Annotated in this window: 37 protein-coding genes and 1 other RNA gene (1 of these 38 cut by a window edge); 26 read left to right on the forward strand and 12 right to left on the reverse strand. The window is 48.6% G+C overall.

All coding sequences use genetic code 11. From position 1 onward, the window contains the following. The 3 genes in view from smpB to KXJ70_RS06905 are tightly spaced (at most 33 nt apart) and all read left to right on the forward strand, a layout consistent with a single transcriptional unit that may run on beyond the window. Positions 1-108, forward strand: the 3' end of a protein-coding gene (gene smpB / locus KXJ70_RS06895; protein ID WP_219042684.1) for an SsrA-binding protein SmpB. The gene continues 369 nt to the left of window position 1, outside the view; only the last 108 of its 477 coding nucleotides appear in the window; its start codon lies beyond the left edge, outside the window; the stop codon is at positions 106-108. A gap of 23 nt (positions 109-131) precedes the next feature. Beyond that, positions 132-629: a SixA phosphatase family protein gene (locus KXJ70_RS06900; RefSeq protein ID WP_219042685.1), complete on the forward strand. Its 498-nt coding sequence runs from the start codon at positions 132-134 to the stop codon at positions 627-629. A gap of 33 nt (positions 630-662) precedes the next feature. Next, positions 663-1,286: a class I SAM-dependent methyltransferase gene (locus KXJ70_RS06905; protein ID WP_219042686.1), complete on the forward strand. Its 624-nt coding sequence runs from the start codon at positions 663-665 to the stop codon at positions 1,284-1,286. Between the two features lie 3 nt (positions 1,287-1,289). On the opposite strand, the gene ppk1 is transcribed toward KXJ70_RS06905, so the two are convergent. Next, a complete protein-coding gene (gene ppk1, locus KXJ70_RS06910; RefSeq protein ID WP_219042687.1) occupies positions 1,290-3,419 on the reverse strand; it encodes a polyphosphate kinase 1 in 2,130 nt (709 codons plus the stop codon). Between the two features lie 143 nt (positions 3,420-3,562). On the opposite strand from ppk1, the gene ppx reads away from it, so the two are divergent. The 5 genes from ppx to KXJ70_RS06935 all read left to right on the forward strand — a co-directional run bounded on the left by ppx (position 3,563) and on the right by KXJ70_RS06935 (position 7,798). Continuing rightward, positions 3,563-5,062 (forward strand): exopolyphosphatase, encoded by a 1,500-nt coding sequence (ppx, locus tag KXJ70_RS06915; protein ID WP_219042688.1) that lies wholly within the window; start codon positions 3,563-3,565, stop codon positions 5,060-5,062. 51 nt (positions 5,063-5,113) lie between these two features. Beyond that, positions 5,114-5,476: a transfer-messenger RNA gene (gene ssrA / locus KXJ70_RS06920) on the forward strand. Between the two features lie 92 nt (positions 5,477-5,568). Continuing rightward, entirely contained in the window at positions 5,569-7,137 is a 1,569-nt protein-coding gene (locus KXJ70_RS06925) for a replication endonuclease (protein WP_219042689.1), read from the forward strand. Positions 7,138-7,227: 90 nt separating this feature from the next. Continuing rightward, on the forward strand, positions 7,228-7,503 hold the full coding sequence (locus KXJ70_RS06930) for a hypothetical protein (RefSeq protein ID WP_219042690.1): 276 nt from the start codon (positions 7,228-7,230) through the stop codon (positions 7,501-7,503). Continuing rightward, a complete protein-coding gene (locus KXJ70_RS06935) occupies positions 7,460-7,798 on the forward strand; it encodes a hypothetical protein (RefSeq protein ID WP_219042691.1) in 339 nt (112 codons plus the stop codon). The genes KXJ70_RS06930 and KXJ70_RS06935 overlap by 44 nt, the downstream gene beginning before the upstream one ends. Positions 7,799-7,870: 72 nt before the next feature. On the opposite strand, the gene KXJ70_RS06940 is transcribed toward KXJ70_RS06935, so the two are convergent. The 3 genes from KXJ70_RS06940 to KXJ70_RS06950 all read right to left on the reverse strand — a co-directional run bounded on the left by KXJ70_RS06940 (position 7,871) and on the right by KXJ70_RS06950 (position 10,119). Next, positions 7,871-8,599, reverse strand: coding sequence for an NYN domain-containing protein (locus KXJ70_RS06940; protein WP_219042692.1), 729 nt, complete (start codon positions 8,597-8,599; stop codon positions 7,871-7,873). Between the two features lie 15 nt (positions 8,600-8,614). Beyond that, complete coding sequence (locus KXJ70_RS06945) at positions 8,615-9,040, reverse strand: DUF4124 domain-containing protein (RefSeq protein ID WP_219042693.1); 426 nt, start codon at positions 9,038-9,040, stop codon at positions 8,615-8,617. 71 nt (positions 9,041-9,111) lie between these two features. After that, positions 9,112-10,119: a hypothetical protein gene (locus KXJ70_RS06950; RefSeq protein ID WP_219042694.1), complete on the reverse strand. Its 1,008-nt coding sequence runs from the start codon at positions 10,117-10,119 to the stop codon at positions 9,112-9,114. A 129-nt stretch (positions 10,120-10,248) separates the two neighbouring features. Here KXJ70_RS06950 and xisR point away from each other — a divergent pair, with 129 nt between their 5' ends. The 12 genes from xisR (at position 10,249) to KXJ70_RS07010 (ending at position 26,193) form a co-directional block, all read left to right on the forward strand. Continuing rightward, a complete protein-coding gene (gene xisR / locus KXJ70_RS06955; protein ID WP_219042695.1) occupies positions 10,249-10,431 on the forward strand; it encodes an excisionase family protein in 183 nt (60 codons plus the stop codon). After that, entirely contained in the window at positions 10,407-11,489 is a 1,083-nt protein-coding gene (locus KXJ70_RS06960; RefSeq protein ID WP_219042696.1) for a site-specific integrase, read from the forward strand. The genes xisR and KXJ70_RS06960 overlap by 25 nt, the downstream gene beginning before the upstream one ends. Positions 11,490-11,895: 406 nt before the next feature. Next, entirely contained in the window at positions 11,896-13,560 is a 1,665-nt protein-coding gene (locus KXJ70_RS06965; RefSeq protein WP_219042697.1) for an anti-phage dCTP deaminase, read from the forward strand. Between the two features lie 269 nt (positions 13,561-13,829). After that, positions 13,830-14,465, forward strand: coding sequence for a type IV toxin-antitoxin system AbiEi family antitoxin domain-containing protein (locus tag KXJ70_RS06970; RefSeq protein ID WP_255558212.1), 636 nt, complete (start codon positions 13,830-13,832; stop codon positions 14,463-14,465). Next, positions 14,462-15,382, forward strand: coding sequence for a nucleotidyl transferase AbiEii/AbiGii toxin family protein (locus KXJ70_RS06975; RefSeq protein WP_219042698.1), 921 nt, complete (start codon positions 14,462-14,464; stop codon positions 15,380-15,382). Before KXJ70_RS06970 ends, KXJ70_RS06975 begins: the two co-directional genes overlap by 4 nt. An 844-nt stretch (positions 15,383-16,226) precedes the next feature. Continuing rightward, on the forward strand, positions 16,227-16,433 hold the full coding sequence (locus tag KXJ70_RS06980; RefSeq protein ID WP_219042699.1) for a helix-turn-helix domain-containing protein: 207 nt from the start codon (positions 16,227-16,229) through the stop codon (positions 16,431-16,433). Continuing rightward, positions 16,434-19,211: a type I restriction endonuclease subunit R gene (locus KXJ70_RS06985; protein ID WP_219042700.1), complete on the forward strand. Its 2,778-nt coding sequence runs from the start codon at positions 16,434-16,436 to the stop codon at positions 19,209-19,211. It begins immediately after the preceding gene. Between the two features lie 18 nt (positions 19,212-19,229). After that, on the forward strand, positions 19,230-20,990 hold the full coding sequence (locus KXJ70_RS06990; RefSeq protein ID WP_219042701.1) for a restriction endonuclease subunit S: 1,761 nt from the start codon (positions 19,230-19,232) through the stop codon (positions 20,988-20,990). Further along, positions 20,987-22,585, forward strand: coding sequence for a restriction system-associated AAA family ATPase (locus KXJ70_RS06995; RefSeq protein ID WP_219042702.1), 1,599 nt, complete (start codon positions 20,987-20,989; stop codon positions 22,583-22,585). The genes KXJ70_RS06990 and KXJ70_RS06995 overlap by 4 nt, the downstream gene beginning before the upstream one ends. Continuing rightward, positions 22,572-23,687 carry a hypothetical protein gene (locus KXJ70_RS07000; protein ID WP_219042703.1) on the forward strand — a complete coding sequence of 372 codons (1,116 nt, stop codon included), beginning with the start codon at positions 22,572-22,574 and terminating at the stop codon, positions 23,685-23,687. Before KXJ70_RS06995 ends, KXJ70_RS07000 begins: the two co-directional genes overlap by 14 nt. Further along, the gene (locus tag KXJ70_RS07005; protein WP_219042704.1) at positions 23,684-24,742 is read left to right on the forward strand and encodes a PDDEXK nuclease domain-containing protein; all 1,059 of its coding nucleotides are present in this window, start codon (positions 23,684-23,686) and stop codon (positions 24,740-24,742) included. Before KXJ70_RS07000 ends, KXJ70_RS07005 begins: the two co-directional genes overlap by 4 nt. Further along, complete coding sequence (locus KXJ70_RS07010; protein WP_219042705.1) at positions 24,742-26,193, forward strand: class I SAM-dependent DNA methyltransferase; 1,452 nt, start codon at positions 24,742-24,744, stop codon at positions 26,191-26,193. Before KXJ70_RS07005 ends, KXJ70_RS07010 begins: the two co-directional genes overlap by 1 nt. 119 nt (positions 26,194-26,312) lie before the next feature. Here the strand turns inward: KXJ70_RS07010 and KXJ70_RS07015 are convergent, their stop codons facing one another. Beyond that, positions 26,313-27,287 (reverse strand): zinc-dependent alcohol dehydrogenase family protein, encoded by a 975-nt coding sequence (locus KXJ70_RS07015; protein ID WP_219042706.1) that lies wholly within the window; start codon positions 27,285-27,287, stop codon positions 26,313-26,315. A gap of 168 nt (positions 27,288-27,455) precedes the next feature. On the opposite strand from KXJ70_RS07015, the gene KXJ70_RS07020 reads away from it, so the two are divergent. From KXJ70_RS07020 to KXJ70_RS07045, 6 genes are all read left to right on the forward strand, one after another. After that, positions 27,456-27,914 carry a MarR family winged helix-turn-helix transcriptional regulator gene (locus KXJ70_RS07020; RefSeq protein ID WP_219042707.1) on the forward strand — a complete coding sequence of 153 codons (459 nt, stop codon included), beginning with the start codon at positions 27,456-27,458 and terminating at the stop codon, positions 27,912-27,914. A gap of 166 nt (positions 27,915-28,080) precedes the next feature. After that, entirely contained in the window at positions 28,081-29,136 is a 1,056-nt protein-coding gene (locus tag KXJ70_RS07025; protein ID WP_219042708.1) for a transporter substrate-binding domain-containing protein, read from the forward strand. Then, positions 29,136-32,075, forward strand: coding sequence for a mechanosensitive ion channel domain-containing protein (locus KXJ70_RS07030; RefSeq protein WP_219042709.1), 2,940 nt, complete (start codon positions 29,136-29,138; stop codon positions 32,073-32,075). The genes KXJ70_RS07025 and KXJ70_RS07030 overlap by 1 nt, the downstream gene beginning before the upstream one ends. A 306-nt stretch (positions 32,076-32,381) precedes the next feature. Continuing rightward, positions 32,382-34,595 (forward strand): peptidase M19, encoded by a 2,214-nt coding sequence (locus KXJ70_RS07035; protein ID WP_219042710.1) that lies wholly within the window; start codon positions 32,382-32,384, stop codon positions 34,593-34,595. A 3-nt stretch (positions 34,596-34,598) separates the two neighbouring features. Then, the gene (locus tag KXJ70_RS07040) at positions 34,599-34,961 is read left to right on the forward strand and encodes a hypothetical protein (RefSeq protein ID WP_219042711.1); all 363 of its coding nucleotides are present in this window, start codon (positions 34,599-34,601) and stop codon (positions 34,959-34,961) included. Continuing rightward, positions 34,961-36,406, forward strand: coding sequence for a hypothetical protein (locus KXJ70_RS07045; RefSeq protein ID WP_219042712.1), 1,446 nt, complete (start codon positions 34,961-34,963; stop codon positions 36,404-36,406). The genes KXJ70_RS07040 and KXJ70_RS07045 overlap by 1 nt, the downstream gene beginning before the upstream one ends. Before the next feature lie 38 nt (positions 36,407-36,444). Here KXJ70_RS07045 and KXJ70_RS07050 read toward each other — a convergent pair whose 3' ends face one another. The 7 genes from KXJ70_RS07050 to grxD all read right to left on the reverse strand — a co-directional run bounded on the left by KXJ70_RS07050 (position 36,445) and on the right by grxD (position 41,654). After that, a complete protein-coding gene (locus KXJ70_RS07050; protein ID WP_219042713.1) occupies positions 36,445-37,029 on the reverse strand; it encodes a nitroreductase family protein in 585 nt (194 codons plus the stop codon). A gap of 75 nt (positions 37,030-37,104) precedes the next feature. After that, on the reverse strand, positions 37,105-37,818 hold the full coding sequence (locus KXJ70_RS07055) for a pirin family protein (RefSeq protein ID WP_219042714.1): 714 nt from the start codon (positions 37,816-37,818) through the stop codon (positions 37,105-37,107). Positions 37,819-38,036: 218 nt separating this feature from the next. Further along, on the reverse strand, positions 38,037-38,507 hold the full coding sequence (locus KXJ70_RS07060) for a hotdog fold domain-containing protein (RefSeq protein WP_219042715.1): 471 nt from the start codon (positions 38,505-38,507) through the stop codon (positions 38,037-38,039). A gap of 90 nt (positions 38,508-38,597) precedes the next feature. Continuing rightward, positions 38,598-39,350, reverse strand: coding sequence for a PepSY domain-containing protein (locus tag KXJ70_RS07065; RefSeq protein WP_219042716.1), 753 nt, complete (start codon positions 39,348-39,350; stop codon positions 38,598-38,600). A 3-nt stretch (positions 39,351-39,353) separates the two neighbouring features. Then, positions 39,354-39,959, reverse strand: a complete 606-nt coding sequence (locus KXJ70_RS19550) for an FMN-binding protein (RefSeq protein WP_219042717.1) — start codon at positions 39,957-39,959, stop codon at positions 39,354-39,356. Positions 39,960-39,962: 3 nt separating this feature from the next. Continuing rightward, positions 39,963-41,135, reverse strand: coding sequence for a porin (locus KXJ70_RS07075; protein WP_219042718.1), 1,173 nt, complete (start codon positions 41,133-41,135; stop codon positions 39,963-39,965). A gap of 186 nt (positions 41,136-41,321) precedes the next feature. Next, a complete protein-coding gene (gene grxD, locus KXJ70_RS07080) occupies positions 41,322-41,654 on the reverse strand; it encodes a Grx4 family monothiol glutaredoxin (RefSeq protein WP_219042719.1) in 333 nt (110 codons plus the stop codon). Positions 41,655-42,010: the final 356 nt, after the last annotated feature.

Consider the following 42,010-nt stretch of genomic DNA (forward strand, 5'->3'; position numbering starts at 1 on the left):
GCAGAAATCTGTCTAGCCAAAGGCAAGCAGGATCACGACAAGCGTGAAACTGAGAAGAACCGAGATTGGGAACGACAAAAAATGCGCATTGTGCGCGACCATAACTAATAAGAGCTACACGCCCTGCGACCATGAAAACTCTCTATTTACTGCGCCACGCCAAATCCGACTGGGATGACGACAAACTCACTGACGCAGACCGCCCCATAACCAAACGCGGAAAAAGAGACTGCCAACTGGTTTCGGCAGAGCTTCAACGTCTTGAGCGCCGTTTCAGCCACGTATTTTGCAGCACGGCAAAGCGCGCACAAGAAACCCTAAAACGCTTTCAAATAGACTCGAATGTGTTTGATGACGCAGACATCATCCACGACAATGCCATTTACACCTTTGAAGCCGCTAAATTGCTGGCCTGGCTAAAGGAACTCCCCCAGGCAATCGACAGTGCCGTGATCATCGGTCACAACCCCGCCCTTGCGGAGCTGGCAAATTATTTATACGACGGCAAGATTGGGCATTTCGGCACCTGCACATTTTTAGAACTAGAAATCAACATCGAATACTGGGATCAACTTAGAGCCGACAGCGCTAAACTTTCAGATATTATTCGCCCCAAGCAATTTCGATAATACGCCGCCGGCGACCAAGGACCCGAACTAACAATGACCGCCCACCCCGCATTAAAAGATATCAGCATTGTTAATGACGTACTCATTTTAAAGAAAAACCACAAACTTATTCGTCGCATGCAGCGGTCACTGCCCGGCCCAGAAATACATGGCGACCAGGTGTGGGGCTCATCATTTCTAATCATGGACTACCTACTCGAAAACCCGCCCAAGAAAAAAGTCAAAATCACCGAGATCGGTTGCGGCTGGGGAATATTAGGCATTTCCTGTGCGCAGCACTTTAAAGCCAAAGTCACCGCGATTGATGCCGACGAGCACGTTTTTCCATATTTAGACGCCCACGCTTTGCTAAACGACGTAAAAATAAAAACCCGAACTGCTCGTTACGAACATTTAAAACCGGCAGACATGAAAGGCCACAGCCTCATGCTGGGTGGCGACATCTGTTTTTGGGACGCGCTAGTCAAACCGCTATTTTCCGCAATTGAGGCGGCACGCGAGGCCGGTGTCGGCACAATTATTATCGCAGACCCAGGCAGATCGCCATTCCACAAATTAGCCAAACGCTGTCAAAAAGCATTTGGGGCGACGCTAATTTCACGCGAAATCAGCAGCCCCACCGAAATGAGCGGCGAGCTGCTGATTATTAACCAGTAAGGCCTATTTCTTCGCCTTCGACTTAGCGGCTTTTATCTTAGCTTTTGAGCGGTATTCCTGCTTTGCCATTCGCGGCAACTTCCCTGTACTCAAAAATTTATGCGTCAATAACTGAGAGCGAATTTTCGCTGCACTCGCCTTGCGCGGCCGAAACGAGTTGCTTTGCGCCGCGTCAATAATTCGCGCCTTCACATTGTCGGCCCACTGCAAATCAATTATAGACTGCAGGGTTTGCTGCAGTGGCTTGCTGTAGATCGGGCAAGTCACCTCCACTCTAAAGTCGATATTGCGCGTCATCAAATCCGCCGACGATATAAAATAACGCGGTTCACCGTTATTGCGGAAAATATACACACGGGGATGTTCCAAAAAGCCATCGACAATACTAATCGCTTCAATATTGTCACTCAGCCCCTTAACACCTGGCACCAGCGAACACATACCACGCACAATCAGACGCACCGACACACCCGCAGTACTGGCTTCATATAATTTATCGATTAATTCGCGATCGACCAAATTATTGCACTTCAGTGTAATCCCGCATTCACGGCCTTTTTTAGCATTGTGAATTTCTGTTTCAACCAAGCCCAGCAGACGCTCGCGACTATTTAACGGCGACACACCCAGATGCTGAAATTCATGACGCTTGTAGTTGTAGGCAATAAAGTCGAAGACCTTTGCCACCTCATCGCCGATAGCTTGATCATAGGTCAGTAGACTAAAATCGGTATAAACCGTGGCGGTCTTCTCATTAAAATTACCCGTGCCGATATGAGAGTAAAATCTTTGAACACTACCCTCTTGGCGCACAATCGAAATCAATTTGCTGTGCACCTTCAGTCCCGGCACACCCAAAATCACATTCACGCCACCGTCGGTAAGACGCTGTGATAACGCGATATTAGCCTCTTCATCAAAGCGGGCCTGCAACTCAACCACCACAGTCACTTCTTTGTGGTTAGCGACCGCATTTAATAAGGCGTCCACCACATGAGAATTAGATGCCACCCGATACAAACTGGCCTTTATACTTTTTACTGCAGGGTCAATCGCCGCGGTCTTGAGCAAGTCGGTTAAATAATTAAAACTGTGATAGGGGTAATGGAGCAGAATATCCTGCTCGCGCAAACACGCCAGAATATTTGCGGCCTGATCAATCGCCGGCACCGGAATGACCGGCAGCGGCTTATTATCTAAATACGCGGGCCCCAGGTTCGGGAAGCGCATAAAGTCCTTTGAATTGTGGTAGCGACCGCCTGGAATCATAGAGTCTAACCGACCCAAGCCCAATCGCTTAACCAGATACTCCAGCAAGTCATTCGGCATCGCGCTGTCGTATACAAAACGAACCGGGTCGCCTTTCTTACGACGCTTTAAACTCTGGGTCATTTTCTCAACGAAGGTGTGAGTTACTTCCTCACCCAGCTCCAGATCCGCATCACGGGTTAACTTTATGGTGTAGGCCGCGGTCTCATCCATCGGGAAAATTCCGCGAAAAACCTCCGGCAGACACACTCGAATCATATTTTCCAAGGCGATGAGCACCTTGCCACGCTTACCTTTACGGCCGGGAATGCGGATAAACCTATCTAATCGGGTGGTCGGAATTTCAAGCAAGGCGAAACGGGTTTGCTGCTCACTGCTCAGCTTAATCGCCAAGTAGATAGACGCATCATTTAGCTCGGGAATGGGATTGGCATCATCGAGAATGATAGGAACCAACTCTTGTTGAATGTGCGAATGAAAATAACTGCGCACAAACTTAGTTTGAGGTTCATCCAGCTGACGTTCATTGATCAAATAGATCTTGCGGCGCCGCAACTCTTTCAAATTTTCACGGTACATCACGTCGAAACGTTGCTGTAACTTCATCACCTTCTGGCGAATTTCTTCTAGCAAGACTTTGAACTCTTCTTGCCTAGATGGCGGCGAAAATGCGGCCAAGCGCCGAACATCGGCAACCCGCACCCGAAAAAATTCATCTAGATTATTTGAAAAAATCCCCAAATACCGAATGCGCTGAATTACTGGCACATCAGGATCAGCGGCCTCCTGCAAGACCCGCTCATTAAACGAAAGCCAACTCAGCTCTTTAGCAACCCACGTCGTCACTTCGCTCTGCCCGCTCATTACCCGCCCTTTCACTTAAAAGTGTCATAAAAACAACACATCAGCTTAATAAAAAATCATGTCACTAATATGACACATATAAGCAGTCGATTTTGGCCTGCCCAGCCGATACACTAAACCTTCACCAAGGAAATATTATTACAATGGCCCAAAATAGCGATTCCTACGCTGCCCTCGACCTGGGCTCAAACAGCTTTCACCTACTCATTGCCAGTTTTCATGACGACAAACTCCGCGTCATAGATCGCCACAAAGACATGGTTAGACTTGCCGCTGGCCTGGATGACGACGGCCGCCTCAGCGACGCCGCACAAGAGCGCGCCCTAGAAAGCTTAACAAAAATGGCGGACCGCTTGCGCGGTGTGCCACGCCGGCAAATTCGCATTGTAGGTACCAACACCCTCCGCGCCGCCAGCAACGCCAACGAATTTATGGCAAAGGCCGAAGCCGTACTCGGACTGCCCATCAATATTATCTCCGGCACTGAAGAAGCCCGTTTAGTTTACCTAGGCGTCGCCAACGACTTCGCACCAGAAAAACAACGCCGGCTTGTCCTCGATATTGGCGGAGGCTCTACCGAGCTCGTCATTGGCACCAACACGCCGCGCCAACTAGAAAGTCTGCCAATGGGCTGCGTTAGCTTCAGCATGCGCTACTTTAAAAACGGTGACATCAGCGAAAAAGCCTTCAAAAAAGCCGTCAACGCCGCACGCCAAATGATCGGTCCCTACGTAGAACCCTTTCGCGCCCAGTGGGATGAAGCCGTCGGCTCGTCGGGCACTATCCGCAGCATCGGCAAAATTCTCGCAGAACAACAATTCAGCGAAGCCGGCTACATCTCCGCTGACGGCCTAGAAAAGCTCAAAGACCAAGTACTAGCAACTGACAACAGCCGCAACCTAAATATCCCGGGCTTAAGCGACGATCGCAAAGACGTGTTTGTCGGCGGCTTCGCGGTGCTCTATGCACTGTTCCAAGAACTCGACATGCAAGGCCTACACGTTTCGGCCTACGCGATTCGGGAAGGCATCATCCACGACCTAGCCGGACGCCTTCACCATCGCGACAAACGCGAAGACACCATCAAACAATTCATCATTCAATACGGCATCGACGGCCCGCAGGGCAACCGCATTGCCGACTTGTGCTCACGCTTTCTGCCCGCGGTGGCAAAGCACATCAGCACAGCAGAATCAGAAGCAGAGGCCCTGTTACGCTGGGCCGCCCAGCTTCACGAGCTCGGCCTGGCCATCGCCCACGGTGGCTACCACAAACACGGTGCCTACATTCTTGGCAACGCCGATATGCCGGGATTTTCACGTCAAGAACAAGCGCGGCTGAGTTTTTTAGTCGCCAACCATCGCCGCAAACCCAAACAACTCAACACCGCAACCTACGGCGTCACTGCTGATTGGCCACTGGTCTGCGTACTCCGCCTCGCCTGTATTTTTTATCGACGCCGACAACCCAAAAAGCTGCCTGAGGAAATCAATCTAAGCAGCAGTGGAGCAGACGATCTTTACCTAACCATCCCCGAAGATTGGCTCAACAGCAATCCGCTTATTGCCGCCGACCTAGAAGACGAAGCCGAGCTTCTCAATAAGTCGCTCAACATAAAACTACGTATAGAACGCAAAAACTAAGTCGGCAACTCACTGGCCGCAAGCAACGCAAAGCGTTACACTTAGCGATCTGGGGCCGATTTGGATTCGACGCCGGTTACAACGCTCTGAGGTGCATGCCGTGATGACAGCCAATCACGTAAATCCAAAGCTGTAAACCTAATAGTTGCCAACGACGACAACTACGCTCTAGCCGCTTAAACCCCGGTTAGCGGTCGCTACCAGATGCTTGTAAATGGGACGCGACTGTCATATAGAACAAGCTAGCGAGCAAAGCCTGTCTGAGGCGGAGCCGCGAAACACTTAATCAGAATCGCCAATAACGTCCTGACCGTCGGGCTGTTTGCGGTTAAATCAATTGACGGAGACCAAGCATGTGAAGAGCCCTGAGTGGCGGACTGACGGACGCGGGTTCAATTCCCGCCGGCTCCACCAAACAAAGGTCTAACCAAGACCTAGCAATACCCAGCAATACCCTTCAGAAACAAAGACTTACCGAGATTGGAAACGATCTCGGTTTGGTCTCTGTGGGTGCTGATTGGTCTGGAAAACGACACCAATTTGACACAACGGCGCCACAAGGCCCCTACACCCTCACCCAATCTGCAGTCCTCGGCATTCGCTCTTTACACGACGATATCGAGTATGAAGGCGCGCTTCGGCGCTTAACTCCTTCTTACGAGACAGCCTTTATCGCCGACTTTGATATATCCCTTTCAGACAAAGGGCTGAGGGACTTTGCGGCCGATCAAGCAAAGCTCGCTAGCCGCCAGATAGTCCTGCATCAGCAAAACCTTAAAGCAATGACCCGAAAGCTGGTCGAGCAAATAGCCGTATACGGCTTTTCCCCTCCAGATGACAAAGACCCGCTGGCCGCAGCCTTGAAAATGGCTGATAAAACTTGGTGGATTGGACGTCTGCGACAATTACAGGCGCAGTACCACGACACCATATCCCGCGACCTTGGCTTCGTAAGCAAAAAATGCGATAGCTATTCCGGCTACAACACAGTGCTACTGCACCGCGCCCAGCAGGAGCGAAGTAAAACCTATCTGCAGAATACTGAATTACGGAATTCTAAAGGCGACGTTATTTCCTTATCTGAAATAGCGCAGCACAACATTTCCAACCCAGAAATACGCAACGCTGAATTTATGGTGCGTATCAAAGGCTTCGAGCATGTGAGCCAGATATACGGCCACACGGCCCAATTCATTACCCTAACCACACCGTCACGGTTTCACTGCACTCTTTCGAGCGGGGCTAAAAACCCAAAATTCGACGGCAGCACCGTTGCCGATGGCCAAAAATGGCTCAAATCTCAATGGGCATTAATTCGCGCAAAGCTACACCGCAAAGGTATCTCGCCCTACGGCTTCCGGATCGTCGAACCGCATCACGACGGCACCCCGCATTGGCACATGCTCTTATTCACTGCACCCCAACACGTAAAGCCACTAAACCGTGTTATTCGGCAGTACGTGCTTTCCGAGAGCGAACGCGGATCAGAAAAGTATCGTGTAAAGATTGAGCTTATCGATTCGGCGAAGGGGTCAGCGGTTGGCTATATCGCCAAATACGTTTCTAAGAACCTAGACGGCAAACACATCGACACCGACTTAGACGGAAAACCCGCCATCGAATCAGCCGAACGCATCACCTCGTGGGCTAGAACATGGAATATCCGTCAATTTCAGCAAATTGGAGGACCAAGTGTCACTGTCTGGCGCGAACTACGCAAACTCAAACCGGAAGTCGGACAGACGGCTGCGCTAGCGGATGCGCGCACCGCTGCCGACTCCGGTGATTGGGCTGCATTCGTCATCGCCATGGGTGGCATAGATCGTCCTCGAAAAGAGCAATTATTGACCTCCTACCGAGAGTACAACGAACTCGTCGATACCAATACCGGCGAAATTACTTTCGATGATCTTACCCGTCATGGAGCAAAGAAAGTGCCTCCGCTAAAGGGCTTAAGAATGGCCGATATTGTGATCGTCACGCGTACAGAGCGATGGACTCCAGTGCCCGTTGGGAGCTGCGCGCGGAATACGGCTCTGCAAGAGCCGTATGAGCACGGAGCAGTCAGGTGTTGATTTTGCCTTTCCTTGGACCTGTGTAAATAACTGTACGGGACATATTTCTATACCCAGAAAACGACAAATTTAATCTAAAAGGACACCACTATGAATGCAAACCGAGTGATTGACACTATCGGTAGCTGGGGCGGTTACACCCTAGAAGAAGCTGTTTCACTAATGAATCTACACGTCGTTAAAAAGGAACATCTCAAAAGGAACAAACCACCTGCCATTGAAAACCTAGGCTATATCGCAGGCGTCGTATCACTCAACGATGAAATTGAAATAATCGTTAAATTCCATGACGAAATGTTGCAGCTCACCAAAGAGTCAGTAAGTGAGCAAATTCATATTCTGCCCGATGACGACGATGATTTCTGAGTCTGACCTACACACCGTCTTCGATCTGTACTTGATGCACGGCAAACGCTTTGGTTTTTGTATCGTCAATTCAATGCCGCTTAGCTATGCCAAGGTACAGGACTTCGGCCTCTTTAGAGGTCGCGGTGAAGACAAGCATTGGTTTAGTTTTAACCCGATGGAATATTCATCAGCTGATGCCCATAGGCTCAATTTCGGTTTCCGCGTAGATCGCTATGAATTTGAAACCAACGCATTGATCTCAGAAGACCTATTTCTATCCGACTGCAAAGGCTGGTCACTGCACCGGCCTTGATCTTTAACAATCTAACCTTAGCCAGGCAATTGATCCGAACCGAAAAGACAACTGCCTGCACTTGTGGAAAATCTACTTGCGAGCGTCTTTAATGTACATGGCAGAGCCATTGTTCCGCATTTGAACATCGAACAGCTCTGTAGCACGAATTAAATCGCCTAGCTTTGAGTAACCATAATTGATCGCTGAAAATGAGCTGTTATTAGAAATGTAATGGCCAACTCTACTCATGTGCGCCCAATGGTCATCTTCTGATGACTGCTCTACCGCCGTTCTAAGTAGCTTTACGAGCGAAGTATTTGACCTTAATTTATTTCTATCTTGCCTTTCAATGGTAGATCCATTGTTGACCTTGTCATCGTCTTCGGTAACAAGATTCTCTGTGTATATAAAAGGAGAACACGCATCAACGAAGGGCTTCGGCGTCTTCTTCTCGCCAAATCCGTACACGGGTAATCCGCTCTCAAGAATCCGAAGTACTAGAGGAGTAAAATCACTATCGCTCGTCATTAAAGCAAAAGCATCAACATTTTTACTGTATAGCAGATCCATCGCGTCAATTATCATCGCTGAATCGGTTGCATTCTTCCCCTTCGTATACGCAAATTGCTGCATTGGTCTAATTGCATGCGGATGCAAACGTTCAGCCCAACCAGATAGAGATGGACTATTCCAATCTCCGTGAGCGTGGCGAACATTAACCATCCCATACTTGGCCAATTCTTTTAGTACACCTTCAATAGAATTATGGCTTACGTTATCGCAATCAATGAGAAGTGCTATTCTTTTATGCTCTGGCATTTAACCCCTTGGCCCCTATCGGCACTCTTTGAAATATAAATCAGAGATTTTACGTTTGCGTTTGTGATAGTAGTCACTGAGACGAATATTGTAGCCCTTCCGCATGCGTTCTTGGATCGCCTCCAGCTCCTCCAAATAACCTTTACAAGGGTACGTATGATCATTGTTGCGACCTATACGTGTACGCTCAATCATAGTCGCTTGGGGCTTCGATACTTTCGGCTTTGTGGATTGGTAAGATCGTTGAGGCTTTACTGGATCGGCGCTATGAACATAGGGCAAATCAAACTCAGGACGTGCTTTATATGGCGTACCATCACTTGGGCTCACATCTGAATACTGCACCCGTCCGTTTAAATCCGTCCATTGATAGATCTCTGCCAAAATTGTCGAACTAAAACAAAACGCAATTAGGGTAAGCGCAAATCTGACAAATTGCATATTTCATCCTTGAAACAGAAAGATATTATTTAAGCTGAGAATACTTTTACAACCACTCAGCTAACCAAAATTTAAACCTTCGGCTGATAATACCCATTTTTGCGCAGCGGTACACCGACCTTACTAATATGATCGAAGGAATAAATATGCTCTGCTCTTGCTCGGCTGCACTCACCGATTAAACGCCCTTTAAACTCACCCTTACCATCTTCAACATTAATACTGCCACCACAGATAGGGCATTCACCCTCATAAACAGCAAGCCTAATTTGACGAATTGCCCTCCCTGACTCAAACGTGCCAACCTCTCGCAATTCAAGCTGCGCAGATGGCACAGTGAATCCAGACATCCAATCGGGGGCAATAAGTATCGATCGTTCGATTACGTCATAAATTGGTCGGACGACATAGAAAACTCCTGCACTGACTATGATGATATACAGATGCAATAAGAGGAGTTTCCTTATAACAAGCGCATGAACTATCGGCCCACCTAAGGCCAGCACGAGAACGAATATACCGGCCAAAAATACTGTGCGTCGCCAGCCCACCAAGGTTAACGCCATGAAGGGTCTCGCCAAAAGCCAAGGGCGCGGCAATTGCTTTACCCGATATTGCACATAGCGGGGGTCAATCTTGGGGACTGTCTGAGTCTCCCCGTCATCACCGTCTAACGGCTCCAATTTCAGAAAGTAGTGCTTTTTGTGCCGACCCTGACTTTCTGTAGAGCTAATGACCACACGCTGACTTTGTTTGTGCTTTCGTAAATAAGCATCTAGCGACTCGCGATGCTCGGCCACCAGCTCCTGATACTTTTTGAGATTATCGACAACGTACTTTCGGGCAACGTCGGCGCTATCTTCGCCTTCCTTCTTACCCTTCAAAAGCGCATTGAGCTCCGCCACCGTAAACTGAGCATCATCGATATTGACGCCCTGAGCGATGTAATCGCGGGTCTGCTCATAGAGTGAAACAAAAAGATCAACCGGCTTAACCGTCGCTATGCCAGATTCACGCAGCCACTCTTGCGTTAATTGACCGGATGTTAGCAATTCCTCTGCATCTATTCGCTCTGACACGAAATTTCTATCTCCTTGATTTTAAAAGACTCTCTACCCAGCAACTGGGTTGCAACTGGGTTGTGTTCTGTTGGCCGCCTAGCCCATCGGCAACTATGGAGACCACTTTACACCAACGGAGACAAAGTGATGAACAAGTGGGTAACGATTAAGAAATTCGCAGAGGAAAGCGGCTATTCAGAGGACGCCATCAGAGCAAAAACAAAGAATGGAAAGTGGCTTTATCGGCTTCATTTCACCAAAGGCCCAGACGGCCGAATCATGATCAATGTAGAGGAGGTCAACAAATGGCTAGAAAGTTTCGAGGCGTAAATGTGCGCGGGGAAGAAAGCATTCAGATTGAGTTCACATACAAGGGGAAGCGTTGCCGCGAAAGCCTGAAGCTTTCACCAACAGACGCCAATCTGCGCTACGCCAATAACCGGAGAATCGAGATACTCTCGAAAATTGAACGGGGTAGTTTCGACTACCCTACCGAGTTTCCAGAGAGTAACAGTGCTATGGCTAAGGCATCCAAAAACGGATGCCACATTTTAGTGAAGGACGCCATGAATGATTGGCTGGTGTCCTGCCAGAAGCGTCATGCCTACAGCACAGTGAGGGACTACAACTCAGCGGTGCGCTTTCACCTTGAACCCAGATTCGGCCATTACACGCTAGACGAACTCAACCGGCAAGAGATCGAGACATGGATCAATGGACTCGACATTTCAGCCAAGCGTATTAATAACATCCTTATCCCGCTGAGGCAGATCATGGAAAGAGCGTTTCACGACGAACTGATCGACAACAATCCAATGTCACGGATCAAAAACCTCAAGATACAAACACGAGAACCAGAACCCTTTACCTTAAAGGAAATTGACGCAATCCTAGAACAACTTAAAGGCAGCCCTAAAAATGCTGTTCAATTTGGATTCTGGACAGGTTTACGCACCTCAGAGCTATTGGGTCTAAAATGGGAGAATGTTTCTATTGATGAGGGAACTGCAGTTATCAAAGAAGCACTTGTCTATGGGAGAATGAAACAACCTAAAACACGTGCCGGTGAGAGGAAGATATCACTACACGAAAATGCATTACTTGCCATTAAAGCGCAACTTACCATCCGGACGGAGTCCCCATTCATATTTCACGACCCTAAAACCCTTATGCAATGGGCATCTGACCAGCCATTCCGGAAGCGTGTATGGATACCCGCCTTAAAGGCTGCAAAGGTAAAATACCGAGAGTGCTATCAAATGAGGCATACCTTTGCCTCACAAATGTTATCGCAAAATACCAACCCACTATGGCTTGCATCCCACATGGGCCACAAAGACTGGAGCATGATAGTCAAGAACTATGGAAGATGGGTATTGAATAGCTAAATTAATTTAGCCTTAGGCTCCGCAAGGTGTACAATCCGCTAAAATTTTTAGCCTGTTAATAAACAATAGCAATTGAATTCTGCTTATGTTAAAAATCAATGCGGAATTCCCCTAACTAATAAAAATCTATATTTTAGGCAAAGTAGGCATTTTAGTTGTTGTCTGATCATGGAGAAGCCAGAATGAAACGGGAAATCGAAAAATCGGCATGTAAAGTTGTGCCTACTGACGACAAACGTAACTCATTAGTCACTCCCATATCTTCCCACTCTAGATTTACTGATAAGCGTGCAAATTCGCCTTCTAACTTCATTTCTCAAAAAGCAGTTAACAGGGCAAATCAACTAGACTGGTAAAAGAAATTTTACTGCCACCAGTTCCAACCTAAAGCAAAAGGAGTTTGCTGTTGTCTGCGAATACTGCCCAAAAACGAAAACCTAGTCATAAATCTAATTCCGAAGAGTCCTTCGACGACATTCTTTCAAAAAAGGCATCGCAAGAGATTGTTATTGGCCTATGCGGCCCAGTTGGATGCGGCATTAAAGATGTTACGGAAAAACTTGAGAATCATTTAACTGCATCAGGTTACAAAGTGGTTTCCATTCGCGTAAGCGATCTTATGCAATCATTTTATAAGCTATATCATAGCGCCTACCAGTCAGACAAAATTATTCCAGAGCTATCAGAATTCATTCCAAGCCCAAGTGAAAAAACACTTGGGCGAATTACAAAACTACAAAACCTTGGAAATTATTTACGAAATAATTTTGACCTTCACTTTTGCGCCCAATTGGCTATTAACTCCATTTCAAAGTGGAGGGAAGATCACCCAACACTCTCTGATGACCCCGATAAAATTGCAACTACCGAACGTACAGCATTCATAATAAATCAACTTAAAAACCCGAATGAAGCACAATTATTACAAGAGGTTTACGGAAATATTTTTTACCTTGTTGGCGTTCTCGCAAATGACGACAAAAAAATACAAAGATTAAAAAGCCTAGGAGGCTCTGGAATAACTGAGGCTGACGCATATCAACTAATATCCCGAGACAGAAAAGATGATGAATCACATGGCCAGCAGCTTGAGAAAACAATGTTGTACTGTGACTATTACATATCTTACAACTCAGAGAACTTACCAAGGCTCAACAGCCACATAACCCGCTTTATAAACCTATGTCACAACGCAAACGGGATCACCCCCACGCTTCCTGAAATAGGGATGTATTCCGCTTATTCAGCATCATTACAATCCGCGTGTTTATCACGTCAAGTGGGTGCAGCAATATGCGATGATGCAGGAAATATTTTAGCTACCGGAAGAAATGACGTCCCAAAATTTGGTGGTGGACTTTATCGTCCAGAAGATGGCGATAATGATTTTCGGTGCATAAAGAAAGGTGAGAAGTGCTACAACACAGAGAAAATCAACAAATTAAAATATGACATAGGCGAGGTGATTTTTAATTCATTAAACAATCCACTTTTAGCACCAGGAACTGAGAGCATAACTAAGCACAAAGCAATTACCCACGCGGAGGCCCAAGCTATCGCGCAAAAAATTGCTGACGACACTACAGTTGGATCATTAATTGAATTTTCTAGATCCATTCATGCCGAAATGGACGCTATTGTTTCACTATCTAGAAAAGCTAATTGCTCAACTGAAGGAGCAACAATCTACACGACAACATTTCCATGCCACAATTGCGCACGACATATTGTTGCCTCCGGAATAAAAAAAGTAATCTACATCGAGCCATATGAAAAGAGCCAAGCTATCGAACTACATGAAGACAGCATTACAAAATCTGAAGCTGCAACAGACAAGGTAATCATCCAACCATTTGAAGGCGTATCACCTCAAAGATTCCAGCAATATTTTAAAGCAAGCCAGCCCAGAAAGGATAAGACTACTGGACAAGCTATAATTAAATCTATTGAGGTTTCAGTAACAAACGAAAGAGCTATACTATCGAAATACACTCAGATAGAAGATAAAATAGCGCAGCGACTCTCTGCCCAACTCGGCGAACAACACGCAGAACTCGACACAAGCATGTAAATGCAAGCCACCGTTAAGCCACAACGATAGGTATCCATTTGATATGAAAGCAAAAAATTCGGGTTCAATTCCCGCCGGCTCCACCAAATATCAAACCTCAACTTGAAAAAGTTGGGGTTTTTTATTGCCCAATCGCGCCGGTTCCTGCGGACTTCGCCCCCCGAACGCAGCCCTATACAGATCAAAGAGCCAGCTACGCGCGGACGAATCAAGCGGTTGGATTACAGCATCGAACAGCAAAGGGTGATGTTGTTTTTTGTCAGTAAATATTGACATTTACCGACGTAACGCAACATCATGACAGCATGAAAACTTCGCATCAAGCCATCCTGGATCTCACCGCCCAACTCGGCTTGATACGCCCGCGAGATCTCGATGCGCTGGGTCTACCCAGCGTCACCCTCACGCGACTGGTTCGGCAGGGCCTACTCATCCGCGTGGGTCGCGGTCTGTATGCCCGTCCTGATCGCAGCGTATCCGCGCATGGCACGCTAGCCGAGGCGGCACGCAAACACCCGCAAGCCATTGTCTGCCTGCTGTCGGCTCTGCGAGTGCATGATCTCACCACCCAGTCACCGTTCGAGGTCTGGCTCGCCATTCCCAACAAGGCTCGTGCGCCGAAGATGGATTACCCGCCGCTGCGCATCGTGCGCTTTTCTGGCCCCGCGTTGACCGATGGAATTGAAGAGCACCAGATCGATGGCGTGACCGTGCGAGTGACCAACGTCGCCCGCACCGTGGCCGACTGCTTCAAGTTCCGCAACAAGATCGGCCTCGATGTGGCAATGGAAGCGCTGCAGGAAGCATGGCGTGCCAAGCGCGTGAGCATGGACGAACTATGGCGCTATGCCACGCTGTGCCGCGTTGCCAATGTCATGCGCCCCTACATGGAAAGCCTGCCATGAATAATGAACGAAACGTGGCGGCATCAGTACGCGCCCGCCTGCTCAACCGCGCCCGCGAGACCAAACAGGATTTCAACTTAGTCCTCACGCGCTATGCGATTGAGCGGCTGCTGTACCGGATCAGCATCTCGAAGCACGCGGATCAGTTTCTGCTCAAGGGTGCTTTACTGTTTGACCTGTGGTTCGACATTCCGCATCGCCCAACCAGAGATGCTGATTTTCTGGGATTTGGCTCGGCAGAGCTGCCGCACATCGAAACCGTCTTCAGGGAAATATGCACGATCGAAGCGCACGACGGAGTGGCGTTTCAACCCGACACCGTGCACGCCGCTGAAATCCGCAAGGAGACGAACTACACTGGTGTGCGCGTGATGTTGCTCGGTGTGATCGACAATGCGCGCTGCCAAATCCAGATCGATATTGGATTCGGCGACGCCGTGACGCCTGGCCCAGAGGATGTCGAATACCCTGTCATGCTGGCGGAGTTCGCAGCACCCAAGCTGCGGGCCTATCCGCGCTACACCGTGGTAGCCGAGAAATTCGAAGCGCTGTCGTCCCTTGGCATCGCCAACAGTCGCATGAAGGATTATTTTGATCTGTGGATATTGGCGCAGCACACCGACTTCGATGGCGACACCCTTCGCCAAGCTATTCGGGCGACCTTCGATCGACGTAAGACCGCTCTGATTGGGGAAGTCCCGTTCGGCCTCACCGATGCGTTTGCGCAAGACGCGCAAAAACAGACGCAGTGGCAAGCCTTCCTTAGAAAGAGCCGCCTGGAAGCGCTAGCGCTGAATGACGTCATTGCGACACTGATCACGTTCATGCTTCCCGTCATCAAGGCGGCCAATACTAACACGGTTTTCTCAGCACGCTGGCGGGCAGGTGGTCCGTGGTCGCCTGCAGACGCGGGTTGATTTTCAACGCTGAAGGCCGACTCGCTCCCGCGCGGCAATCTCCCTCAAGGACTTCGCTTCTCCTGATATTAGCAGCGGTGGCCCAGACCAACGGCAACACCGCCCCCGAAACTGGGGGGCCTACACCAATCAGTCCTGCACATTGACAAACGACACCACTGATTCCGACCTTGGCCGACCCAACGCCGCGCTAAATCAAACCGCTCAGACTCGATCGCCATCGAGCTCGCGGATTACGGACTTTGCTACAACAACGACTACGGAGGCACCTAACGCCCGCCATCACCAACCCAAAGCTAGGACTCAACTTCCGCTGGACGCTCGGCGAAAGCGGGCACCGTCGTCAGATCTGACCACACCACCAGCCAGTCCGACGAATGGTGATCGCACCTCACTCCCGCTGGCGCAACCGGTGTCTGGAGCAGCAACACCGACCAGATAGGACAAGCTAGCGAGCAAAGCCTGTCTGAGGCGGAGCCGCGAAACACTTAATCAGAATCGCCAATAACGTCCTGACCGTCGGGCTGTTTGCGGTTAAATCAATTGACGGAGACCAAGCATGTGAAGAGCCCTGAGTGGCGGACTGACGGACGCGGGTTCAATTCCCGCCGGCTCCACCAAAAACAAACCCTATGGAATTGATTTTCATAGGGTTTTTTTCGAATTTTCGTTTTGGACGGGTCAATGACCACATATTGTCCACATCGCTTTCCCATGATGTATTTAAAACAAATAGCAACTCTCACTTGCACAATAAAAACACCAACATTCACAGCTGTCATAACAAGTGTTACATTCCTGCTTGATCTACAAGGTTGACGCAGTAATGCACAAGGGATTGCTTATGACGCTAACCGCTGACGAGTTCGCAAACACGGTTAAAAGCCTTAGAGCTCGGCTAAGCCTTTCCCAAGAAGATCTTTCAAAAGAGCTTGGCGTAAGTTTTGCGACGATTAATCGCTGGGAAAATGGTAAAAACCACCCATCTAAACTCGCTTTAAAGCAGTTTGAGCGGTTCTGCAAAGAACAACTAGAGCAAGGAAAGCTGTAGATGGTTAACCAAACCCCTGAGCAAATCGCCCGTGATGCGATAGATAACAAGCTTGAGCAAGCAGGCTGGCACATTCAAAACTACAGGGAGATCAACCTGGGCACAGGCCTTGGTATTGCCGTGCGCGAACACCCAACAGCAACTGGGCCGGCCGATTATCTACTGTACATAGACCGCAAGCCTGTCGGTGTGATTGAAGCCAAGAAAGACCAAACCATACTCACCGGTGTAGAGCTACAAACCGCGCGCTACGCCAATAGCCAACTCAAGTGGAACAAAGAAGCAAAGCCCATCGTATTTTTATTTGAAGCCACAGGGTTAATGATTCGATTCACCGATTTACGCGACCCAGCCCCACGCTCTCGCGAAATTTTCCACTTTTTCAAGCCCGAAACCCTGCAACAGTGGCACAGCCAAGCGGAATCCACCCGCCACCAACTGCACAACAACATGCCCGCACTAGCCACCGATGGCCTGCGTGATTGCCAAGTGTCGGCCATTAACGGGCTGGAAAAATCACTGGCCAACAACCGCCCCCGCTCACTCATCCATATGGCCACCGGTGCCGGTAAAACCTTTACCGCTATTAATGCCGCGTATCGACTGCTCAACCACGGCGGCGCTAAGCGTATCTTATTTTTGGTCGATACCCGCAACCTGGGTAAACAGGCACAACAGGAATTCCACGCCTTTAAACCCCAAGGCAAACAAACCTTCTTTCACGAAAACCATATTGTACAAAGGCTAAACAGCAACACCATCGACAGCGCCGCCGAGGTATGTATCTGTACCATCCAACGTATGTATTCCATTCTAAGCGGCCAGCCCATTGACGAAAGCGCCGAAGACACCTCGCTCTACGAAGTCAAACAAAACCAAAAGCAGCACAAACTGGTGCGATACAACCCCGCCGTGCCCATAGAAACCTTCGACTTTATTGTTATCGACGAATGCCACCGCTCCATTTACAACCTGTGGAAACAAGTGCTCGACTACTTCGACGCCTTTTTAATCGGCCTCACCGCCACACCCGATAAGCGCACCTACGGCTTTTTTAACGAAAACGTCGTCGCCGAATACAGCTACGAAGATTCCGTACTCGACGGCGTAAACGTGGGTTACGACGTTTACGAGATTGAAACCGATATCACCAGCGTAGGTGCAAAACTAGACGCCAAAGAATGGGTAGACCACCGCGACAAACTCACCCGCAAAAAACGCTGGGATCAAACCGAAGAAGAAACAAACTACAACAACAAAGCGCTGGATCGCTCGGTGGTCAACCCCAGCCAAATCCGCCAAGTCATTAAAGCCATGAAAGCGGCGGTAGAAACCAAAATATTCCCCAACCGCAGCGAAGTACCCAAAACCTTAATTTTCGCCAAAACCGACAGCCACGCCGACGACATTATTCAAATGGTGCGTGAAGAATACGGCCAGGGTAACGACTTTTGCCAAAAGGTCACCTACAACGCCAAAGACCCAGACGCCGTACTGAGCGACTTTAGAAACGAATACAACCCGCGCATGGCCGTCACCGTCGACATGATCGCCACCGGTACCGACGTAAAACCGCTGGAAGTTCTATTGTTTATGCGCGACGTGCGCAGCAAAGGTTACTACGAACAAATGAAAGGCCGTGGCGTGCGCAGTTTAAGCTTTGAAGAGCTGCATCGTATTAGCCAAAGCGCCACCAGCGCCAAAGACCGTTTTATATTAATCGACGCCGTGGGCGTAGAAAAATCCCTAAAAACCGAAAGCCGCCCGCTGGAACGCAACCCCACCTTGCCCTTAAAAGACTTGCTGCAAGGCGTGGCTATGGGCCACCGCGATAATGACACCATTCAAAGCCTGGCCAACCGCCTAAGCCGCTTAAGCAAGCAGGCCGATAAAAAAGCCTTAACCAAGATTGAACAAACATCCGGCCAAAGCGCACAGCAACTGGCCAAAAGCCTGTTAAAAGCCATAGACCCGGATGCCATCAATCAGCAGGCCCTGAGCAACACCAAAGCCGCGGGCATCACCCGCAGCGAAGACACCCTAACCGAGAAAGAGCGCGACACCGCCCGCGCGCAACTCGTCGCCCAAGCCTGCGCGCCTTTCGATAACCCCAAACTGCGAGACAGCATCGAAAGCGCCCGCCGCGAGCGCGAACAAGTGATCGATCATATCAACCTCGACACCTTATTAGTCTCGGACTTTAGCGAGCAAGCCATCGCCAATGCTGAGCAATTAGTGCAAACCTTTCGTGAATTTATCGAACAACACAAAAACGACATTGAAGCCCTGAGCTTTTTTTACCAGCAACCCTACCAGCGCCGCACACTCACCTTCGCCATGATCGAGCAATTGCACGAGCAACTGCAAAAGCCGCCGCTGTTATTAACCACCGAAAAACTCTGGAGCGCCTACAGCCGTATTCAGCCCACCGCGACAAAAGGCCAAAACCAAAAACGCCAGCTGTGCGATATTATCGCCCTGGTTAAATTTGCCATTGGTGTAGAGCAAGAGCTAAAGCCCTTTGCCGAGCAAGTAGACAGCCAATTTAAACAGTGGATATTCCGCCACAACGCTCAGCGCGCCAGTAGCTTTACACCAGAACAAACCGAATGGCTGCGCATGATAAAAGACCATATCGCCACCAGCGCCGGTATAAGCCGCGACGACTTTGACTACAGCCCCTTTTCTGATAAAGGCGGCCTGCAGAAAGTCTGGGGCTTATTTGAGAGTGAATTAGATACGATGATTGATGAATTAAATCGGGAGTTGGTGGCCTAAAAAGGCTACCGAAAACTTATGGCATTTACTAAAAGTATTGAAGAATTAATAAATGAAGATACGACCGGATTGTTATCCAAACATGATTCATGGGAGCGCGTTCGTTTAACTGATGTTGCGATTGTTCTAAACGGATTTGCTTTTTCATCAAACCATTTCAACTCTGTAGGTAAGGGGCTTCCTTTAATTCGAATTAGAGATATTGTCTCAGGTGAAACAAATACCTTTTACGATGGCCCGTACGATGAGGAATATTTGATTTTTGATGGCGATCTATTAGTTGGAATGGATGGGGATTTTAATTCCGCATTTTGGAGGAGCGGACAAGCTCTTCTAAACCAAAGGGTTTGTAAGATTTCCATAGAAAGTAAACATTACGATTTTAAATTTCTAACCTATTTATTGCCTCATTATCTGGATGCAGTACATCAACATACCTCATCAATAACTGTTAAGCACTTATCATCAGCCACGATTAATAATTTGTTGCTCCCTTTACCTCCCGAAAAAGCACAAATCCGAATCGTAGAAAAACTCGAAGAACTCCTCTCCGACCTCGACAACGGCGTAGCCGAACTCAAAGCAGCGCAAACAAAACTCACCCAATACCGTCAATCGCTATTAAAAAGCGCCGTAGAAGGCAGCCTCACCGCCGAATGGCGCAAACAAAACCCAGTAACAGAAACCGGCGAACAACTGCTGCAACGCATCCTCACCGAACGCCGCCAACGCTGGGAACAACAAAAACTGGCCGAGTTTAAAGAAAAAGGTAAAACGCCGCCCAAAGACTGGCAAAAAAAATATCCTGAGCCGGTGCAACCAGATACCCGTGAATTACCGGAATTGCCTGAGGGGTGGGTTTGGGCGAGTGTTGCGCAGTTAGGACTTGTTCAACTTGGCAGGCAGAGAACGCCTTCAAAGATGTATGGCAATAATCCGACCAAATATATTAGGGCTGCAAACATTACAGAAGAAGGAATAGATTTTTCGGATGTGTTAGAAATGGATTTTACTGAAAAGGAAGCCCCAGTTTATCAACTACACGCAGGAGATATTCTGCTAACTGAAGCTTCTGGAAGCCCAGCACATGTTGGCAGGCCGTGCATTTGGCCAGAAACAGAAGAGCTCTATTGTTTCCAAAATACGGTTATTCGTTTTACGTCAATTGGTTTAAAACCTGAATTTTGCTTTGAGTTATTTCATGCTTATCAAAAGTTGGGGAAGTACATGGATATTGCTGGCGGTGTTGGCATTAATCATCTCAGTGCAGGTAAATTTTCCAAGATCGCAGTCCCGCTACCTCCGACCGGCGAACAAGAAGCGTTAGTAAAAATCATTAAAACTGAAAAATTGTTGGCGCTGCAAAAATTAAAAGCCATTGAGAATTCGTTAAAGCAATCGGAAGCTCAGCGAAAAAACATCCTAAAAGAAGCTTTCTCTGGCAAGCTAGCGCCACAAAATCCCAACGATGAACCCGCCAGCGTACTGCTAGAAAAAATTAAAGCCGAACGCGCAGCGCAGGCCAAACTACCCAAACCCAAACGTGCAAAAAAAAAACCTAATACTATGAAGAATTTTGACCTAGATGCGCTAAAGAAGTGGATTTCTGAACTCGATAAGGAGAATTTCACCTTTGCAGATATGGAGGCTGGTGCAAGTGCAGATTACGAAAACCTTAAGAACCTAATTTTTCTCGCCCTTTCGGAATCAAAGCCTGTGATTTATCAAAGCTTTGATGACAGCGATAAAAAAATGGTTTTCAAAAAGGCTAGCGCATGAAATTGGTAAGCCTAAAAATTATAGATGCGGATACCTGTGGTGGGCTATTAAATGGGTTATCTATTCCATTTCGTGAAGGGCAGACTGATGTTAATAATTTCTCTCCGCTTTGCCTTATAGGTCCGAACGGAACTGGCAAGTCGCAGGTTTTACAGATCATTGCTGAAATATTTCAGGCTGTGTTCGCCAAATATTTGTCCGAAGAGGAAAAGGGTAAGCCGAACGATAATATCCAATTTGAAATTGAATATATTTTGGGTGCTGAGGCGGGGAGTGAAAAGCGTGTTCGAATCTATCGTCGAGCAGTGGCAAAGAAAAAGCTCGAAATAGTTGTCGAGAATTTTGTCAATGAAAATTGGTCTGTGGTTACTAAGGATCAAGTAGAACCTTTATTGCCAAAAAAAGTTATTGGCTATACCTCTGGTGACAATGAAACACTTAGTATTCCTTTTTTTGTGAGTCGTGCGGGCTATGCAAGTCAGGTGCGCGACAATGCGACTAAAGAAGAGTTGAAATCAAAGCCCATTCCTGATTCTAGGATGCTGCTGATTGATTATGCTACTAATCTAGAGGTTCTAGTAGCTAATCTCCTTCTAAATGATAAAACTATCCGTGAACATCTAATTAAAGAACCGAATCTTAAGGCTCTTCGTTCATTTAGATGCGTTATCCAATTGAAGTACGGTACGGGGAAAAAAGTAGTTCAACTAACAGACGAATTACAAGGTTATGTTGGATATTTGGAAAGGTGTGCCACTTGTTATCACTACGACTCAAAAACGAGTACATATACCTTTGATTTTTATATTCAAGGGGCCACACACGCTGCTTTTGGAAATTTTTGGGAAGGTGGTGCGCTAGAGCTTTATTCTTGCTTTCACAAGTTGGCAATGCTTAATGACTTGGTAATACCAAAGCAGGATAGAGAGGAGTATGAAAAAGGAGTAACGGAGCGCCGTTTTGCTTCCAGATTGCCTGAGCCAATGGAAAGACAAAAGGTTTTCCGATTCGAGCGTGTTGAATTCATCTCGAACAAAAGCGATAAGCCGGTGGACTACGTTTCACTGTCTGATGGGGAGCATCAGCTTGCGCAGCTATTGGGTACATTGTGCATGGTGAATTACCCTAATGTGCTGTTCTTATTGGATGAGCCAGAAAGTCATTTCAATCCCCGCTGGCGTGTTGAGTTTATTTCGAAAATACTGAATCTCCCAACGTGCGGCGGTGTAAGAAATGAAGTATCCGAAGTTGCTAGGCAAGACTGCCTGATTACAACCCACTCGCCTTTTGTGCCGTCTGATATGAAGAGCGATAATGTGCTTGTCTTCAAGAAAGACGATGATACGCAAGTAATTGATGTTCGACGCCCAAAGATAGAAACCTTTGGCAGTACTTTTGATACTATTTTAGAAGAGTGTTTTTCTATCTCTCCGCCAATATCCGATATCCCAAGATTGAAAATAGAAGAATTATTAAAGTCTGACAGTACCGAAGAAATTCAGGAAGCTATGCGTGGCTTGGGCGATTCCGTAGAGCGCATGTACTTAGCGGATAGAGTTCGGCAGCTGAAAGCAAAGGGAAGTGCTGGTGCTTAAGTGCTACCCCATTGCGGCGACTCAAGAAAACTGGCTTCATGAAACTATCATCGGAGCTATTTATGAAATTCATGCTCGGCTTGATAGAGGGGACATAGTTGCAAGGAATCAAGAAACTTGGAGACAACTCATACCAGATGATCTTGCTGAGGATAATAGGCAAAAAATAATATCTTCAAAAGGGATTAGGGATAGAGTTTTCGAGTATATAGAAGAAGTCGAGCAACTATTGCCGGTGGTGAGACCTCAGGTTCTAGGCGTGATGGAAAGTCAAAACAGGGTTTCGGATCTACTTCTTGGCGGTGAGGAAATATCATCACTTGAAGTAAGCTTTCCTGGTGTGCAGGAAAAAGTCAAAAAATTATTTATTTTTTGCTTTGAAAAACTGACAGACTTTAAGGTTAGAGAGCGTCAATATCATATTGTTTTTAATGGTCTCGATGAAAAAACATGCCCGTTCTGTGGCATAGAGCGAGTTATGAATCCCGAAGAGACGGCGCAAGATCAAGATCATTACCTGGCAAAAAGCATCTATCCATTTTCCGCCGCGAATATGCGAAATTTAGTTCCAATGTGTCGCTGCTGCAATCGAGATTACAAAAAAGCTAAAGATGTGCTTCGTTGTGAGCAGGGCAATAGGCGGCGGGCGTTTGATCCATATGCCTGCGAATCACCACCGGTAGTATCATTGTTAAACAGCTGGCTTGATACTGATAGCAATAGCCCGCTCCCAGAATGGCAAGTGGATTTTATCCCGAATAGTGAAGAGGCAGAAACTTGGGATAATGTATTTGATATTCGCACCCGCTATAAAAGAGATGTTCTAGATCAAAACTTTAGTCGATGGCTGAGGGATTTTTCTAGTAAATGTAGAATGGACATGCGTAGAGGATTAATTTCCCCCGACATGAACAACGATCAAGTCAAAGAACGGTTGAAGTTTTATTTCGAAGATAAATCTGAATTCCCGAGTATTCGAGAAGGTTTTTTAGAGCCTAAGATATTTGAATACTTGCTTACGCAGTTTGAAAATGGAAACGAGAGAGTCGTTAATCTTATACGAGACGCGGTGCTCGGCGTGCAGTTGGAGGACGTAGCATGAGTGATGCAAATATCGAAACAAGTTTCGTCAACGAAATCCGAACGCTAGTTACTACCGCCAAACAACAAGCCACTGTCTCGGTCAACACCACCCTAACCCAACTTTACTGGCAAATAGGCCAACGTATCCATCAAGAAGTGTTAGGCGGCGAACGGGCTGAATACGGCAAGCAAATCGTAGCCACGCTAGCCAGGGAGCTCACTAACGAGTTTGGTCGAGGCTGGAGCAGCCGCAATGTGGCCTATATGCTGCAATTCTATGAGGCATTCCCTCAAGCATCAATTGTGCACACACTGTCTGCACAATTGAGCTGGAGCCACTTTAAGCAGCTAATCACCATGGGCGACCCGCTACAACGGGAGTTTTACGCCCAAATGTGCCGCATAGAGCGCTGGAGCGTACGCGAACTGAGCAGCCGTATTAATTCCATGCTATACCAGCGCACAGCGCTATCAAAACAACCCGAAACCTTGATTCAGCAAGAGTTGCATAGCCTGGCCCTACAAGACCAGGTATCAAGCACTATGGTGTTAAAAGACCCTTATGTACTGGATTTTTTAGACCTAACTGATCATTACCTTGAAAAAGATTTGGAAGACGCTATCCTGCGCGACCTCGAAAGTTTTCTGCTGGAGTTGGGTGCGGGCTTTACCTTTATTGCCCGGCAAAAGCGTATCCAAATTGATGATGAAGATTTTTACATCGATTTACTGTTTTACAACCGCCGCCTTAAACAGCTGGTAGCCATCGACCTTAAATTGGGTGCCTTTAAAGCCCACTACAAAGGCCAAATGGAACTGTATTTACGCTGGTTAGACAAACACGAACGCCAAGCCGGTGAAGAGCCGCCACTGGGTATTATTTTGTGTGCCGAGAACCGACAAGAACAGGTAGAGCTACTGCAACTGGATGCCACCGGCATCCATGTGGCGGAATACCTAACCGTATTACCCGAACGACAACTGCTACACGAGCGCTTGCAGCGTGCGATAGACGCAGCCCAAAAGAAATATGTGGCTCACAGCCCTAGTGACCACAACCTGGAACAGAATTAATGAACGCAGCAAGCCTGGTACAAAAAGTTTGGAACTATTGCCACACCCTTCGTGACGACGGCGTGGGCTATGGTGATTATTTAGAGCAGCTCACCTATTTACTGTTTTTAAAAATGGCCCACGAGTATTCCCAACCACCTTACAGCCGCACCACCAACGTCGTGCAGTCTTACGCTTGGCCCACCCTGGTGAATAAAACCGGTGAAAAACTCGAAGAACATTACCGTAAAGCCTTAAAGTCGCTGGCTAAAACCGAGGGCATGTTGGGGGCAATTTTTCATAAGGCGGAGAATAAAATACCCGACCCAGCCAAGCTATCGCGCATTATTAAAATGATCGACGAAGAAAACTGGATCAGCCTCGACGCCGACACCAAAGGCGATTTATACGAAGGCTTATTACAGAAAAATGCGGAAGACGCCAAAAGTGGTGCAGGCCAATACTTTACTCCACGCCCATTGATTGATGCGATGCTAGCCTGTGTACGCCCAGAGCCGATGAAAACCATCGCCGACCCTGCTTGCGGGACGGGCGGCTTCTTTTTAAGTGCCTACAAGTGGATTTCAGAAAACAACAAACTAAATAAAACACAAAAAGAATTTTTACGTGACAGCACCTTTCATGGCAATGAAATCGTGCCCTCTACCCGCCGCATGTGCTTAATGAACTTGTTTTTGCACAACATAGGCAGCATTGACGGCAAGCCAGAGGTGGAACGCGCGGATGCCCTACTGAATAAACCTACCGAATATGTTGATTACGTGCTGGCCAACCCACCCTTTGGCAAAAAAAGCAGCATGACGATTAGCAACGAAGAAGGCGTAGAGGATAAAGATTCACTGACCTACGAACGCCAAGATTTTTGGGCCACCACTACCAACAAACAGCTCAATTTTTTACAGCATATTGTTTCTATGCTCAAAGATACGGGTAAAGCGGCAGTAGTGCTGCCCGACAATGTATTGTTTGAAGGGGGCGTGGGCGAACGCATTCGCCGCAAGTGGTTAGAAACCTGTAATGTGCATACCATTTTACGCTTACCCACCGGCATATTTTACGCCAACGGCGTAAAAGCCAATGTAGTGTTTTTTGACGCCGCACCTCGTGATGGCAAAATACACACCAAAGGTACTTGGTTTTACGACCTGCGCACCAATAAGCATTTCACACTAAAACAGCGCCCTCTAGCTTTATCTGACTTACAAGACTTCATTGCGCGCTACAACGCCAAAAGTCGCAAGGAAACCGAGCGATTTAAGTTCTATAAATACGCCGACCTGATAGCTCGCGACAAAGCCAGCCTGGATATTTTTTGGCTAAAAGACGATAGCTTGGACAACCTAGACAATCTTCCCTCACCTGCGATATTACAACAGGAGATTATTGATCATTTAGAAGCCGCCTTACTGTCATTTAGAGATGTTGCGGCGGGACTTTCCGAAGGAAACTAAGGTATTCCTAGTCGATAAGTACACACAAACCAAATCACTGCGCTTGCACCTGACCAAACAAAAAAGGCGAACTGATCCCAGTTCGCCTTTTTAATTTTCAATCATTCAAAACCAAACGTTTACGCCACCACCAATATCTTCCCTTCTCTGCCACCCTCGGCCGCAGCGGCGACAGCTTGTTTAATTTCACTGACCGGATATTCGGCGTGTATTTTAGTTTGCAGTTTTCCTTCTGCGACGTATTGAATAATTTGCCCAAAAACTGCCTTTTGCTTTTCTGGCGCGGCATTGCGAAACCAGCGCGCCAACCAGAAGCCTTTTAATGTAACGTCGCGGAAGACAAATGAGCTCGCGGACACCTGACAGGGTTCCCCGCTCATTAATCCGTAGTTAACCAATGTGCCGCCCATGGCGAGTGACGCGGCAACTCTATCGGTAGACGATCCACCCACCGCATCAATGCCCAGCTTAGGCTGATTGTCGCCGGTGAGCTCTGCAACTTGTTTCGCGAGTTTAGGGCCATCGACTAGCACAACATCTGCACCCTGAGCCTTTACACCCTCTACAGCGGATTCGCGGCGAACGACGTTGATGGTTTTAAGACCTTTAATTTTTGCCAGCTGTATAAGATAGCTGCCCACACCGGAGTTGGCGGCATTTTGAATTACCCAATCACCCGGTTTTAAATCGACAAATTCTTCGAGCATTAATAAAGCCGTTGGCGGGTTGATTGTCATCATGGCCAGCTGTTTAGGGTCAGCCTCATTCGGCACGGGGATAAGCTGGGCAGTTTTGCACACCATGTGGGTAGCCCAAGTACCACTGCCGGCCGGCAGCAAGACGGTTTGTCCGATAGCAGGCCCTTTGCCACCCAGCTTTACAATTTTACCCACCCCCTCATTGCCACCAATGGCGGGTAACGGCGGCAATATGCCGTATTCACCTGTGAGGGTTAGGACATCTGAGGGGTTAATGGGCGAGGCAATCAACTCAACCAGCGCCTCATCGTTGGCAAGCGCCGGCGCTTCAAATTCAACGGCGGTAATCGATTTTTGAGGCACTGGGCCACGCTCATTGTATTGTGCTTTTAACATGACTAACTCCTAGAAATATTTGCTTCTATGCTCAACGGTGATTGCTCACGCCATAGCGAATTCACACTCCACCATCTACAAAATTACTTTGCGCGCAAAATAATGACAGTTGTAAATTGACCCGTCAATGATTTGTGCGCAAAATAGTTCCGACTTTGGAGAGCAACCTTGACCGATATTCCCGCACTTAAACTAAAAAACCAGATTTGCCACTCGCTGTACTCAGCGACCAATGCCTTGATTCGAGCCTATCGGCCGCTTTTGGATGAGCTTGGCCTTACTTACCCCCAATACCTGGTGATGCTGGCGTTGTGGGACGAGGACAAGGTGATCATAAAAGATTTGGTTCAGCGCACCCGTTTTGATGCCGGCACGCTAACGCCGATCCTGAAGCGACTAGAAACCAAGGGCCTGGTGAGTATTGCCAAAGCGACCAGTGATTCGCGCCAGAAGCTTTTATTGCTGACCGCAACGGGCAAACAACTGGCCGAGCAAGCCAAACAAACACCGGACAATATCAGCTGCCAAATTAAAATGAAGCCTCAAGATGCACAGCAACTCAAAGCGCTTGCAGAGCAGCTATATTCTCTTATTCAAAACAATCTAGTGAGTGAAATTAGCGATTAACACAGTAGAGCCTAAAAATATAACAAAACACATCAACAGCGAAGATAGCTACGCCCGCTAATTAGCGCCAAAAATGATCCGCGCCGCTTGATTTTACGTATAAAGCGGCCAAAGATTTATTTTTATGTTACCGCGCAATCACATTCCTTAATATTCTGGAGGATTAATGAAACTGCTTTGGCAAACCCTATTCGTCTTGGTTTTTCTCAGTTCAGCTAGCCACGCCCAACAAACCATGCGCGTCGGCATTAAATCGGTACCGCCCTTCGCGATGCAATCTGAAAGCGGGGAGTGGACCGGCATTTCAGTAGAGCTCTGGAAAGAAATTGCCAAACGACAAAATTGGGAAACAGAGTGGGTGCCGATTAGTTCAGCAAAGGCGCAAATAAGCGCCTTGTCGGAATTAAAAATTGACGTTGCTGTTGGTGCGCTGTCGATGACACCCGAGCGCGAACAATTCATTGATTTTAGTTATTCATTTTTCTCAACCGGCTTAGGCATTGCCACTCCCCTTAAAGACAGTGGCTGGACATCGCTACTCGTCCAACTTGTTTCACCAGCATTTTTGAGTGCGGTTGGCATTCTCGCGGTATTATTGCTCAGTGTTGGCGCCCTGCTTTGGCTGGTTGAACACAAACGCAACCCTGAACAATTTGGCGGCAGTTTTTCTAATGGCATCGGCAATGGCTTTTGGTGGTCTGCGGTAACAATGACCACCGTCGGCTACGGCGATAAAGCGCCTATCACCCGCGCGGGTCGACTATTAGCCACAATATGGATGTTTGTCAGTGTCATCACTATTTCAAGTTTTACCGCTGCGATTGCCTCTTCTGTAACCCTAAATCAAATTCACACCGCGGTAGACGGCGTCGAAGACTTAGATCGCGTACGCACTCTGGTGGTCAGCGGCTCAACCGGTGAGCAAGCGCTTGCATCACGCGGCGTGCGATCGCTTGCTGTCGCCACCCCCGAGGATGGACTCAACTCATTAAAGTCTGGCAAAGCCGATGCCCTAGTTTACGACGAGGCCGTGCTTCGTTATTTGCTGCGCAATGACGACGCCAAAATCGATGTCCTTAATTTCTCTGGCAGCAAACAGGATTACGCCCTGGGTTTGCGCAGTGGATTTGAATTTCGCGAAAACCTCAACCTGAGCCTGCTAGAAATAACCCGCAGCAGCGATTGGCAATATACTATGCAGACATTCATAGGGAATAATTGATGTACCATTTTTATTCTACGCTGCTCGCGGCGGCGCTAGCTGTCGCCATGAGCAGTGCCTGCCTCGCCCAAGACGACAGCGATCTCGACCGACTGAATCGCGCACAAGCCGACATCAGCCAAGAGTTTGCGCAGATAGACAGTGATATTTTGCGCGACCGCGATAGATTGCGCAGTGCCGAGGCTGCGCTCACCCGTGACATTACCCCCACATTACTAGAGGACGCTAGATTAGATTTGGCGTCGTTAAAATCCCGTGAAAATGGCTTAAAAACCAGACTAAAAGCGCGCCGCAGCAAACTCATTCAATTAGAAGAAGATATTAGTGACAGCGAGTCAGAGGGCGGCGACCCGCAACAACTTTCCACGATGTATGAGCAGCGCGAGGTATTGCACACCCTGATTAACCAACTGGAGCGCTTGGATGAGCGCTTCCAAACCCGCGTTGCCCTCGCCCGCCAACGTCTCAACTTACTGCAAGCACGCTTTGAGCTTCCCGATTTAAATGCCAGCAGCAAAAAGCCCAGCGGAGAAAGCTTAGTTTTACAAAAGCAAATCGATGCATTGTTAATTTCTGCCTCAACTGCGCGCCGCGACGCTGGCGCAATTAGCGGAGATACACAGGCAGAACGTGCGAAACGCAGACTACTCGAACTGTCTGCGCTTGCCGCAGAGGAACAGGCAGAGCTTTATCAAGTGAAGATGGTGCGCTTACAAGCTGCGCGTATGCTCAAATCACTGGCCATTTTTAGCGGCTCGCAAGCCACGCCAGTGCGGGTGATTGACAAGGCGCTAGACAATATCAAAAAGCTTCGTGACAGCCTAAACGAACAAGGCGAACTGATTGATCAAAAGTTAAAGCAATTTGATGATCAAGCTAAAATTATCAGCCAGCAGGGCAATATCGCATCGGGCACTGATAGCACCTATCAAGAGCGCCTAGCCTTAATTAACGGGCTTATCGATCTCGCCAGCACCAGTCGCACAGAGCTAAGCGAACTGCTGACTAGCATAGATAAAGTCGACAAAGTGTATCGCGAAGACCTGGCTAGCAACGCCAGTGCAGAACTGTTGGTTCTTCGCGAACTGCCGTCAGACGCTCAGGCCTGGGCTCAGCTAGGGCGCAATCTGTTAAGTCTACCGGTTCGCGTTGGTGTGGCGTTTCAGCAAACCATTATTAATATTGGCAATGCCTTCGAGCGCAGCGATGACAGCACCAAAGGCCTTTGCTTGCTGAGCTTGCTCGCACTGATTTTTGGTGGACTGCAGGGACGGCGATTACTGGCCAAGCAACTGCACATCGTGCAGTCCCGCGCCGACAATGAAGAAACCGCCGCATGGGTACCACTGGATATTATTCACCGCAATTTACTCAGTTTATTACCGCCAATTTTTGTTATTGCGCTGGGCTCGCTGCTACATCTTCGCGATGCAGATTTAATTCTGCTGCTAACGCCACTGCTGATTTTCCCAGTAGTTAAATTATCCTTGGATTTTATAAATAACCTACTTGATCACTACACACCCGAACTCAGCCGAGAAAAAACCGCAGTCCTGTTATTAGAGACACGGTGGGTGATTATGCTTAGCGCAATACTCAGTGGTGCTTTAATTATCGCGCACACGGTTGCATTGTCACCGACGGTAATCGACGCCATCGATCGCCTATCTATGCTATGCCTGTTATTAATTTCGCTACCACTGTTACATTTACGCAAGCTGCTACTGGAAGGTGTTTCTGGCAATTTAGAGTCACGTATGTTGCGCAGTTTCACCTTGATGCTGCCCATACTGCTGGTACTGTGCGCCATTACCGGCCTATTTGGTTATGTTGATTTAGCCCAGGCCATTGCTAAACGTCTTGGCTGGCTGTTTGTAGTTGGGGTCGGCTTGCACTTTGTTCGCAATATTATCCGCGCCATATTTAATGCCGTGGGGCGCTGGTTTGATCGCCGCGACGCTGAATCTGCAATTTATTGGCGTCAATATATTCTCGGACCGCTGTATCGCATTGCGGTGCTTTTTAGCTTGGTATTGAGCGCGCAATTACTGTTTTCTTTATACCAGTGGAATATGCAAACACCGGTGGTGCGCTATATTCCCATTGCGCTAGACACCACCCTATTTATGGCCGGTGCCACCGCTATCAAAGTTAAGACCTTTGCCTTGGCATTGCTGGTTTTGTTTGTCGCGGTATGGGGCGCGGGCTGGAGCAAGCAAGTCAGTTATCGCTGGGTTTACACCGGCGTCAGCGACCAAGGTATTCGCAATAGCTTGTCTACCTTCACCCAGTATTTTGTGGTGGTGCTAGGCCTCGTCTTGGCAATGAAAATTATCGGCCTAGACCTAACTGCGTTAACAGTGTTTGCGGGCGCCTTAGGCGTCGGCATCGGCTTTGGCATGCAGCAAATTGTGGTCAATTTCATCAGCGGGATCTTGCTGCTAGTGGAGCGCCCGCTGGCAACTACCGACCTTGTTAATGTCGACAAATATGAGGGCGAGGTAACCCGCATCGGTATTCGCTCGCTTACGGTAAAGACCTTTGATAACCAAGAGGTCATCATTCCAAATTCAGCGGTTATCACCAAACCCTTTACCAACTGGACCCGCGGCGACGACGTGATGCGCACCATCCTAATGGTAGGCATCAGCTACGACGACGACCCACATCACGCGGTAAAACTGGTTAAGGAATTGCTTGTCGAGCACCCTGCGGTACTCAGCGACCCGGGCCCCAAAGTATTGCTGTGGGACTACGGCGACTCGGCCCTTATGATTCGCGTGCAGTTTCACTCGCGAATTCGTGGCGACGTTGGCAAAGCTGATTTGCGTTCACAGCTGCTATTTGCCATTTGGGATGCATTCAAAGCCGCTGGAATCACCATTCCCTATCCGCAACAAGATGTCCATGTGCGCGGCTACCTTCCCAAAGCAGAGTAATAAGTGGCGCCTGAGATACGACGATCTCAGGCGCCATGCCCGCTGATACCAAAAGTTAGTTTGCGCGGCAGCGACCAAACCAAGTCACCCCTACAGAAACAGCGACTCAGCAAATCGCACCAAGCCTACTAGTCCACACGGCTTAGGGCCAAGTGATTACCACTATTTCACTTGCAAGCCACTCTGTGCCTTTGCTATTTTACGGTAATCTGTTAGCACTGCTTACATCTATATTTTTAAAAAACCAGTTCGCAGCTAAACTTAACTGTCACTTGCCATTTAGCGCCCAGACTCCCGGTAACTATTATGAAGACTCGCCTAATAATTTTAAGCATCCTCAGCAGCGTCTTAATCATTGGCTGTGGCGGCTCAAGTTCTTCCGGCCGTGGCAGCTCTGGTGGCAATCCACCCCCACCCGCAGAAATGCCGCTCACTCGCTTCGATATGGCAAATGGTTGCTACGCTATTCAGTCGACGCAAACCGAGAAATTCGTCGCCGCCAGTGACGGTATTTACAATGCCAATGCGGCGTCCATCGGCGCTGGCGATGCCTTTTTCATGCAGCCCGCCAATTTAGGCAAATACCTGTTTTATACCGAAGACCGTAAATTACTCACCGCTGCCGGTGGCTCGGTCAATGCCCAAGACCTAGCAACTGACGCTGCGATTTGGACGGTTGATATTGCATCAGGTGGCGACAGCTTCACTATTGTGTCTGACGGCAGCTCGCAAGCCCTGCAGGTAAATGACAACGGCGCGCTAGTCGTCGCAGAAAGCGCCAACAGCCCAGCAAGTCAGTTTAAATTTGTGCCCACCAGCAACTGCAGCAGCTACCCAGAAATGCCAACCTCGGTGTCGGGTCAAACATTCAAGGGAAATGGGGTAGATAAGCCCATCGTTGGCTTTGCCGATGTTCACACCCATATGGGCATGTCTAGTGAGATGTCCTACGCCGGCGACGTTGGCCCCTCCGCTGGAGGCGTACTTTACGGCGAAGTTATTCACCGCTTTGGCGTTGACCACGCACTGGAAGACTGCGAAGACTTTCACGGCCCCATGGGGATTCGCGACGGCAACAACGTACTGAGTATGAATCCCACCGACACCCATGAAACCAAAGGCTGGCCCAGCTTTGTTGATTGGCCACGTCGCGATTATTTAACGCACCAAGTGATGTACTACAAATGGGTGGAGCGTGCCTATCTATCTGGCCTGCGGCTAATGGTTAACCACGGCACCAATATCGCAGCGCTGTGTAATGTCGGCAAAGTGCTGGCTGCCAGCCCAGAAGCTGACTGCAACGATATGAGCGTAGCCGTTAAACAAGTGGAGTACCTTTACGACGTGCAAGACTACGTCGACGCCCAAAGCGGCGGCCCCGGCAAAGGTTGGTATCGCATAGTTAAAAGTCCACAAGAGGCGCGCGAAGTCATTAACGATGGCAAAATGGCTGTGGTACTCGGCGTCGAAGTTGCACAAATATTCGACTGCGGTGTCACCATTTTGCTCGGCAACATTGAGCAGCGCAAATGTGACCAAGCGCAAATAGACAGTGAAATTCAGCGCCTATGGGATCTGGGTGTACGACACGTTTACCCCTTCCACGATATCGACAGTTCGCTAGGCGGTGCTGGTATATTTAGTGGCGATGTCATCAATGTCCTCAACTTCCTCGACACTGGCTCCTTCTGGAAAACCACCACCTGCCGAGACTACCCTGTAGACGAACCGTCGGTTCGCACCCCGGGTACTGAGATGACCACAGCAATTCCCGGCACTGGCAGCGACCCGCTAACACAAGCCTTGCTTGATGCTACCGGTGGAGTCACGCCGCTGTACCCCCCAGGCAAACGCTGTAATGCGCGCACCGTGACCGATCTAGGTGAATATGCACTGCGCGCGCTAATGCAGCGCGGCATGGTGATCGACATCGACCACGCGGCCTACCACAGCAAAGACATCATGCTCGACATCGCCGACGAGCAAACACCTGCCTACCCACTGGCATCTTCCCACGACGCCCACGGCGGCTTAACCAGTGACCAAGTGGTTCGCATGTTGAAAAATGGCGGCACCGTTTACCCCTACAAAGGCAATGGCATCAAGCACAAAGAGTTTTTAGAAAAATTAAAATTCTGGCGCGCCAAGGCGGGAATTAGCAATAATGATCAAATATTAGGCCTGGGTTACGGCGCCGACGCCAATGGCTTTGGTGGCCACCCAGGCCCCCGCGGTGGCGATTCCGAGCCAGTGCAATACCCCATCACACTGTTTAGTGGCGACGACTGGGGCCCACAATTCGCGAACTTCTCGCCCGTTACAGTAGACATGCTCGTTATTCCAGAAAGCGGTAAATACTGGCATATTGATGAAACGGGGATGTCGCACTACGGACTGGTCGCCGACTTTGTCGAAGAGGTCCGCTTAGAAGGTGGCAAAGAAGCACTGGACGCTTTATATAATTCTGCGGAAGGCTATGTCCAAATGTGGGAGCGCGCCTACAACCGCAACGGAAACTAAACCATGCGCCAAAAGTTTATTTTTTTAATTTGTGCAGTGCTGCTTCTCACCGGACTTTGGCTGGTGATGAAACCAGACACACAGCCAAATGGTTCCGCTGAAACGAAGGAATTTTACTTCGCTATTCTTAGTGGCAGCACCCCCGAGCCAATGGTAATGCAATTAAAAATCGGCGACACGGCGCAACTGGATTTTGTTAGCGACAAAGATGTCGCGGTGCACATCCACGGCATTGATCAACACATCGTATTAAGCGCGGGCGTAAAAACTCGGGTTAAGTTTGCCGCAGACCAAGCTGGGCGCTTTATGATTGAAGTTCATGACACCGAAGCACAGCTCGGCACGATTGAAGTTTATCCGCGCTAATGCGCTGTAAATCGGCGCTTTTATTTTTACTTGCTGCCACGCTCGCCAACACAGGTTTTGCGCATTCCTTCGGCACACCCTATCAACTGCCTATGCCCTACTGGATGTATATCTACGGGGCAATGGCGGCACTTATTCTGTCATTTTTAATTTTAGGTTTTTTTTACAACGCAGATTACGCGAATCGCCCACCAAGATACCTCGATATTAAGCACACTACGCCTACGTCCATAGCTCGTAAGCTCAGACTGCTTAGCGTATTAAAAATCTGCGTGTTTTTAAGTTTTGGCCTCGCGGTTGTAAGTGGACTCATCGGCAACCAAGATCACTATCGCAATTTTAATATGACGTTCTTTTGGATCAGCTTTGCACTGGGCGCCAGTTATCTCAGTGCGGTGTTTGGCAATTGGTATGACTATCTCAATCCGTGGAGATCAATGTGCTCACCGTTCCGCGCCTTTCAACAAGGGCGGTACCGCTACCCAGAAAAACTAGCCTACTGGCCTGCAGTAACCTTATACATGGTATTTATTTGCCTTGAGCTATTTGGCAACACGCGGCCCTATTCACTGTCGCTGGTGTTAATAGGGTACACCGCGATCAACGTTTTGTGCGTGTATTTAGTGGGAAGCAAAGCGTGGTTTCGCTACGGCGAATTATTCTCAGTGATGTTTTCCCTCATCGCCAAAATGGCGCCTATTCATTTCCAAAACAACAACGAAGGGAAACATAATCTTTTACTGCGCATGCCTTTTAGCGGACTACTGCAGCAGCGCATAGAGCACCGCAGTCTGCTGGTTTTTATTCTATTTATGTTGTCCTCTACAGCCTATGACGGACTGCGCGAAACCAGCTTGTGGTTTAATATTTTTTGGAAAGACCCGTTCCATATTTTAGAACCGCTACTCGGCCAGCACCCATTGCACGCCTACGTGCTGTTGCGACCCTGGTATATTGGTTTTGAAACCGTGTGCTTATTAATCTCACCCTATATTTATTTAGGTTTGTTTTTATTTTTCTTATGGCTGGGGAAAAAAATTACGCGCAGCGAACTTAGCGTAAATGAATTATCGCTGCGCTTTGGCTTCAGTCTTTTGCCCATTGCATTGGTTTATCACGTTACCCACTACTACACCTTGGTGCTAAGCCAAGGGCTAAAAATACGAGGGCTAATTTCAGACCCCTTCGGTTGGGGCTGGGATCTGTTTGGCACTGCGATTAGCGGCAGAATTCCGATACTGCCGGACATGGGATTTATCTGGAACAGCCAAGTCTGGCTGATTTTAATCGGTCACGTTGCCAGTGTTTATCTGGCCCACGCCGAAGCCTTGCGGAGCTTTCCAAATGCAAGGCAGGCAAGTATCAGCCAGCTCCCCATGTTGCTGCTCATGGTGATTTTTACCGGCGTTGGACTTTGGATACTCGCCCAGCCCCTGCAAGGCTAGTCGATCAACACAAGCAACTAAGCATGCAGAAAATAGGCTTATCGCTGCAACCAAATATCATCAACGGGTTTACGTGGCGACGGAAACTCTTTCTCTTGCAAACCTTCGTCAAGTTGCGATGCATCACCGATCTTGCCAATCGCAAATCCCATAAGCACCTCGTGCTGTTCAGGATCAATGCCAAAGTGCTCTGCAATTTCCCCGTGTTTTATCCCCGCCATGCCATGGGTATACAAACCTTCTTGCCGAGCCTGCAGCGTCATGGACATCCACGCCGCGCCGCAATCTAAGGCGTAACTGGGGTTGGGTTTGCCATTGTGCTCAAAGTGCTTTTTACCCACAAGAAAGCCAATGACCGACGCGTCTTTCGCCCAGCTTTGATTGCCGTCCAACAGCAGGTTTACACAGTCCGCAAAGGCCTTCGGATTACTCGAGGCATTGGCAGTATAAAAGCGCCAAGGTTGCGCATTAAAGCAAGACGGAGACCAGCGCGCAGCGTCTATTAAGCGCGCAAGCGTCGCATCATCCAGCTCAGCGGGTGAAAAAGCACGCGGCGACCAGCGCTCGTAAAATAGCGACGACACACCTTCTAACGGATCACGAGTAGAGGAAGGCTGAGACATAAATAAACTCCTTACTTTCTAATAAAATAAATACGCTTTGCTATGGCTATAGGGCAAGCCTATTCAAACACAGCATTATTGCTTGGTTGAAATCGACGGCGGCAAGTCAAACCAAAGCGCCTCGACCTGATCGCTATTTGCCGTAATCTCAAGCTCACCGCCTTGAGGCAGGCCGTAACCGTCCCCCGGCACTAGCTGCCGACCATCAAGTTGCACTGAGCCAGCAACAATATGCAGATAAGCGACACGACCACGACTTAAGGGCAGCAATGACGTTTCACCCGCCTCTAAACGCAGACGATAAATAGCCGCATCTTGATGCATCATTAAAGACCCATCGCGACCATCGGCGGTGACCAGCGGCGTTAAGGTTTTCGTTTGCGGAATATGTGCTTGTTCATAACTCGGTTCGATGCCCAATACATTGGGCTGCACCCAGATTTGCAAAAAGCGCAATGTCTCAGTGGACGAGGCATTATATTCAGAATGAGTGACACCGCTGCCAGCGCTCATGCGCTGCACTTCGCCCGCGGACACCTTATAGCGATGCCCCATGCTGTCGGCATGCTCAATACTGCCCTCTAAGACATAGGAGATAATTTCCATATCGCGGTGGCCGTGGCTATTGAATCCCGCGCCCCCGGCAACGGTATCGTCGTTAATCACCCGCAGGGCTGAGATACCCATATGCTGTGGGTCGAAATAACTGCCAAAGGAAAAACTGTGATGGCTATCCAGCCAGCCAAAATTTGCATGGCCACGCTGCGCTGCTGATCGGTAGTAATTCATGACACGCTCCCGTTTAATTCGCTTTACTGAAAAACAGTGTACGGACTAAGTCAGGATAGAAAAATCTGAATGTTTTCACCTTAATGATCGAATTTTTCGACCAATTTAGAACACGACGTTAAAAAAGAAAAAGCTGGGCCTAAAACCCAGCTCATATTGATATCAACGCACTAGGCGTCGCAAGGCATAAAAGGATCATACTCAGCTTGGAAATTAAGTTAGGATGATCTCGATTTCTTTGGCGATACATGCATCGCTATTTCCGCATCAAACACCACCGTACCGACCTCGTTTTTGACTTCCACTTTTACCGGCACCGCCCCTTTTTCACCAGGCACAATCTCGCGCATGCTGGCGTAGCCGCGCAGCACACCTTTGGCTGGCCCAAGATAGCGCACCGTCATGCCGGCGGGAATCCAGCGCATACCTGCTGGCATAGACGCTTCGCTAACAACACCGCCGGCAATCTCCGCGAGATTGCACAGCGCAATCGCGTGAACACTTTTAATGTGATTGTGAATAGCGCGACGCTCTTTTATTCGCACTACCGCGTACCCTGTTTCCAGCTCTTCAAATACAGGTTTAATCGTTGCGAAGTAAGGCGCTTTTATACAAACGCCTTTAGAAAAGAGCTGTCTGCCTGCGGGAAATGCCGAGAGTTTACGCCATAATTTAAGTGTGGGATTCATTGCCAAGCCCTCTATCAGTTGTGATAGCACACTAGCATGACGAAGGAGGCAAACCATTGACCAATAAAACGACGGAGCTTTGGCTCGCGGTCAATTACGCCAGCGACCGGGTTTTGTGATCCACACCCACACGCCACTCAAGGCCAGCAACAATAAAAATACGGCTGCAATGTCGGTAACAATGACACCAACAGGGCCAAACAAACGACCGCTGTGCAAATCTAGCAACACTCGCTCCCAGCTCACACCCTTACCACGGTGTGCGCTATGCCAGTATTGACGCAAGGTGTCTGGCGCGTCGGCAGGCCTAGCCCAGCGAATATCCGAAGAATCGCCATCAACTTCCGTGAAGCTCAATAGATCTGGGTCAAACTGAATAATGGCCGCTTTGGCTCGAACGTACACGGCGTCGCTCGTCGCGCCAATCGCCGTCGCGCCCTTGGGCAGTCCGAGTGTTTCACTTACGTCATCAAGACGCGCGCCGTAGTGATTAAGTAATTGCAGCCTGCCCTCGCAAAGCACAAACCAAAGATTATTGTGTTTGACGGCACCGAGTAACTTCCCATCGCAGCGACCGATATCGGTTTTATTCAGATACAGCTTCACATCCGACTGCGTTAACCAGTTATCGTGATCGCGATAGCTGCGTAATTCTGGCGCCGCAATTCCATAGTAATTTAGCAACCAATTCTGCTGGACAAAGGTTTTATCAAAGCCCCAGCCAGTACTGTGATTTATCGCAATGCCAGTCACTACCAACATCACAATAAACACCAACAGCACCACACCCACGCGACGATGCCAGCGCAGTAATAGCATTCTAAAAAAGCGAGTTGGGCTCAAAATTTATTCCAAAGTAGGCGTGATGGCCGCACTTTGTACCGCATTTGCAAGGATTAACGCAACTTGGGTCACGTGCTTTACCGCGCGCACAGACAAGGTTGCGCCGGTGATACCATCAATATGAGAGCTAAGAAGATCATTGCTATTCAGCGAGGTATCAATGAATTGACGCGTAAAAAAAGGGTGGCGAACTTCCCAGCCACGACTCTCTCGAAACGCCAATATCTCTACACGTTTAACAGTATTTGCACCACCATCGACAAGCACACCGATAGTAATAGGCATTTCCTTGCCAATCTCTTCTAGGATCCACGCAGTGTCGTTATTGGCGGTCCAATAACGAACACGTAACAGCGGAAAATCTCGACCATTAAGGGCTTTAATTCTTGCTTTTACTTCTGTGGGCAACCAATACACAGACTGGCTAGGTTTGGCATCGCTGCCAAATGACAGATCTAAAAACTCATCGACGCTGAGGTACTGCCCTGCCTCACCATTATTTTCAACGCCACCCAATACCAGACCCGAGAACATCGTAGAAAGCGTAAAAATAATTATCGCAGCGAGCTTACACCCGCTGCGATAATGCTTAGCACGTAAAAGAGCCACTAATTAGAAGCTCCAACCCAAACCGAGGTTTACAGCGTCGCCGTTAGCATTGGTTTGATCAGCAACATCAGCCTTCACTACCACGGTGGGCGTTAACCAATAATTCACACCTACATCTAACTGTTCAATTTCAGTGTCTACAGCGCTATTGGCACGGTTGTCCCACTGACTCTGACGAACAAATACACCTAGCTTTGGCGTAATTTTGTAAGACGCTTCAAGATAGCTACCTTCTTGCTGGTCGCTGCCATTGGCCGCAAAAGTACTTCCGTCAATATCCCACTCTGCGGTAAGCGCCGTCAGCGTCAGATTGGCAATTTGGTAACGGGCATGCAATTCGTAGAAAGTCGCTTCACCTTCGGCAGCCGCACCCTGCGTAACATCAGCTTGGTACTGGTAAGTCGCGCTTAATTCCAAACCCGGTATCGCGTTGTATACAAGGCGACCGGTATAAGCGAGATCCTCTGCAGTTGCTTTAGCAGACTTCTGACGGCCACCGCGCACCGCACCATTGCCGGTTGGGTCAATGGCCAAACCGCTGTGAACCGCAACGTTGTAATTAAATCCTGGCAATATCTCGCCACTAACCATAGCGCCGGTTTCCCACCAAGTAGAAGGAAGAATCGCGCTTTCAACATTGTTACGCTCAACGCCATAAAACGTATCTGGCTCATGGGTTTCATTAATAATGCCAACGGGGATCAAAAACTGCCCCATGGTCAAAGTGTGGCCTTTGGTAAAATCCCAAGCAATATAAGCCTGCTCAAGCTCAACCTCACCTGGGCCACTGCCATCGGCGGTATCTTTAGTTAGGCCGTGCTCCAATTCTACTTCCGAGAAAAAGCGCACGGTGTCGCTGAACTGATGACCTACATAGAGCACAAAGCGATGCGCATCGACTTGGTCATCTTTATTTTTAAAATGATTGAAGTGATGCTCGCCGTAGCCGCCGATTGTTGTGCGGCTTGCCCAATTAGCAACGGTTGCGGTCTTTTCAACGGCGTCCGCGGTGGCGTTAATCTTGCTATCAGCAACTTTCTGGTCGGCTTTCAAGCGCTCAATCTCTTTTTGCTGCTGCTGGATAATCTGCCACATTTCTTCCTGGCTAGGCGTAGATGCCGCCTGAGCTGCAAACGGCAACGCGGCAACTGCCAACGCCAATGCTGTTCTTTTCATTCTGAATTCTCCAATCAAATAAGGTGTGATCTTAAAAAATCACTTATTTTGTATTGCCGAGCCCCCTGGGCGGCGAAGATATTAGCAGTTGCGAAAATTAATGAAAAGCATTCTTATTTACATTCACCAAGACAAAAAAAACCCAGAGGCTAGACCGCTGGGCTTTTGGAGAAGCTAAGGGCTAAATTAGTCGGCGGCTGTTTGCGCAGCAGAAGTCTCCTGCACCAAGGTTTTTAACTCACCGCTTTCGTGCATTTCACAAATGATGTCGCAACCACCAACCAACTCGCCGGCAACCCACAACTGGGGGAATGTTGGCCAATTAGCAAACTCTGGCATCTTTGCGCGAATATCTGGGTTAGACAAAATATCTACAAACGCAAAACGCTCGCCGCACTCCATCAATGCCTGCGATGCACGCGCCGAAAAACCGCACTGAGGCTGATTTGGAGAGCCTTTCATATAAAGGATGATGGGATTGGCTGAAATTTGCTGTTTGATTGCTTCAATAGTGTCCATGGACCACCTGCTTGTCGGATAACGGTGATAAGGCCTAATTCACTGGGCGCTTATCCGGAGATTGTTGCCGCCATTCTAGCAATATTGCGGGGAAAAGTAATGGTTCACGACGGGAGACGCGGAATGCATCGGATGTCGGAGGTCGGAGGTCGGATGTCGGAGGTCTGAGGTCTGAGGTCTGAGGTCTGAGGTCTGAGGTCGGAGGTCGGAGGTCGGAGGTCTTTATCGTCCGTCGTCTGACTTCAGGCCTGCGACACTTTTCAGTTTCTCCCATCTCCCGTCCAGCATTTTGCGCCCGGCCTGTCGTTCGCCCTCAACCCGCCGACGCTTGCGCATCTGGATCCCCGATCGGGGTC

It is taken from the genome of Zhongshania aquimaris (assembly GCF_019312595.1).
In the GTDB taxonomy this organism is placed as follows: domain Bacteria; phylum Pseudomonadota; class Gammaproteobacteria; order Pseudomonadales; family Spongiibacteraceae; genus Spongiibacter; species Spongiibacter aquimaris.

Coding starts and splice junctions, on each gene's coding strand:
- KXJ70_RS07055 (WP_219042714.1), bottom strand. CDS start 37,818: ATGAATTACTACCGATCAGCAGCGCAGCGTGGCCATGCAAATTTTGGC.
- KXJ70_RS07015 (WP_219042706.1), bottom strand. CDS start 27,287: ATGTTAAAAGCACAATACAATGAGCGTGGCCCAGTGCCTCAAAAATCG.
- KXJ70_RS07045 (WP_219042712.1), top strand. CDS start 34,961: ATGCGCTGTAAATCGGCGCTTTTATTTTTACTTGCTGCCACGCTCGCC.
- KXJ70_RS06975 (WP_219042698.1), top strand. CDS start 14,462: ATGAATAATGAACGAAACGTGGCGGCATCAGTACGCGCCCGCCTGCTC.
- xisR (WP_219042695.1), top strand. CDS start 10,249: ATGAACAAGTGGGTAACGATTAAGAAATTCGCAGAGGAAAGCGGCTAT.
- ppk1 (WP_219042687.1), bottom strand. CDS start 3,419: ATGAGCGGGCAGAGCGAAGTGACGACGTGGGTTGCTAAAGAGCTGAGT.
- KXJ70_RS06945 (WP_219042693.1), bottom strand. CDS start 9,040: ATGCAATTTGTCAGATTTGCGCTTACCCTAATTGCGTTTTGTTTTAGT.
- KXJ70_RS07030 (WP_219042709.1), top strand. CDS start 29,136: ATGTACCATTTTTATTCTACGCTGCTCGCGGCGGCGCTAGCTGTCGCC.
- KXJ70_RS07035 (WP_219042710.1), top strand. CDS start 32,382: ATGAAGACTCGCCTAATAATTTTAAGCATCCTCAGCAGCGTCTTAATC.
- KXJ70_RS06905 (WP_219042686.1), top strand. CDS start 663: ATGACCGCCCACCCCGCATTAAAAGATATCAGCATTGTTAATGACGTA.
- KXJ70_RS07060 (WP_219042715.1), bottom strand. CDS start 38,507: ATGAATCCCACACTTAAATTATGGCGTAAACTCTCGGCATTTCCCGCA.
- grxD (WP_219042719.1), bottom strand. CDS start 41,654: ATGGACACTATTGAAGCAATCAAACAGCAAATTTCAGCCAATCCCATC.
- KXJ70_RS07025 (WP_219042708.1), top strand. CDS start 28,081: ATGAAACTGCTTTGGCAAACCCTATTCGTCTTGGTTTTTCTCAGTTCA.
- ppx (WP_219042688.1), top strand. CDS start 3,563: ATGGCCCAAAATAGCGATTCCTACGCTGCCCTCGACCTGGGCTCAAAC.
- KXJ70_RS06985 (WP_219042700.1), top strand. CDS start 16,434: ATGGTTAACCAAACCCCTGAGCAAATCGCCCGTGATGCGATAGATAAC.
- KXJ70_RS07050 (WP_219042713.1), bottom strand. CDS start 37,029: ATGTCTCAGCCTTCCTCTACTCGTGATCCGTTAGAAGGTGTGTCGTCG.
- KXJ70_RS06960 (WP_219042696.1), top strand. CDS start 10,407: ATGGCTAGAAAGTTTCGAGGCGTAAATGTGCGCGGGGAAGAAAGCATT.
- KXJ70_RS07075 (WP_219042718.1), bottom strand. CDS start 41,135: ATGAAAAGAACAGCATTGGCGTTGGCAGTTGCCGCGTTGCCGTTTGCA.
- KXJ70_RS06940 (WP_219042692.1), bottom strand. CDS start 8,599: ATGCCAGAGCATAAAAGAATAGCACTTCTCATTGATTGCGATAACGTA.
- KXJ70_RS06980 (WP_219042699.1), top strand. CDS start 16,227: ATGACGCTAACCGCTGACGAGTTCGCAAACACGGTTAAAAGCCTTAGA.
- KXJ70_RS06900 (WP_219042685.1), top strand. CDS start 132: ATGAAAACTCTCTATTTACTGCGCCACGCCAAATCCGACTGGGATGAC.
- KXJ70_RS07005 (WP_219042704.1), top strand. CDS start 23,684: ATGAGTGATGCAAATATCGAAACAAGTTTCGTCAACGAAATCCGAACG.
- KXJ70_RS07010 (WP_219042705.1), top strand. CDS start 24,742: ATGAACGCAGCAAGCCTGGTACAAAAAGTTTGGAACTATTGCCACACC.
- KXJ70_RS06930 (WP_219042690.1), top strand. CDS start 7,228: ATGAATGCAAACCGAGTGATTGACACTATCGGTAGCTGGGGCGGTTAC.
- KXJ70_RS07040 (WP_219042711.1), top strand. CDS start 34,599: ATGCGCCAAAAGTTTATTTTTTTAATTTGTGCAGTGCTGCTTCTCACC.
- KXJ70_RS06990 (WP_219042701.1), top strand. CDS start 19,230: ATGGCATTTACTAAAAGTATTGAAGAATTAATAAATGAAGATACGACC.
- KXJ70_RS06995 (WP_219042702.1), top strand. CDS start 20,987: ATGAAATTGGTAAGCCTAAAAATTATAGATGCGGATACCTGTGGTGGG.